Origin of the sequence: Mesorhizobium sp. B2-3-15, from assembly GCF_006442875.1 — a bacterium.
In the GTDB taxonomy this organism is placed as follows: Bacteria; Pseudomonadota; Alphaproteobacteria; order Rhizobiales; family Rhizobiaceae; genus Mesorhizobium; species Mesorhizobium australicum.
Genome location: NZ_VFVO01000010.1, coordinates 1 through 56576, shown reverse-complemented (window position 1 = coordinate 56576; position 56576 = coordinate 1). Strand labels below are relative to the sequence as shown.

Genomic DNA, 56576 nt, shown 5'->3' with positions numbered 1-56576 from the left:
TCATCCCGCTGATCGGCATCGGCCCGCTGGCCATCTTCCTGTGGATGCTGCGCTATGGCGCGCCGACACGGCCGGTGCTTGCCGGCGCGGTCGCGGGGCTGCTTGCCGGCGGGCTGGCGGCGACTTTCTATGCGGCGCACTGCTTCGACGATTCGCCGCTTTTCGTTGCCACCTGGTACACGATCGCCATCGCGGCTCTCGCTCTGCTTGGCGCGCTCGGCGGGCGGTTTTTCGTGCGCTGGTAGCAGGATACCCACGCCTACACCCCGTGAATACCGATCCTTAATCATGCCGGCAATTGTTTGCCGGTTTTCCATGTCGCCTATGCCCTGGGCGCAACCTTTCCTTAAAATCGATCCTTCAGGGTTTTAACGGGAAAAAGCGATTGCCCACGGGGGTGGCACGAATCGTGACATTGCGAGGTATCATCGGGCCGGGACGGCACAAGCATGCAGCTCTGGTGCTGCTTGTGGCCGGTCTGGCCGTAGTGGCCGCCTCGCTTGTGCTGTCAGGACTGGACCTTGGCGCGCAAGCCCTCAGACTTTGCCTCCAAATATCGGTCGCTGTGACGGTCTGCGCGCTTTTCGCGGCCTATCTGTTCATCGGTCGAATCTCGGAGGATCGACGGCAGATCACGGATAGCGAGCAGCGGTTCCGCCGGGCCATGGAGGACTCGGCGATCGGCATCGCTATCGTCGGTCTCGACGGGCGTATTCTCCAGACCAATCCGGCCTTTGCCGCCATGCTTGGCTACAGCCGCGACGAGATCGAGGCGCTGACCTTCTTCCAGCTCACGCATCCCGACGATGTGCAGATCGGCAGCGAAACGATGGCCGGCCTGAAGGCGGGCACCGTCGATGCCTTCCACTTCGAGAAGCGTTATCTCAAGAAGGACGGCACACCCGTCTGGGCTCATCTTGCCGGCTCGGTTATTCGCGACGAGAAAAGCGGCCGGCCGCTCTATCTCGTCTCGCAGATCGAGGACATCGACGCGCGCAAACAGGCCGAGGCGCGCATCACAGAGGCCGAAACGCGCTGGAACTTCGCGCTGGCCGGCGCCGGTCAAGGTGTCTGGGATTTCGACATGCGCAAGGGGGGCACCACCTATTCCTCCACCTGGGTCAAGATGCTGGGCTACGGGGATGGCGAGCTCGATGGCGACCCCGATCGCTGGCTGACGATGATCCATCCAGACGATCGCGCCACGGTCGCGGAGGCCGATCGCGCCCATCTCGCCGGCGAGACGGAATTTTTCGAAGCCGAGTTCCGCATGCGCCACAAGGACGGCCGCTGGATCTGGATCCTCGACCGCGGCAAGGCCATCGAGCGCGATGCGGACGGACACCTGGTCAGAGCGATCGGCAGCTTGATGGACATCACCCGGCGAAAGCAGGCCGAAGAACGGCTCATCGTCTCGGCGGCGATGCTGGCCGACGAGAAGGAGCGGCTGAGGGTGACGCTGCAATCGATCGGTGATGCCGTCATCTGCACCGATGCCGCGAACCGCGTCACTTTCATGAACCCGGTGGCCGAAAAGTTGACCGGCGTTTCCAGTGACGACGGGCTGGGCAAGACGCTGAGCCATGTCTACTGGGCAGTCGACGAGGAGACGGGCCACAGCATCGGGATGACGCGGCCGGTGACAGGCGAAGAGGCGCGCTCCGACCAGAACAGCCGCGCGGTCCTCATCCGCCGCGACGACACGCGCTGCAGCATCCGCCAGGTCGTGTCGCCGATCCTCAACGAACGCAACGAATTCTGCGGTCTGGTGATCGTCTTCCAGGACTTCACCGATGCGCGTGCCCTGCAGCGACAGCTTGCCCATGCCGCCGCGCACGACGCACTGACGGGCCTTGCCAACCGCTCGAGCTTCATCCGCGCCATGGAGGGGATGGTCGATCAGGCGCGCAAGGACGGCACGACGACAGGGGGCCGCCATCAGTTCATGTTCATCGACCTCGACCATTTCAAGCTGGTCAACGACACGGGAGGTCACGCTGCCGGAGACGCCCTGCTGAAGCGGGTCGCTGACGCCGTGCGCGGCGTGCTTGGTCCTGAAGACATCGTCGCGCGCCTGGGTGGCGACGAATTCGCCGTGATCCTGAAATCGGCTTCCACCACCGACGCGAGGATCGCGGCGCGTTCCATCATCGATGCGATAGCGGGCCTGAACTTCACCTGGGATGGCCGGCCGCACGGGATCGGCGCCAGCATCGGGTTGACCGCGATCTGCGCCAATTGCGGCGAAGTCGACGAGATCATCGCAAGGGCCGACGCCGCTTGCTATGCAGCCAAGGCCGCCGGCCGGGGATGCGTTTCGGTGGCGCCGGACGGCAAGGTCAGCGACGATGACAGGTCAGAACCGCCCAAGCCACTCGCCGCGGCCTCGTGAGCGGCAATCACGTCAGCGCGTCGGAACGGGATGCTCGCCGCGATAATCGTAGAAGCCGCGCCCGGTCTTGCGGCCGAGCCAGCCGGCCTCGACATATTTGACCAGCAGCGGGCAAGGCCGGTACTTCGAATCCGACAGGCCGTCATGCAGCACCTGCATGATCGACAGGCAGGTATCCAGGCCGATGAAATCGGCAAGCTGCAGCGGTCCCATCGGATGGTTGGCGCCGAGCCGCATGGCGGTGTCGATGGCATCGACCGAGCCGACGCCCTCATAGAGTGTGTAGATCGCTTCGTTGATCATCGGCAGAAGGATGCGGTTGACGATGAAGGCCGGGAAATCTTCCGAGACGGTGATCGTCTTGTCGAGCTGCTTCACATAGGTCTTGGCCGCCTCGAAGGTCTGGTCCTCGGTGGCGATGCCGCGCACCAGTTCGACCAGCTTCATCAGCGGTACCGGGTTCATGAAATGTATGCCGATGAACCGCTCCGGTCGGTCGGTCTGGGCAGCTAGCCGTGTGATCGAAATCGACGAGGTGTTGGTCGCCAGGATCGCTTCGGGATTGAGCTGCGGACAGAGCTGCGCATAGATCTTGCGCTTGACGGTTTCGTCCTCGGTCGCCGCTTCGATCACCAGATCGGCGCCGGCGAGATCGGCCATCGTCGGTGCCGACGCGATGCGTGCCATGGCCTGATTGCGCAGCTTCTCGTCGAGCTTGCCGGACCCCACCTGACGGGCCATGTTGCCGCTGATTGTGGCAATGCCCTTCTCGATGCGGTCGGGCGATATATCGTAGATCAGCACCTTATAGCCCGAAAGCGCGGAGACGTGGGCGATGCCGCCGCCCATCTGGCCCGCACCAATGATGCCGATCGTCTCGATCTTGCTCATTACCCGATCCCGTCCGGAGCGTTTTTCGCTGGATCGCGAACCGCCCCATCTCTTTGTTTTCCCGCAATTCCCGGCGCAAAAACCCCTGCGCACTGCTGCTGGAATTGCTTTCAGCCTTTGTGGCCTGCTTATTGTGCGGTGCAAACTAAAAGGGTGGGGCGACTTCGTCTACCCCACCCTTCGCAATTTAATACGGTTGCGCGGAAGCGTCAAAGCGCCTTCTGCAACTCCGGCAGGATGACGAAGAGGTCGCCGACGAGGCCGTAGTCGGCAACCTGGAAGATCGGCGCTTCCTCGTCCTTGTTGATGGCGACGATGACCTTGGAATCCTTCATGCCGGCAAGGTGCTGGATGGCGCCGGAGATGCCGACCGCGATGTAGAGATCGGGGGCGACGACCTTGCCGGTCTGGCCGACCTGCCAGTCGTTCGGCGCGTACCCGGCATCGACGGCGGCGCGGGAGGCGCCGACGGCAGCACCGAGCTTGTCGGCGACCGGCAGGATGACTTCCTGGAATTTCTCCGAGGAACCGAGCGCGCGGCCGCCCGAGATGATGATCTTGGCCGAGGTCAACTCCGGACGGTCGGTCTCCGACAGCTTGTTCTCGACGAAGGTGGACAGGCCGGGATTGGCTGCCGCATTGACCGTCTCGACCGAAGCCGAGCCACCGTCGGGCGCGGCCTGGAAGGAGGCGGTGCGCACGGTGATGACCTTCTTGGCGTCGCTCGACTGCACCGTCTGGATGGCGTTGCCGGCATAGATCGGCCGCTTGAAGGTATCGGGCGAGACCACTTCGATGATCTCGGAGACCTGCGCGACATCGAGCAGGGCCGCCACGCGCGGCGCGATGTTCTTGCCGGCCGACGTCGCCGGCGCGATGACCGTGTCGTAGGCGCCAGCCAGCGAGACGACCAGTGCCGCCGTCGGCTCGGCCAGGCGCTCGGCGAGTTCGTCGGCTTCGGCGAGCAGTACCTTGCTCACGCCCTTCAGTTTCGCTGCTGCGTCGGCGGCAGCCTTGGCGCCTTTGCCGGCCACCAGCACATGAACGTCCGAGCCGATCTGCAGGGCGGCCGAAAGCGCTTTGGCGGTCTGGTCGGAAAGGGTGGCGTTGTCGTGTTCAGCGATGAGGAGAATTGCCATGTTGTCTGTTCCTTCCGATCTCAGAGCACGCCGGCTTCGTTCTTGAGCTTGTCGACCAGTTCGGCGACGCTCTTGACCTTGACACCCGCCTTGCGGCCGCTCGGCTCCTCGGTCTTGATGACCTTGAGGCGTGGCTTGACGTCGGCGCCGTAATCGGCCGGGCTCTTCTCGTCGAGCGGCTTCTTCTTGGCCTTCATGATGTTGGGCAGCGAAGCATAGCGCGGCTGGTTGAGGCGAAGGTCGGCGGTGACGATCACCGGCATCTTCAGCTCCACCGTCTGCAGGCCGCCGTCGACTTCGCGCGTCACCTTGGCATGATCGCCCTCGATCACGACTTTGGAGGCGAAGGTGCCCTGCGCCCAGCCGAGCAGGGCCGCCAGCATCTGGCCGGTCTGGTTGGAATCGTCGTCGATCGCCTGCTTGCCGAGAATGACAAGGCCTGGCTGTTCCGCATCGACGACGCCCTTCAGCACCTTGGCGACGCCCAGCGGCTCGGTCTGTTCGTCGGTCTTGACCAGGATGGCGCGGTCGGCGCCCATGGCGAGTGCGGTGCGCAAGGTTTCCTGCGCCTGCTGCGGACCGATCGACACGACGATGATCTCTTCGGCCTTGCCGGCTTCCTTGATCCGGATCGCCTCTTCCACCGCGATCTCGTCGAACGGGTTCATCGCCATCTTGACGTTGGCCAGCTCCACCGCCGAACCATCAGCCTTCACGCGCACCTTGACGTTCGCGTCCACAACCCGCTTCACGGGCACAAGGATCTTCATTTGCCTGTCACCTCTTCACGCTAGTTGGGCGCGCTATAGCAGCCTGCGCCCCTTCTGAGTTGTCGAAAGCCGACATTCCTGACTGAATTCCGGCCAGACGGAATTCTGGCCGGATGGAAATTCTGGTCTTTGCCCGCCCTGGCTGCTCCTTAAACGCCTTGGGCCGCGGCGGAGACGTTTCCGTAATTGTGGCAACCCGTGCCGTCAATACGCTGAAAGCCGCTCAAATCGGTTCAGTTTGGGCCAGAAGGGTTTCCACGTCCCCAGCGCGTCGTGGTGGCGGCCGTTTGGGGCGCCGCTGGTTCGCCGACCACCGGCGGCTGTTCAGGAGTAGGTACCACGGCAACCTCGTCGGCGGGTGCGAACAGCGGCACGCCGCGGCTGCGCAGGACCAGCACCAGAACCGCGCCGGCAATGATGCCGCCGATGTGGCAGGCCCAGGATATCTGATCCTCGCCGCCGGCCGCGAACATGACGATCTGGAACAGCACCCACAGGATGAGCGGGATAAAGGCTGGAATGCGCAAAGGGATGCGGGCGAAGGCAAGCACCCACACCTTCACCCTGGGATAGAGGATCAGGTAGGCGACGACCACGCCGGCGATGGCACCCGACGCGCCGATCAACGGCGCCTGCGAATCCCAGGCGACCAGCCCCTGGAAGGCGGCTCCGGCGATGGCGCACAGCAGATAGAAGATCAGGTAGCGGATGTGGCCGAGCGCGTCCTCGACATTGTCGCCGAAAACCCAAAGGAACAGCATGTTGCCGCCGAGATGGAAAATATCGGCATGCAGGAAGGAATAGGTGAGATAGCTCAGGCTCTCGGGGATGATGACAAAGCGGGGGTCGAGTTCGGCCGTGTCGTGAACGACGGACGGGATGAAGCCGAGGCCAAGCACGGCGGCATTGGTGAAGTTCTCGCCGCCGAGCGCCGTGGCGCAATAGATCACGGCGTTGGCGACAATCAGACCGATGGTCACATATTGCAGCCTGATGTGGCGCAGCCTGTTGGTGTCGTAAAGCGGGATGAACATCGGTCGCCGGCCCCTCCCGCCTCTGGTCCGTTCAGCGGTTCTTGCCGGGAACCCATAGCACGTCGGCATTTCCGTTGTCATTGACCGCCCGGGCGGCGACAAACAGGAAATCCGAGACGCGGTTGATGTATTTCAGCCCGTCGCGGTTGACGTGTTCGGCCGGGTCCTGAGCCAGGGCGACCATCAGCCGCTCGGCGCGCCGTGCCACCGTGCGGGCGAGATGAAGCGCCGCCGCTGCCGGCGTGCCGCCGTTCAGCACGAAGGATTTCAGCGGCTGGAGCTTCTTGTTGAGGACGTCGATGTCGTGCTCGACACGGTCGGTCTGCGTGGCAACGATGCGCAACGGCTCGTAGCCAAGCGGCTTGCCGTCATCAGGCACGGCGAGATCGGCGCCGAGGTCGAAGAGATCGTTCTGGATGCGCGAGAGCATGGCGTCGATCGCCTGGTAGCTCTGTTCGGTATGCACGCGAGCCATGCCGATGCAGGCATTGGCTTCGTCGACCGTGCCGTAGGCGTCCACCCTGAGATCGGATTTCAGCCGCCGCTCACCAGTGCCAAGGCCCGTAGTGCCATCATCGCCGGTGCGGGTGTAGATCTTGTTGAGCTTGACCACATCGCCTCCCGAAAAGCCTCACTTGCGGGTGAAATACACGGCCAGCAGGATCAGCGCCAGCGCCACGGCCTGCAGCAGGACGCGGGCCTGCATCAGCTTGTTGGAGGTCACACCGGAGCCGCCGCGCATCATGTTGATGAGCCCCCTGATCAGCACGACCACCACGGCGGCCATGACCAGAATGGCAAGGATGTTGAAGGCAGTGGCCATTTTTGCGTTTCCAGTTCTTTGCTTGTTCAGGCGCGCTTGGCGAGCAGGCGGTGGAGCATCGAGGCCGGCAGGATGCGTTTAAGCATGGCGCCGATCCTGGCCGACATTGTTACCACATAGTGCGGGCGTGGGCGCCGCGACAGAAGTGCATGGCGAAGCACCTTGTGGACCACTTCAGGCCCGGGCTTCCGCGCCGATTGGCTGCCGCCGGCGCGCATGCGCTCCAGTTGCGCGGCATAGTCGGCGCGATGCGCGGAATTCTCATGGTCGATATTCCTGAGGAACCAGGGCAGGCCATTGCTGGCGATCTTCGATTTCACCGGCCCCGGCTCGATCAGCGAGACATGGATGCCGCTGCCGGCCAGTTCCTGGCGCTGGCACAGCATCAGGGCCTCCAAGGCATGCTTGGAGGCCGAATAGGCGCCGCGGAAGCGCACAGGCACGAGACCGAGGATCGACGAGCAATGGACGAGGCGGCCGTGGCCCTGGCGTCGCATCACCGGAACCAGGCGGCGGGTCAGGTCGTGCCAGCCGAAGAAATTGGCCTCGAACTGCTCCCTGAGCGCCGCAACGGGCAGATCCTCGACGGCGCCTGCCTGCGCGTAGGCGCCGTTGTTGAACAGCGCGTCGAGCCTGCCGCCGGTGCGGTCGAGCACCGCCGCCGCCAGAGCGGCTATGGAGTCCGGTTCGCTATAGTCGAGGTAAAAAGCCTCGACGCCGTCGACTTCGAGGGCGGCGATGTCCTCCGGCTTGCGCGCCGTCGCGAACACCCGCCAGCCCTCAGCCTTCAATGCACGGGTGCAATAGGCGCCTATGCCGGAAGATGCACCGGTGACGATGATGGTGCGCAAGTCTGCCGCTGGAGAATTCGGGGTTTGACGAAGGGTTGCCATTTGCCGCATTCATTTCCCATATTCGCGGCGTCGAGACAATCGAGGGGAGCGCGCGTCCTTGCTGCGGAACATTGTCGCCCTGCGCCGCGTGCTCTACGACGCGCTCGGCCACTTCAATACCGATGACGGCTGGGCGATGGCCAGCCATCTGGCGATCACTTCGCTGATGGCGCTGTTTCCATTCCTGATCTTCGCCACGACGCTGGGCAGCTTCCTTGGTGCCCAGGCCTTTGCCGACACAGCCGTGCACCTGGTCTTCGACACCTGGCCGGACCAGATCGCCAAGCCGATCGCACACGAGGTGCTGAACGTGCTGACCGTCAGGCGCAGTGATCTGTTGACTTATGGCGTGCTGCTTGCCGCCTACTTTGCCTCCAACGGCATCGAGGCGCTGCGCACCTCGCTGAACCGCGCCTATCGGGTCACGGAAACGCGCGGCATCATCTATCGCCGGGTGCAAAGCATCTTCTTCGTGCTGATCGCTACCGCCGGGTTCCTGGCGATAAGCGTGCTGCTGGTGTTCGCGCCCCTGCTGGCGCGGCTGGCGGAAGCCCATTTCGAATGGATCAAACCCTATACGGGCACGATCACGCTGTGGCGGTACGTCATCGCCTCAACCGTCATCATCGGCGGACTGTTTGCCGTCCATTACTGGCTGCCGGCCGGCAAGCGCCGTTTCGTCTCGCTGATACCCGGCATCATCTTCACACTGGCCGCATGGCTTATCGGCTCGACCATGTTCGCCACCTATCTCGACCATTTCTCGTCCTATGTGACGACCTATGCCGGTCTCGCCTCGATCATGATCGCGGTGGTCTTCCTCTACATCGTCTCGGCGATCTTCATCCTCGGCGGCGAGCTCAACGCCGCGATCAGCCGTTATCTAGAGGCGCGTGCCCGGGTCGGCTGAAGTTTGCCTGTTCGGGCGGTTGCCAGGCCCACGCCGAAAGTGGTGATGGCCATGCCGACGATCTGCAGCGCATTGAGCTGCTCGTTGAACAAGGCCCAGGCGATGACGGCCGTCACCGCCGGCACCAGGTAGAACAACGAGGCCACTTTCGACATCTCGCCGTCACGGATCATCACCATCAGGAGAAAGATGGCGCCGAGCGACAGCACCAGCAGCAGCCAGCCCATGGCGAAGACCAATTCGCCATTGATGACGACGGTTTGGGTTTCGAAGGCAAGCGAAGCCAGGATCATCAGCGAAGCGCCGCCGACATATTGCCACATGGTGGCCGCCACGAGGTCGCCTCCGGACGCAAAACGCTTTTGCCAGATCGTGCCGGCGCTCATGCCGAGCACCGAGACCAGCGAGGCGGCCAGTGTCGCCGCCGTCACGCCGCCACCGAGCGCCCCGAGTTTCGGCCACAGCACGATGACGATGCCGACCAGCCCGATAGCGAGGCCAAGCCAGTGGCGCGGCAGGATGGCCTCGCCCAGAAACTTGCCGGCAAGCACCGCGGTGATCAGCGGCTGCAGGCCGACGATCAGGGCCGAAAAACCGGCCGGCATGCCTCGATGGATGGCCCAGAAGACGGCGCCGAGATAGATGCCATGCATCAGCACGCCGGCGCCGGTGGCATGCAGAGCCTCCTCGCGGGTGGCTCGTTTCGAGCCCAGCACCAGCATCAGCACGGCCAGCAGGATGGCGGCGAGCACGAAACGCGCGGCGAGGAAGGTGAACGGCTCCGCCCATGGCATGGCGTAACGCGCGCCGATGAAGCCGGTCGCCCACAAGACAACGAAGGTGGCGGGGATGAACCGCTTGATGCTGGACATTTTCCGGGATCGCCGCGCTGGTGAGAATTGACCGTGAGGATGCTCTAGTCCTGTTCAACCCCGCGCGCAAAACGAAACGATTGATCCATGCGTCAAGGAGGTTGAACGGGTGGCGTGTCCGGAGAGCGTTTCTCCTGTCAGAGCCCAACCATCCTTCTGACTTCCTCCGGCGAGGCGCCTGCGTCGCGCAAGGCGGCAAGGCCCGTATCCCTGAAGCTCTTCGACAGTTTTCGCCCATCCGGCCCGAGGATCAGCCGATGATGGAAATAGGCGGGTGGCTGCAATCCCAGAATCTCCTGCAGCAGGCGTTGCACCCCGGTCGCGGAAAACAGGTCCTGTCCGCGCACGACATGGCTGACGCCTTGCAGGGCATCGTCGATGACTACGGCGAGGTGGTAGCTGGTCGGGATGTCGCGGCGCGCCACGATAACGTCGCCCCAATCCTGGGGACGCGCCTCGACGGAGCGCGTCGTGGACAGCGTCCCGTCGCTGAATTCGGCCCATGCCAGGTCCCTGCCGGCACGCGCCATGGCGGCGCCGACGTCCAGCCGCCAGGCGAAGGGCGCATTCTCGGCAATCCGCCGGTTGCGTTCCTTCATCGAAAGCGCCTTGTCGGCCGGGGGATAGAGCGGCACACCGTCGGGATCGCGCGGCCAGTCGCGCCCGCGCTTTTCGCCGTCGGCGATGAAGGCACGTATCTCGCCGCGGCTCATGAAGGCGGGATAGACGAGTTCCTCGCGGATCAGGCGCCCGAGCACCGTTCCATATTCTGCAAAATGCTCGGACTGGCGGCGCACGGGCTTTTCCCAGTCGAGGCCCAGCCATTTCAGATCGGCGATCATGCCCGCCTCGAACTCCGGCGTGCAGCGCGTGGTGTCGATATCCTCGATGCGCAGCAGCAGGCGGCCGCCACTGGTATTTGCGAGCTTCTGGTTGAGCAGCGCCGAATAGGCGTGGCCCAGATGCAGTTCGCCGTTGGGGCTGGGCGCGAAGCGGAATGTCAGGAGCGTCATGTCTCGAGCGGCAATCGGGTTGTGCTGTGGTTTTGGCGGTTGCTACCTTGCTGCACATCTTCGGACAAGGATACCATGCGGCGCATCGCGACACTGGACGACGTTGAGCGGGGGCTGGACGCGCTTTGCCTCATCGACCCGCGCCTGGGGAAAGTGCGCGGCATGGCCGGCGAGGTGCCGCTCAGGCTTTCGGAGCCGGGCTTCAGGAGCCTGGCCTCGATCATCGTCTCGCAGCAGGTGTCGCGGGCGAGCGCCGATGCGATCTTCGGCCGGCTGACGAAACTCGTCGATCCGCTGACGCCGCGGGCGATCCTTGCCGCCGGCGAGGACATGTTTCGCGAGGCCGGCCTGTCGCGGCCCAAGCAGCGCGGCCTGATCGCGGTCGCCCAGGCCGTGGCCGATGGGCTCGATCTGCATCACCTCTGTTCGCTCGATGCCATGGAGGCGATCGCCAGGATGACGGCGGTGCCCGGTATCGGTACGTGGACGGCGGAAGTGTATCTGTTGTTTGCGGCCGGGCATCCCGACATTTTCCCGGCGCGCGACGTCGCCCTGCAGAGCGCTGTCGGCCATGCGCTCGGCATCGACCCTCGTCCAGCGGAGAAAACACTGATCGCGCTGGCCGAATCATGGAGCCCGTGGCGAGGTGTCGCATCGCGGCTTTTCTGGTCCTATTATCGCGAAACCAGGGGCCGGGACGCCGCGCCGCCGGCCTGAATCCGCAAGAAAGCCTAAAAATCATGTGTTTTTGGCGCTTCGTGCCAGCGACAATCCGCTTCACATCCCTGTCATGTCAGGCTTACAGTATCCACGCCGAACGGTTCTAGAACTAGGAGGTCAACAAGGTGACGGTTGCCGTATCTCCGGATGGGCTTCCAGCGCTGGTGCTGAATGCGGATTACCGTCCGCTCAGCTATTACCCCTTGTCGCTCTGGTCCTGGCAGGACGCCATCAAGGCGGTGTTCCTCGACAGGGTGAACATCGTGGCCGAATACGAGCACGCCGTATCCTCGCCGACCTTCTCGATGAAGCTGCCGAGCGTGGTTAGCCTGAAGGCCTATGTGAAGCCGTCCAGGCATCCGGCCTTCACCCGTTTCAACGTCTTCCTGCGCGACCGTTTCCAGTGCCAGTATTGCGGTACCCCCGAGGACCTGACCTTCGACCATGTCATCCCGCGTCACCGTGGCGGCGCCACGACATGGGAGAATGTCGTGGCCGCCTGTTCGCCCTGCAATCTGAGGAAGGGCGGCATGATGCCGGCTCACGCCAAGATGTGGCCGCTGCAGAAGCCGTTTCAGCCGACGGTGCATGATCTGCACAATAACGGCCGCCTGTTCCCGCCCAACCATCTGCATGAAAGCTGGATGGATTATCTCTACTGGGATGTCGAACTGGAGCCTTGAGTTCGTTCGAAGAATTCGGGAGGTTGGCCGTCTGGAGCAAATTGTCTGCGCTTCCGGGGCTCACGAAGTTGATGGCCGCTCCGCTCCGGTTCTCGAAAATCACTTTATCCGACCCAGCCTGCCGAATTCTTTGAAGGATCTCAAGTCGGCGCGTTCGCTACATCAGTCGCGGGCCAGCGCGCCACGGAAGGCGACGGCGGCGAGGATCAGGCTGGCGATGGCGTTCCAACCGGCCAGCGACAGGCCGAGAATGCGCAAGGCGGCCTTGTCGCAGGAGGGCGGCACGAATTTGTCGAGCGCGTCGAGGACGCCCTTGCCACCGGTGTCGACCGGTCCGGCGCCCGCCGTGCAATCGGCAGGACCCTGCCACCAGGCCCATTCGACGCCGGAGTGATAGACGCCGAGATAGAGCCCGTACAGCATCAGGAGGCCGCCAATGGCCAACAGGCCGCGCGTCAGCCATGCGGGTGCGCGCAGCATCGACGCTATCGCCGCCAGCACCATCAACGGCACGCCGATGTAATACGGCGTGCGCTGTTCCAGGCAGAGGTGGCAGGGGATGTAGCCGCCAATGTGCTGGAAGCCGAGCGCCGAGCCAACGGTCGCGGCCATCGCGACGGCGAGAAACAGGGCCGCGCGTGTCCGCTGGTGGCCGGTATCGGCATTCATGGTCGCTGTCATGGCGTCTTTCGTCCGTTGTGTTCGCCGTCCGCAAAGTCTGCTCGCCGCGCTGCCAAAACCGTTGCGCGGTTTTAAGCATCAAACCTCAGAGGGCGTATTTGATCAGGATATAGAGCAAAATCAGGGCGACCGCGGCGGCGCCGACGATCAGGCCCAGGCGCTTTTCGATGAATTCGCGGATTGGCTCGCCATAGCGGCGCAAAAGCCACGCCAGCAGCAGGAAGCGGGCGCCGCGCGCGATGATGGCCGAGACGATGAAGACAACAAGGTTGATGTGGAGCGCGCCGGCCAGAATAGTGACCACCTTGATCGGCGGCAGGTGCGCAACGCCGGATGTGACGAGCAGCACCAGCATTAGCCCGGTGCCGGAAGACTGCCACTTCTCGAACGTGGCAAGGCCGCCGAAGTGCTCCAGGATCGGCCGTGCTATTGTGTCGTAGGCATAGTAGCCGATCAGCCAGCCGGCGATGCCGCCCAGCACGGACGCAACGGTGGCGGTCAGCGCGTAGCGATAGGCGCGTTCGGGGCGCGCCAGCGCCATGGGCAGGAACAGAACGTCTGCCGGTATGAAGAACACCGAGCTCTCGACGAAAGCGATGAAGGCCAGCCACCATTCGGCGGATTTGCGCGCCGCCAGCGACAGGGTCCAGTCATACAGTCCGCGAAGCATCGGCTCTCCTATGGAACGGCCCGTCTGTCTAGAAAGGTTTTTCGCGCTGCACAATGGCTGCGGTCTTACAAATTGGAAAGGTGCCGTCTGGTCGCGGCAGAGGCTGGTTTGGAAATTGGCCTGTTGACGAACAGGCCTCCGACCGTATAGTCCGCGCCCATCCAGGCCGCGCGGCCTGAGCCCCTATGGCGGAATTGGTAGACGCGCTCGACTCAAAATCGAGTTCCGCAAGGAGTGCTGGTTCGATCCCGGCTAGGGGCACCATCCTTCAAAATCAGAGCAAAGCTTAGCCATTTTGGGGGCAGTTATCGCGGGAGGCGCTCAGGCCATGCTTGCCGCCGCCACTTAGCCACGGAACGAGAAGGCGGCATAGAAGAAGCTCGACATCCGAGAATCCGGTCTCGCAAACCAGATCCTCTTCGGCGCCGGAAAGCAGCGGCAAACGGCCGGCCATTTCTGCCCAGGCCGCGGCCTTCCCCAATCGACGTCGGCGAAGGCGGACGAACGCGCCAACCAGCGCTTCGCCGTTCCGTTCGGCACGCTGTGGTGGGCGACAACAAGGCGCGCGCCGGTTTCAGCCGCTCGCTTCTGTCGAGAAAGTGCAGCGTAAGCAGACATGTCGCGCCTGCTGCACTTTTCATCAGACGTGTGTATAAGACACATATTACTGAGTGAGGGCGCAGGTCGTTCCTTGCAACGTGCGACACTTGCTGTTGGTTATGGTCTAATCCTTCATCGTATCGACGAGCATTCGCATCAAGCGGACTAGATCGTCGAAGTCCTTGCGGTCCCAGTCGGCGAATTTCGCAACGGCTATTTGCTCCCGCGCCGCATCCAGCGCGTCCGTCGCCGCTTTTCCCTGCGGTGTGACAACGGCCTCGCGAACTCTCTTGTCAGCAGCGCTCAAGCGCCGCGTGACCAGTCCCAGCTCCTCCAGTCGTGACACCTGTCGACTGACGGTCGTGTAATCGCGACCGACGCGGCCAGCCAGATCGACAACGCCGATCGGGCCAAGTCTCTCGACAAGAACGAGCAGCGGGAAGAGGGCACGCTCGAGCGTGAGGCCCGCCTTGGTGAGCAATTCCACATCCCGCTCGGGTCGGTTCATGATGGTGACGATGTCAATCAGCGAGCGATGCAGCTCGGGCAACAACACTTTAATATGTGCGTTATGCACTTTCTTTATTGACACCGGCTTGGCTCCCTTTAATATGTGCATTATGCACATTGGAGCCGAAAATGGAAGAGCGAGCTGAAATTGACGTCCTGATCTGCGGCGCGGGAGCAGCCGGGCTGACGCTTGCAATCGACTTGGCGAGGCGAGGCGTGTTGTTCCGCATCGTTGAGCAGATGGAACGTCCCTTCGCCGGCTCGCGCGGCAAGGGCTTGCAGCCACGCACGCAGGAGGTGTTCGAGGATCTGGGCATAATCGACCGCATCATGGCAGCCGGCGGTGTCTATCCGCCGATGAGGGAGTATCGCAACGACGGCGGCTATGACGAAAAGGCAGTTTTCGAGGCGCCCGAACCCTCGCCCGACGTCCCCTATTTCATCGCGCTCATGATCCCGCAGTTCCTTACAGAGGGCGTGATGCGCGAGCGCCTCGCGGAGCTGGGCCATCGTGTCGAGTTCGGCACCGCATTGATCGACTTCGAGCAGGACGATGATGGCGTCGGCGCCCGCCTCAAGTCGCCCGACGGCGAGGAGCGGGTCCATACGCGCTATCTGGTTGGTGCTGACGGTGGCCGCAGTTCGATCCGCAGTGCGCTCGGCATTGCCTTTCCCGGCAAGACGCTGGGTGTCCATGCAATCGTGGCGGATGCCCATCTGAGCGGACTCGACCGCGCTGCCTGGCACCAATTCAATGACGGCGACATGGAGCGGCTCGTCATGATCTGCCCGCTCGCGGGCACGGACCTGTTCCAGGTGCAGGCGCCGATCCCGCTGGACGGCGAGCCTGACCTTTCCGCGGATGGATTGACGCGGATGATCGCCGAGCGGACTGGCCGTAGCGACATCGATGTTCAGTCGGTGGCCTGGGCATCCGCCTACGCGATGAACGCGCGTCTGGCTGACCGCTACCGGGTCGGACGGGTTTTGCTAACCGGGGACGCCGCGCATATCCATCCGCCAACGGGCGGACAGGGCCTCAACACCAGCGTTCAGGACGCCTACAATCTCGGTTGGAAATTGGCCGCAGTCTTGGCTGGCGCCCCCGAAGCGCTGTTAGACACCTATGAGGAGGAGCGACGCGCCGTTGCGGCGGATGTCCTGGGGCTTTCGACCCAGTTGCTCGACCGTCAGCGCGAACAAGGCGGCATGCGGCGCGGCCGCGACACACATCAGCTCGACATCGGCTATCCCCACTCATCACTTTCTCACGACGGAGGTGGTCGGACGATTGGCCCGCGGGCCGGTGAGCGCATGCCGGACGCGACCCTAACTGGCGCCGCTGGACAGCCCCGCCGTCTGTTCGACGTGATGACCGGCACGCACTGGACCCTGCTTCTATCGAGCCCTGACTACTGGCCGATCGTGGCTGCGCGCGCGGGCCTGCGAGTGGTCACGGTGGGCGAAGGCGCGGAACTGCGCGACCCCTCCAATCAGCTCAGCTTGGCCGAGGGCGGCTGCCTGCTCATCCGGCCGGACGGCTATGTCGGCGCCACTTTCGATGCCGCGAGTTCCACCCTGGTCGGTGACTATCTGGCGAAGGTACTTCCTTCCGAGAACGCCTGCTCTCAGTCAAACGGGAGGGTCGACGTTGCACCAACATGACGGACTTGCGAGATCAGGACGGCCTGCGGAGGCCGTCCCCGGACACGACAGCCGCTGGAACGCATGTCGGCCGTTCGACTGTCCTAGGCCCGCCATGCCAGAAGACATTTCTGAATGGGATTGCAAGGCCGACCAGCAGCGCGGCCCACAGGGCAGTTGTCGCAATCTACGGTTTTGCATCACCCACGCCAGCGCAGGTCTAGCGCCGCCCGAGCAAACTCTTCATCCGGTTGCGCAGCAGGCGCGCCATGTTGCGGGTTTCGCGGTAGAGATGCAGCTGCGAGGCGGCCTGGCGGGCGAGGCGGTCGGCGTCCCTTGTCAACCCGATCACCAATGTGCCGACCGGCTTGCGCTCGCTCCACAGCCGGCTCATCACCGGGTGGTCGGGCACGGCGCAGGAATCGGTCATCATGATGTTGGGATCGTCGAGATGCTGCCTGGTGACCTCGATCATCAGCAGCGTGCCCGGCGAATAGGCGGCCAGCGTCTCGTCATAGGCCGTCTTCCAGGTGTAGGCGACGCCAGCCTCGACGAAGACGATCAGGCAAGCGATGGTGCGGCCGTCGAGCGTCAGCGAATGGATGCGGCACATGTCCTGTTCGGCGAGCCGGTGCACCGCCTCGCGGGCGAAGGCGGCGCGGAAGCGGTCGATCGCCATGGCGGTGCGCTCGCGGCCTTTCCAGCCGGACGCCTCCAGCGTCAGGAAGTGCTCGATGGCGTGGCGGATTTCCTCGGGGCCGCGTGCCACGACATGTTCGAGCTTGCCGAGATCGCCGAGGCGCCGCTTCAGGCGGCGGAATTCGCGATAGTGGTGCGCGCGCAGCGAAGCCTTGAGATAATCGTCGCCGTCGAGTTCGCTCTCCAGCACGGGGCGTGAAGTCTGGCCCGTGGTGACCAGCGCCAGGCCACGCGTCTCGGCCACGGTGGCGACCAGGCTCGACACCGGACCGTCGAGCCTGATGTCGGGCAGGACCAGAACTTTCGGCAGCTTGAGATGCGGGCGCGACAGCATCGAGAAGAAGTCCTCGACCACGCCGACCGGATCGTCGCGGTCGATCAGCGGCGTGCCGAGCGGGCCGAATGGGCTCGACCAGGTGCGCATGACCGGCACGCCGAGCGGCACCACCGGCCGTTCCACCGAGATCGGCACCAGCAGCCGCAGCCGGTTGCGGTATTCATCGCCGTCGCGGATCACGGCAAGGCGCACCTCGCGATCTTCCAGCCGGGGCATGGCCGGCGCCAGGAAACGCGGGTTGAAGAAGACGTTCGGCTCGATCGTGCGGGCGCAGAGATAGTCCAGTTCCTCGACCAGGTCGAAGCCGGCCGACGCCGGGTAGATGGCGAGTTTGCGCTCGGGCCGGTTGTTGGCGAGGATCTCGATATGAGCGGGATCGGCGTCGCGCGCCAGCCCGGCAAGGCCGGACACCATGGCGCCGGCGGGACCGCCGCTGGTTTCCTCAAGCAGAGGGATGGCGGCCATCAGGCGGCTCCTTTGGCTGGCACGAAGATCGCCATGACGATGCCGAGCTTGCGCCAGACCGTGAAAGACAGTGCGCCGGCCTCGAAGATCATGGCAAAGGCGGTGGCCATGGCTGCGCCCCACAGGCCGAAAAGCGGGATCAGCACCACATTGAGCCCGATGTTGAAGGCCAGTGTCATGGCATAGACGGCGGCGCAGACATTCTGATTGCCGCTCATGGTGAGCAGGCTTTCGCAGGGGCCAACGGCGGCGCGCGCCACGACGCCGAAGACGAGCAGGAACAGAAGCGGATAGCCCGATGTGAATTCGGGGCCGAACAGCACCAGCATCGGTTCGCCCAGCGCCAGCACCAGGAAAGCCATCAGCAGCGAGGGCCAGAAGGTCCACGATACCGTCTCGCGGGCGAAGGCGGCAAGCTTTTGCGGCTCGCCATGGGTGAACTGCGCGTAGCGCTGGGCAACGCCGGCCTTGACCGCGAAATAGACGAAATGCACCAGCGCCAGCGTCTTGACCGTGGCGAAATAGACGGCGACGTCATTGGGATCCATATAGGCGCCGACCATCAGCACATCGGCGTTGGTGAGCAGGAAGAAGAAGCTCTCGACCAGGAAGATCGGCAGCGAGACGACGAACCATTGCGCGAAATGCACTTTCATCGGGCCGGCCGGAATTTGCCTTTCCATGCGCTGGGTGACCCCGATGAGCTGGGTCAGCGTGGTGGCGTAGGTAGCGGCGATCGAGGCGAAGATCGCCGTCCGCGCGTCGGCGGCGTAGCCCGCCCAAAGCATCAGCGCCATGAACAGCAGGATCAGCACCGGCCGGATCAGGTAGGTCGGCGACAGCGCGAACAACGCCCATGAATTGGCGCGCGCCAGCCCTTGCAGCAAATCCGACAGCGCGATCATCGGCAGGCAGATGACCCCGAGGATGAACGGTATCACGTAGTAGTTTTCGATCCAGGGCGCGGCCAGCCAGACGCCGAGGGCGCCGAGCCCGGCGATGACCGTCGAGGCGATCAGCACGAACAGGCGGCTTGCAACGACGATGCCGCGCAATTCATCCATCAGGCCGCGCTCGCGGTATTCGGGGATGAAGCGGATGACCGATGTGTGGAAGCCGAGGCAGGCGAGGTTGCCGACGATGACCATCGTCACCCAGACCAGCACGAAGATGCCGTATTCGAAGGAACCCATCCAACGCGCCATCAGCACCTGGCTGATGAAGGCGATGACGGCACTGACGATGCGGATGGAGAAGGCGATGACCGACATGCGGCCGGCCTCGCCGCGTTCGTCGGCGGTGAACAGCACGGCGTCGAGGCGGCCAAGCAAAGGCTCCACGCGCAGCGCCAAACGCTGCGGCAAGAACCGCCCGGCAGTCGTGGCCGCGGAAAAGCGCACCCCGATTTCTCTCCGTTTTCCGCCTCTTTTCAGGCTTTGGTGTAGCGAAGACACCTTAAGAAAGCGTGGGTGGGGAGGGCGTGCGTAGTAGCCGAGGGTCGAGCGACGACGAACGGGTGAGGGTGCCGCAAAGGCGACACAGGCGCAGCGCCGTTTGTCAATCAGTCAGGTCTACCGGCGTCACGTCTCGCCGTGCCTTGCAACATGGTCGATCGCGCAACGGCTGATACCGATGTCCTTCAGCATGAAACCGGGCATGGCCTCCAAGCGACGCCGGCCATGCCGCAGGTGCCATCCGTATGCAAGCCAAGCGATAACGGCCATCAGGCGCGAAGGCCGGGTGCGCGGCCTCGCCAGGACGATGTCGATTTCGGGCATGATTTCTCCTCGCGATGCGCGCGAAAAGCCTGCCGGCACGGGCCGGCAGGCGGCGCCGTCAGTCGGCCTTTTTCATGGCGTCGCACGAGACGTTCGGGTTCATGTCGGCGAAGGCGCCGGTCGGGTTTTGCTTCCAGGCCCAGACATGAAGTTCGTAGAAAGGGCCGAGGCCATAGCGGTTGGGAGCGCTGTTGAAGTTGAACAACTGGCCTCCGAGCGAGGCCGGACCCTTCGCGGTGATGTATTCGACGGCCACCGGCTTCAGCGTGCCATCGGACATCGGCTCGTACATCACGGCCTCCGGCTTGGCGAGGTCGATCGCATCGTCCTTCAGATAGGCGCCATTGACGTAATGAATGCCCATGGCGCCGCCAGTGATGCCACTGGCGCAAGGAATCGGCGCATAGCCCTCGGCGGTGGCCGCCGCGACGTTCGCGAAGCGGCTGTTGGCCGCCCGCACCTCGTCGGCAAGCGGATTGCCCTTCCCCGCCGATGCGGCGGTGGAAGCGATCGACGTGAACAGCGCGGCAAGGCGCCAGAAATTGACGTTCATTTTGTTCTCCATTGATTGTTGATGATCCGCACGCGCCCAGGCCGGCCAGCAAGGCCAGGCCTGGCTGCAGACGCCTGCGGCATGGGATTGGCAGTACGGGACGGGTTCGATCCTCGTCCATCCCGTCTAACCGGACCGCGGTCTCATTGGTGCCACCACCAGTATTCCCAGTAGTCCCGCCGCATCTCGTGCTCCGGCAGACCGACGTCCCGTCTCAAATAATCGTCTTGCGGAGGCAGGCGCCCGCGCCGGCCTCGCAATGGCGATAGCAGCGCGGAGACAATCCGCGATGCGAGACCGCGCCGGGGGGGTGCAGGGTCGAACGCCATGCCGGCGGCCGTTTCGGGAGGGAACAACAGGGAAAACCGCCCACTATCATTGCCCAGGACAATTTCACGCTCATGGCTCCATCCTTGCTCCATTGGATCAGCGATAAAAGTAGGGGTCCAGGACCCTCACCTCCGTGATCTTGTCCACCGGCAGGGAATTCTTCTGCGCCGTGCTGCGGATGGCCTCCGGCGAGGGGGCGTCGTAGATGCAGAAACTCTTGCTCTTGTCGGGCGAGACGAAGGACTGCACCCAGGTGACCCCCTTCTCGGCATTGCGCATGATGATGCCGCCAAGCGCCGTTGCGCCGATGTCGTTCATCGGCAGGTTGAGTCCGTCGGGGAATGTCCGTTCGATCAGATAGCGAGGCATGGAATGGCTTCCTTTTACGATTGATTCACGCTCGAAATGAGCGCGGTCGGAGAAAAACCATGGCCTTCGAAAGCGCGCATCGGAGCCTTTCCCCATATTTCGCGGGACGATTCCCTATGTTTTCGACGTTCGATCTTGGAGCCACACTGCGGATACCGAAGCGTGGGTATCCTGGGGGATGGGGCAGACGACGATACTCATGGGCCAGTAACGATGCTTCTGGAGCGGCAGGCGCAACTTGATCAGTTGGAGGAACTGCTCGCGGCGGCGGCGCGCGGTCGCGGCCGCGTGGCGGCATTGCTGGGTGAGGCCGGCGCCGGCAAGACGGCACTCGTCGAGGCGTTCGTAAGCGGTGTTGGGCAGCACGTTTCCATATTCCGCAGCGCCTGCGAGGATCTGTCGATCCCCGATCCGCTGGGACCCCTCTACGATCTGGCCCGGGACGCGCAGTGGGCACTGCCCCGGGCGATCGATGACCGGCAAGGCCAGCGGCTGCCCCTGTTTTCAGACGCTCTCGAGGTTTTCGAGGCGAGGTCTCGGCCGGGCCTGCTGGTCATCGAGGATATGCACTGGGCCGACGACGCGACCCTGGACTTCGTCCGTTTCCTGGGCCGACGCATCGCCAACACGCATATGCTGGTGCTGTTCACGGCACGCACCGACCGCAGCGAAGGGCAGATGCGCGCGCGTCGGGTGCTCGGTGAAATTCCGGCCGCCAACGTCCAGCGTATCGAAGTGCCGCTGCTTAGCGAAGCGGCGGTGTTGTCGCTTGCCGAAGCCGCCAACCGCGACGGCAGCGCAATCTATCGCGCCACCGCGGGCAACGCCTTCTTCGTCACCGAGTTGCTGGCTGCCGAAAGCGAGATGATCCCGCCGGCCAGCGTCCGCGACGCTGTGCTGGCGCGTGCCGAGCGCCTGTCGCCGGGCGGGCGCTCGATGCTCGACGCGGTGTCGGTGTTTCCACGCCGCGCCGATGTCTGGGCGCTGCGCGGCCTCTGTGGTGTCGCCAGCGCGGGCCAACTGGCGGAATGTGTCTCGAATGGCCTGCTCGACGATCTCGGCGATGGCTATGCCTTCCGCCACGAGATCGCCCGTCGCGCCGTCGAGATGGCGCTGACCCCAAGCCATCGGCGCGAATTCAACCAGCGCGCGCTTTCCGCACTGCAGGAAAACGCCGAGGTGGCTACGGCAAGACTTGTCCACCATGCGGTGGAGGCCCAGAATTTGGAAGCGGTGCGCGAGCTTGCCCCGCTTGCGGCGCGCGAGGCTTCCCGCGTCGGCGCGCATCGCGATGCGGCCGGCTATTACGAGGTCGCCCTGCGGCACGCCGACGGCCTGCCCATGGGCGACCGGGCGAGGCTTTACGAAGGCTATGCCTTTGAATGCCATCTGATCGGCCGCATCGATATGGCCATCGAGGCGCAGGGCCAGGCGCGGCGGTTGCAGCAGGCGTTGGGCGACACGCTCAGGGAGGGCGACAGCCTCAGATGCCTGTCGCGCTTCGCCTATCTGGTGGGTGACCGAGAACAGGCGGACCTGTTCGGGGCACAGGCGGTGGAATTGCTGGAACAGGCGCCGGCCAGTCCGGAGCTTGCCATGGCCTATTCCAATCTCTCGCAGCTGGCGATGCTGGCCGAGAAGCTCGACGAGACGCTGCTGCTCGGCTGCAAGGCAGTCGGTTTGGCCGAACGGTTGAACAAGCCGGAGATAGTCTGTCATGCGCTCAACAATCTTGGCTCCGCCGAGCAGTGGCTTGACCTGGCCAAGGGCCGTCTGCACCTCGCCCGCAGCCTTGACATCGCGCTCGGGCAGAATTTCCAGGAGCACGCCGCACGCGGCTTCACCAATTGCGCCTGCGCCGAAATGAACCAGCTCGACCTTGTCCGGGCGCAATCCTTTCTCGACCGGGGCATCGCCTATTGCGTCGAGAATGACCTCGCGACCTGGCGCGACTATATGCGGGGCGTGCAGGCGCAATTGCTTTTGCGACGCGGCCTTTGGGACGATGCGGCCGCGATGGCTCACGACGTCATCGACGATAGTGCGACCACGGCCCTGGTGCGCTACCCATCCTTGGTCGCGCTGGCGAAATTGCGCATAAGACGAGGCGATCCGGCCGCGCCGTTGCTGGACGAAATGAAGCGGTTCCTAGACAAAGGAATGGAGCTGCAGCGGCTGGTCCCCTACACGGCGTCGATGGCCGAACTGGCATGGCTCGGGCAAGGCGACACCGAAGAGGCACTTCGCCTGATCGACCTGGCCGAAAGCCTGTCGCCGACGAGGGCAATGTTCGCCGAGTTGGCCGTCTGGCGGCTGCTCTTGTCACCTGAAAGCAGTCCTGGCGACACGACCGGCATGGCGGAGCCCTATCGCCTGCTGCTCACCGGCGACTGGCGTGGTGCCGCGATGCTGTGGGCCCGGCTGGGCGCTCCGTTCGAACGGGCGCTCGCCCTGTTGTACGGCGACGAGCCGGCGCTGCGCCTGGCCCTGGACATATTCGAGGGGCTCGGTGCCCGGCCGGTGGCCCAGCACGTCCGCGCCGTCATGCGGCAGAATGGCGTCCATAACATTGCCAGGGGACCGCGGCAGAGCACACGCGCCAATCATGCTGGCCTGACGCTCCGCCAAATGGAGGTTCTGCACCTGATCGAGCGCGGTTTCTCCAATAAGAGAATCGCCGAGCACCTAACCATCTCACCGAAGACCGTCGATCATCATGTCTCAGCGGTGCTGGGCAAGCTGGACGCCGTTTCGCGCGGCGAGGCAACCGCCGCGGCGCGCGATTCCGGGCTGATCTGACAATATGGGAGCCGCCCCCGGATCAGAAGTCCGGGGAACACCGATCCTGCAGGTCTTTACGCGAAAGTCCCGTGGCAGTGCTTGTATTTCTTGCCGGAGCCGCAGGGGCAGGCTTCGTTGCGGCCGACCTTGCCCCAGGTTGCGGGGTTGTTAGGGTCGCGGTCCTCGGGAGCGACGATGGCGGTGCTTTCCTGGCGTACCAGAAGGGCCGTTTCGCCGCCTTCGAAATCATTCTCGCCGGTGGTGCCGTCAATATGCGTGCCGAACATGTCGGGCGCTTCAGGCGGCGGCGCTTCGGCGGCCTGGCGGACCAGTTCGACGCGCATCAGCTGCGCGGTGACGGCCTGGCGCAGATTGCCGAGCATCGCCTGGAACAGCTCGAACGCCTCGCTCTTGTATTCCTGCAGCGGATCGCGCTGGGCGTAGCCGCGGAAGCCGACGACCGAACGCAGATGGTCGAGATTGACGATGTGCTCGCGCCACAGATGGTCGAGCGTCTGCAGCACCACGGAGCGCTCGACATAGTTCATCACCTCGGGACCGAAACGGTCGGCGCGTTCTTTTGCCGCGGCGTCGGCGGCTTGAGAGATGCGCTCGCGAATGTCGTCCTCGGCGATGCCTTCTTCCTTGACCCAGTCCTCGATCGGCAGGTCGAGATTGAGGAATTCGGCGACCTCGGCCTTCAGGCCGGCGACATCCCACTGTTCGGCATAGGCGTTTTCGGGAATGGCCTTGGCGACGATCTCGTCGATGACGCCCGCGCGCATCTCGCCGATGGTCTCCGAAAGGCCCTCGCCGTCCATCAGCTCGATGCGCTGCTCGAACACCACCTTGCGCTGGTCGTTGGAGACGTCGTCATATTTCAACAGGTTCTTGCGGATGTCGAAGTTGCGCGCCTCGACCTTCTTCTGCGCCTTTTCCAGCGCCTTGTTGATCCAGGGATGGATGATGGCCTCGTCTTCCTTGAGGCCGAGCTTCTGCAGCATGCCGTCCATGCGCTCGGAGCCGAAGATGCGCATCAGATCGTCCTGCAGCGACAGGAAGAATTTCGATCGGCCGGGGTCGCCCTGGCGGCCAGAGCGGCCTCTGAGCTGATTGTCGATGCGGCGCGATTCATGGCGCTCGGTGGCGAGCACGTAGAGGCCGCCGGCGGCCAGCGCCTTTTCCTTCAGGCGCTCGACGTCGGCATTGATTTCCTTTTCTCGCGCTTCGCGTTCGGGGCCTTCCGGCATGTCGCCCAGCTCCTCGGCAATGCGCATCTCGGCATTGCCGCCGAGCTTGATGTCGGTGCCGCGGCCGGCCATGTTGGTGGCTATGGTGATGGCGCCGGGCTTGCCCGCCTGGGCGACAATTGCCGCTTCCCGCTCGTGATGGCGGGCGTTGAGAACCTCGAAATCCGTGAAGCCTTCCTTGCGCAGGCGCTCGGCCAACTGCTCGGACTTTTCGATTGAGGTCGTGCCGACCAGTGTCGGCTGACCCTTGGCGCTGGCTTCGCGGATCTCCCTGACGATCGCCTTGTACTTCTCCTCGACCGTCCGGTAGACCTCGTCGTCCTCGTCCTTGCGGATGACCGGCAGGTTGGTCGGGATCTCGGTGACTTCGAGACCGTAGATGTTGCCGAATTCCTCGGCTTCGGTCAGCGCCGTGCCGGTCATGCCGGAAAGCTTCTTGTAGAGGCGGAAGTAGTTCTGGAAGGTGACGGAAGCAAGCGTCTGGTTCTCCGGCTGGATCGCCACGTGTTCCTTGGCTTCAAGCGCCTGGTGCAGGCCTTCCGAATAGCGGCGGCCGGGCATCATGCGGCCGGTGAACTCGTCGATGATGACGATCTCGCCGTTGCGCACGATGTAGTCCTTGTCGCGCTGGAACAGCCGGTGCGCCTTCAGCGCGTTGTTGACGTGGTGGACGATGGCGACGTTCTCGACGTCGTAGAGCGACTCGCCCTTGAGCAGGTCGGCATCGCGCAGCATGTTCTCCAGCTTCTCGGTGCCTTCCTCGGTGAAGATCGAGGTCTTCTGCTTCTCGTCGATCTCATAATCCTGCGGCTGCAGCTGGATGATGAAGGTGTCGATGGTGTTGTACATTTCCGAACGGTCCTCGAGCGGACCAGAAATGATCAGCGGCGTGCGCGCTTCGTCGACCAGAATGGAATCGACCTCGTCGACGATCGCGTAATTGTGACCGCGCTGCACCATCTGGGCGCGCTCGTACTTCATGTTGTCGCGCAGATAGTCGAAGCCGAGCTCATTGTTGGTGGCGTAGGTGACATCGGAGGCGTAGGCGACGCGACGCTCCTCGTCCGACAGGCCATGGACGATGACGCCGACCGAGAGGCCGAGGAATTTGTAGACGCGGCCCATCCATTCGGAGTCGCGGGTGGCGAGATAGTCGTTGACGGTAACGACATGGACGCCGTTGCCGGCAAGCGCGTTGAGATAGACCGGCAGCGTCGCGACCAGGGTCTTGCCCTCGCCGGTGCGCATCTCGGCGATGCCGCCATTGTGCAGCACCATGCCGCCGATCAGCTGGACGTCGAAGGGGCGCATGCCAAGCACACGGCGCGCGGCCTCGCGCGCGGTCGCGAAGGCCGGGATCAGCAGATCGTCGAGGCTGGCGCCGTTGGCGATATCCTGGCGAAATTTTTCCGTGCGGCCGGCAAGCTCGGCATCGGAGAGCGCCCGCATCTCGTTTTCCATGGCGTTGATCGCCTCGACACGGGGGCGGGTCGATTTGACCCGACGGTCGTTGGAGGAACCGAAAACCTTACGGGCGAGACCGCCGAGACTGACCATCCAATGGTCCTTTCGATAGAATTCTCAATCTTGAGACAGGCGCCGGGCGGCCCCATCACATCCACGTGAACGCACCGCCTGAATACGGGCAAACACAAAAAGCGCCCGGAAAACGGTTCTGGACGCCAAGTCGATGGACAGATAAGAGGGGGCTCAACTGATGTCAACGCCGCGCTGGCCCTGCCGGTCGCGCCAAATTCCGCCACAATCTGGCTGATCTGGAAGCCACCCTCCCTACAATCCCTGACCGGAGTCATCCTTATGTCCTTGTTGTTCAGCCGTGCGTCGCTTGCCAGTCTTGGCCTGGCCCTCGGCCTGTCGGCTCTTTGCCTGTCGCCTGTCACGGCGCAGGAGACCGCTCCCGCTCCCGCTCCGGCCGCCCCGGCCGCGGCGCCGGTCGACCCGAATACGGTGATCGCCACCGTCAACGGCCAGCCCTTGACCGAAGCCGATCTGGTGCTTGCCGAAGGCGAGCTGTCGCAGCAGTTCGCGCAGTTGCCGCCCGAGCAGCGCCGCGCCGCGGCACTTTCGGCGGCCATCGAAATCCGCGTCATGGCGGCCAAGGCCGTCACCGACGGTCTCGACAAGGATCCTGACTTCCAGCGCCGCATGGCTTTCCTGCAGCAGCGCGCGCTGCATGGCGAGATGGTCGAGAAGGGTGTGGTCGACAAGGTCACCGACGCCGAGGTTCGCGCCCGCTACGACCAGGAAATCGCCAACACGCCGCCGGTCAACGAGGTGCATGCCCGTCACATCCTCGTGAAGACGAAGGAAGAGGCCGAGGCGATCATCAAGCAGCTCGACGGCGGCGGCGATTTCCAGAAGCTCGCCAACGAGCACACCAGCGATCCCTCGGGCAAGTCCAATGGCGGCGATCTTGGCTGGTTCGGACCTGGCCAGATGGTGCCGGAGTTCGACAAGGCGGCCTTCGCGCTCGAGGTCGGCAAATACACCAAGGAGCCGGTGCAGACGCAGTTCGGCTGGCATGTCATCAAGCTCGAGGACAAGCGCGCCAAGCAGCCGCCGGCCTTCGACGACGTCAAGGACCAGGCCAAGCAGGCGGTCATCCGCGACAAGTATTTCGCGCTGGTCAAGTCGTTGCGCGGCGGCGCCAAGGTCGAGATCCCCGACGCCAATCTGAAGAAGGCCGTCGACACGCTGGAAAGCGCCAAGTAGGACGCAATCGCGAAGGCGCGGCGAGTGATTGCTCGCCGCGCCTATTTTTTTGCCATTTTTTAGCGCCTGGGCGTGACGATGCCTCGCGTGACATAGCCAACAGCGGTTCGTATCGTGGCTTCATCCACGTCGAGGCGGTTGGTCAAAAGATGCTTCCAGGCGAAGGACCCGATCAGATCGGCGACCACCTCTGAATCGATATCGTCGGCAATTTCACCCCTTGCCTTGGCGCGGTCCACGATCTGGCTGTTGTGAGTCCGGCGCCCCGTGGCATAGCCGGCGAGCGCCGCGCCGGCGGTCTCGTCTGATTGCGCCTCGGCAATCAGCGACCTGTACACGCTGCCCGAAGGCGTGTCGCGCCAATGCGCGAACAGGTTTTTCAGGAAGCCGACGAGGTCTTCTTCCAAGCTTCCGCTGTCTGGGATATCGACGCGTTTCTGGCGCTGATAGACTTCGAGCAGCAATGCCGCCTTGCTTGGCCACCAGCGATAGATGGTCGGCTTGCCGGCGCGCGCGCGGCGCGCCACGGCCTCGATCGAGAAGCCGGCATAGCCGCCTTCGACCAGCACTGCCTCGGCCGCCTCCAGAATGGCGTCCGCGCTGTCGGGATTGCGCCGCGCACCGATCGATCTGCGCGCCGTATCCGCCTCCTCGGCCATGCCTTTCGTCCTCGTTTCAATTCGCTGGCAATGATAAGTGATCCCGCCTGCCCAATGTGGAAGATCATAGCGCCACGGACCCCGGCGACGCCAACAGATTTGAAATGCAAGCTTGATCCTGAACGGGTTTGCCCTCCGCGGGAGCGACGAAAACGCGCTTGCACCGGCTCGCCGTATCGGGCAAACCGGCCTTCCCTTGCGATTTTCCCGCCCGAGGTCTGAATGTCCACGACGATTTCCCCGCTTGCGCCGAAGAAATACCCCAAAATGCCAGAAATCGAAGGGGTGCGCATCGCCACCGCCGAAGCAGGGATAAAGTACAAGGGCCGCACCGACCTGCTGGCCATGGTGTTCGATGCAGGCACCGCGGTCGCCGGCGTGTTCACCAGGTCGAAATGTCCCTCGGCGCCGGTTGATTTCTGCCGCCAGAACCTTGGCTCGGGCAAGGCGCGGGTGCTGGTCGTCAATTCCGGCAACGCCAACGCCTTCACCGGGCAGAAGGGCCGCGAATCCACCGCTCTGACGGGCGAAGCGGCGGCGAAGGCCGCGGGCTGCACGGCAGGCGAGGTTTTCCTGGCCTCGACCGGCGTCATTGGCGAACCGCTCGACACGGCCAAGTTCAGCCATCTGCTCGCCGGGCTGGTCAGCGACGGCAAGCCGGACCTGTGGACAGAGGCGGCAAAGGCCATCATGACCACGGATACGTATCCGAAAGTGGCGACGGCGACGGTCAAGCTCGGCGACGCCGATGTGACCATCAATGGCATTTCCAAGGGCGCCGGCATGATCGCGCCCGACATGGCGACGATGCTGTCCTTCATCGCCACCGACGCGCCGATCGCGGCTCCTGCCCTGCAGGACCTGTTGTCGCGCGGCACGGCCAAGACGTTCAATGCTGTCACCGTCGACAGCGATACCTCGACCAGCGACACGCTGCTGTTGTTTGCCACCGGCAAGGCGGCAAAGCGCGGCGCGCCCGAGATCACCGATCCCAGGGACGCCCGCCTTGGCCAGTTCCGCCGGGCGCTCGGCAAGGTGCTGAAGTCGCTGGCGTTGCAGGTGGTGCGCGACGGCGAGGGCGCCCGCAAGCAGGTCGAGGTCACCGTCACCGGGGCCAAGTCGGCCCGCTCGGCCAAACGCATCGCGCTGTCGATCGCCAATTCGCCGCTGGTCAAGACGGCGGTCGCCGGCGAGGACGCCAATTGGGGCCGCGTCGTCATGGCCGTCGGCAAGGCCGGCGAGCCCGCGGATCGCGACCGGCTGTCGATCTGGTTCGGCGACAACAGGCTGGCGCACGAGGGTGAGCGCGACCCCAACTATTCGGAAGAAAAGACCTCGGCCTATATGAAGCGCGACGACATCCGCATCCGCGCCGATATCGGCATCGGCCGCGGCAAGGCGACAGTGTGGACCTGCGATCTCACCAAGGAATATGTCGCCATCAATGGCGACTACCGGAGCTGATCGCCTTGGTTTCGCGTCATCCCGCAAGCATGCTCGCGACCGTGCGCCGCTATGAGGCGGCCGGCTTTCGCGCCTGGCCCGCGGCCGCCGTCCACTATGACGGCACCTGGGTGGTGCGCCTGACCGCCGGTCATCCGGCCAAGCGGCTGAACTCGGTCAATCCGCTCGATCCCGGCGACATCCAGCACATCGCCGACCGCATCGGCCGCGCGAGCCGCCGTTTCGACGCGTACGGCCGGCCGCTGACGTTCCGCATGTCGCCATTGTCGGGTCCCGATCTTGCCAGTCATCTCGACAAGGAGGGCTGGAGCCGGTTCGACGAATCGCTGGTCATGCGACTGCCGCTGGCCGATGCGCAGCTCGACGCCGCCATGGACCAGATCCCGCTCAAGGACATCAGCCGCTTTATCGGCGCACTGCTCAAGGTCAGCAGCTCGGACGTGTCGCTGCGGCCGGGCCTGTCGGAGATCATCGGCGCTATCCAGCCTGAAGCCGGGCTGTTCGCACTCGAGGATGGGACGGAGCCGCTGGCGACGCTGATCTGCGTGCATGACGGCGATCTCGCCGGCCTGTTCGAGGTCGCTACCGATAAGGCGGCGCGCAACAAGGGCCACGGCCGCAACCTGATCCTGTCGGCGCTGAAATGGGCGAGGCTGCGCGGCGCACGGGAAGCCTGGCTGCAGGTCGAGGCCGGCAACGCGCCGGCGCTGGCGCTTTACCGCGCGCTCGGCTTCGAGGAAGTCTATCGCTACCACTACCGCCGGCCCGCTGTTCATGGGTGAAATCGGGCATGAATGATGTGCAATCCAGCGGCAAGCGCCTGCTTCTGGTCGCCGCTTGCGCGCTGGTCGATGCCGATGGTCGGGTGCTGCTGGCGCAGCGGCCGCAAGGCAAGCAACTCGCAGGCCTGTGGGAGTTTCCCGGCGGCAAGGTCGAGGCCGGCGAGACGCCGGAACAATGCCTTGTCCGTGAACTGCAGGAGGAGATCGGTATCGAGACCGAGATCCCATGCCTGGCGCCGCTGACCTTCGCCAGCCATTCCTATGACGACTTCCACTTGCTGATGCCGCTTTTTGTCTGCCGCCGCTTCCGCGGCATCGCCCAGCCGAGGGAAGGGCAGGCGCTGAAATGGGTGCGGCCCAAACAGATGCGCGACTATCCGATGCCGCCGGCCGATGCGCCACTGATCCCCTTCCTGATCGATCTCCTTTGAGGATCTGGTTGGACCACCGTCCATATCAGCCAGCGTTAATGGAAGATTTATCTCATCATGAAAAATTGATGCATGGCCGTTTTTCGTGCGGCCGCCGCCATTTCGCTGGGGAGCGATAGAATGAGCCTGGACAGGGATTGGGATTCGATCCGGCCCGAGCGCGGCTTTCGTGTCGCTGATGCGGGCATGGGCGTCCTGCGCCTCACGCTGCTGTTCGGATCGGCCGCCGTGGCGCTGGCGTTGATCGCGACCCCTTTCCTCGACAACCAGGCGCGTTCGCAAACGGCCCGAGACGGTTTCCCCGGCCTGGACATGACGGCTACCGGTTCGATCAGGCATCGCAGCACCTATACGGTACGCCGCAGCGTGCTGCAGGCCGATCCGGGAGGCGTCTGCATTATCCGTTCCGATGGCAAAAGCAGTGGCGACTGCTGACCAGGCCAGGACATTTCCGACGGTCGGCGACTTCACCGCCTGTTAAGCCTTTGCCGTTAACCTTTCTTAACAGATCCGCGGTAAAAGTTTCGGCAACGGGGATCGAGGTCATGAAAACAGTGCTGCTGCGTTTTCTGGAGGACGAAAACGGCGCCACGGTCGTCGAATATGGTCTGATTATCGCCGTGCTGTCGCTGACGATCATCGGCGGTATCGGCCAGGTCTTCAACTCGCTGACCTGGCTGTTCAGCGACAACTCCAGCAGGCTTGCCAACGCCTTTGCGCAATAGCCTTGGCGCGTCCGCGCCTGCGACCAGGTCAATGTCCATCACGCCCCTCCAGTATAGCCTTCAGCGAAACCTTGGCTGAACCGGGTTTCAGCGGCTTTTGCTGCGATGCATCGGGCGCCCAGCCGGACATCCAGACCGTCGAGAAGCTTGCCCTGATACGACCGTCGGGGTCGGAAAAGCGTTCGGCGTAGATTTCCGCGGCGCGGGCAAACAGCTGGCGCGTGCCCGGCCGCCGGCTGCGATCGGCCAGCGCGCTGGTTTCGCCCATGGCACGCAGATCCGCCATCAGGGCAAACAGGTTGGCATAGCGCACCGTTACCGTCTCGACGTCAGCGACCGGCAGCGCGAAACCGGCGCGCTGCAGCAACGCACCGGCATCGCGTACGTCGGTGAAGGGGATGACGCGAGGGCTGACGCCGCCGTAGAGCTCTGTCTCGGCGGCAAGCAGGCTTTCGCGCAGTTCCGCAAGCGTGCCGGCGCCTGCGAAGGCGCCGAGGAAAAGTCCGTCCGGCCGCAGCGCGCGACGGATCTGGATCAACATGCCCGGGATGTCGTTCATCGCCTGCAGCGACAAAAGCGATACCACCAGATCAAGACTTTGCGGCTCGAACGGGACGGTCTCCGGCGGCGCAATCAGGCCGGCGGCACCGTTCAGGAAAGCCGCGGCCGTCTCGACACGGGCGAGATCCGCCACCTTGCCGCTCCGCGCAAGGACATCGGCCGCGGCCGATGTCTGGCAAAACAGCACCGCCGCCTTGGCGAACTTTCGCTCGACGGCGCCCAGCCGGTCGGCGAGATCCTCGGCGGCACGGCGCATGAGGAAGTCGGCGCCGTCAACCGGATGGATGAGCGCGCGCCGCTTGTGCGCCAGCCACAGAGAGGTGTCCATTATAGGCTGCAAGGGATTGATCCTTGTATGTCGGCGCCCTGATATGGTTGGTATGGTGGTGCCGAGCAACCAATCACGTGGCCGATCCGATGCCCAAGATCAAGTCCGTCGAGATCGGTAAGCTAGCCGGGTCTGCTGCCCGGTCGGCTCTGGGCTGGCCGGCGCGCATCCTGTTTCCGCCGGTCTGCGCCGGCTGCCGCCGGGAGGTCTCGCAGCCCGGTGTGTTGTGCGGCGACTGCTGGCCGAAGCTGCGGCTGCTGGAGCGGCCCTGGTGTCCGGTGATGGGCACGCCGTTCACCCATCACATGAGCGATGGTTTTCTGTCGGCGGAGGCTATCGCGGATCCGCCTCCCTTCGAACGGGCACGGGCCGCGGTCGTCTACTCCGGCGTTGCCCGCCAGATGGTGCAAGGGCTGAAATACCAGGACCGCACGGATCTCGCACCCTGGATGGCGCGCTGGATGGTCCGTGTGGGCGCCGAGCTCATCGCCGACGCGGATGTGGTGGTGCCGGTGCCGCTGCATTGGCGCCGTTTCTTCAGGCGGCGGTTCAACCAGTCGGCGGAACTGGCGCGCGCGGTTTGCGAGCTCAGCGGGCTGTCTTTCGCGCCCTCCGCCATGCGGCGCGTGAAACTCACCCGCCAGCAGGTCGGACTGGAGCGGCAGGAGCGCGAGGAAAATGTACGCGCCGCCTTTCGCGTGCCGGCAGAGGCCGAGATCGAGATTGCCGGCCGCAGGGTGCTTCTGATCGACGATGTCTACACCACCGGCGCCACCGTGCGTGCCGCCACCAAGGCGCTGAAAAGGGGAGGTGCGGCCGCCGTCGACGTGCTGACCTTTGCCCGCGTGTTGCCGGGGGGACTTCCGGGCGGACGAGTCCGTGACTATATAAGTCGGCAACGGAAGCGGAACTCGTCATGGTCGATGTCACGATCTATACGCGCATGATGTGCGGCTACTGCACGGCGGCCAAGCGGTTGCTGGAGCGCAAAGGCGTCGCCTATACCGAGCACGACGCTTCCTTCTCCCCGGAACTGCGCCAGGAGATGATGTCGCGAGCGCACGGGCGCACGACCTTTCCGCAGATTTTCATAGGTGACACACATGTCGGTGGCTGCGACGACCTCCATGATCTGGAGGCAGAAGGCCGACTGGACAAACTGCTCGCCAACGGCTCGTCGATTTGAGGGGTATGACAATGGGTGTTTTCAAGACGGCGGGTGTTTTCAAGGCGGCGGCAGTGCAGATGCGTTCAGGCGAGAGCCCCGAGCGCAATGCGGCCGATATGGAGCGGCTGGTGCGCGAGGCCGCGGGCCAGGGCGCGACCTATATCCAGACGCCGGAGATGACCGGTGCACTGATCCGCGACAAGGAAGCGCGTGCCGCCTCCTTCACCTCGCAGGACAAGGACATCGTTGTCGCAACCGCGCGGAAGCTCGCCAGTGAGCTCGGCATCTTCCTGCACGTCGGCTCGACCGCCATACTGCGCGCCGACGGCAAGCTCGCCAACCGCGCGCTCCTGTTCGGACCCGATGGCGCGACGCTCGCCACCTACGACAAGATCCACATGTTCGACGTCGACCTCGATAACGGCGAAAGCTGGCGCGAATCCGCCGCCTATGAGCCGGGGACCGAAGCCGTCGTTATTCCGATCAACGATGCGAAACTAGGCTTTGCCGTCTGCTACGACCTGCGTTTTCCGCAATTGTTCCGTGCCGAAGCGATGGCCGGCGCCGAGGTGCTGACCGTGCCCGCGGCCTTCACCCGCCAGACCGGCGAGGCGCATTGGCATGTGCTGCTCAGGGCACGCGCCATTGAGAACGGCGCCTATGTCGTCGCCGCCGCGCAAGGCGGCCTGCACGAGGACGGCCGCGAGACCTATGGGCATTCGCTGATCGTCGATCCGTGGGGCCGCATCATCGCCGAAGCCGCGCATGACGAGCCAGCGGTGATTGTCGCGGAGATCGACCCGGCGCAGTCGCTTGCCGCGCGCAAGAAGATCCCCAATCTCAGGAATGCGCGGGATTTCACCATCAAAGCCGGCGAGGCGCCGCGTCTCAGGGGCGCCGCATCTTGATCCGCTTTTCCCTGATCTGCGAAAACGAGCATGAGTTCGAGGGTTGGTTTCGCAGCAATGACGATTTCGACACGCAGAAGAAGCGCGGTTTTGTCGATTGCCCCAGCTGCGGCTCGCACAAGGTCGAGAAGGCGCTGATGGCTCCGGCCGTTTCCACGGCCCGCAGGCAGGAAACCATAGCGTTTGCCATGGGCGAGGCGCAGAAGCAGGCGCTGGCGCAGCTGAAGGCGATGGCCGAGAAGGTGCGCGAAAACGCCGACTATGTCGGCGACAAGTTCGCCGAGGAAGCGCGCAAGATCCATTTCGGCGAAACCGATGCGCGCGGCATCTATGGCGAGGCGACGCTGGAAGAGGCCAAGAGCCTGGCCGAGGACGGCGTCGAGTTCATGCCGATCCCGGTGTTTCCGGACGACCGGAACTGAGCGATCAGCTCACGCTGCCGATCAACTTTTCCAGCAGGTGCGAAAGCGTTTCCCGTTCGGTCTGTGTCAGGCCGGACAGGATCTGGTGCTCGTTCGCCACATGGGCCGCAACGGCCTCGTCGATCAAGGCGAGCCCCTTTTCGGTCAGCCGCACGACGATGCCGCGCCGATCGTTGGGGTGCGGTGCACGCAGGATCAATCCGGCCTTTTCCAACCGGTCGAGCCGGTTGGTCATGGCGCCGGAGGTCACCATGGTGGCCTCGTAGAGCGCTGTCGGGGTCAGCGCGTAAGGCGAGCCGGAGCGGCGCAGCGTCGCCAATACATCGAACTCTCCCGCCTGCAGTCCAAAACGGGCAAACAGCGGAGCGAGGCGATCACGTGCTATCAGCGAGGAGACCTCATTCAAGCGCCCGATCACGGCCATCGGCGACACATCCAGGTCCGGCCGTTCCCGCCGCCATTGCTCGATGGCTTTCCCAGCGCGGTCCATCTATCTCACCATAATGTATCTTGACGTTAAGAATCTTTCCATTATCTTATCTCAATAGTCAACGCCGGCCAAGAGGCTGTGCACCCATAGGGTTCCATCATGAAATATCTCTGGGATTCGGCGCTCGGCCTGCTGGTTGTCACCGGCGGCCTGCTGGGCCTGACGCTGCCCTTCGGCAAGCTCGCCACGGCGGCCGGCGTGCCAGCCATGGTCTGGGCCTTTGTCATCTCGCTCGGCGCTGGCGGCGTGCTTTTGTGCGTGCTCCTGGCGCATGGTCAGCGCATCCGGCTCACCCCGCACAAACTGCGCTATTTCTTCGTCACCGCGGCAGTGTCCTATGCCGTCCCCAATCTCCTGATGTTTTCGGCCATTCCGCATCTGGGCGCCGGCTACACCGGCATCATGTTCACGCTGTCGCCGGTGATCACATTGGTGTTTTCGATCCTGCTCGGCGTCCGGCGCCCCAACATGCTGAGCGTATCAGGCATCGCCGTCGGCTTCGTCGGCGCCGTCATGGTGGCGGTGACGCGCGGCGAGGCCGGCCAGCCGGCCGATCTGTTCTGGGTGATGATGGGACTGCTGATCCCGGTCAGCCTTGCCGCCGGCAACATCTACCGCACCATCGACTGGCCGGAAGGAACCGGTCCGATCGAACTCGCGGTCGGCAGCCATCTGGCGTCCGCGGCGATGCTGCTCGTCGGCATCCTGACCTTGCTCGGAGGCAAGGCCTTCGTCCAGCTTGGCGCCGTGCCGCTCATCGTCGTGGCGCAGATGGCCTCGGCATCGGCGATGTTTGCTTTCTTCTTCCGGCTGCAGGCGGTTGGCGGTCCGGTCTATCTCAGCCAGATCGGCTATGTCGCGGCAGCGGTCGGACTGTTTGCCGGCACGATCTTCCTTGGTGAACACTATCAACTGCTGACCTGGGTCGGCGCCGTCATCATCACCGCGGGCGTGTTCATCACCACCAAGGCGCAGAGCCAGAAAGCCTGACGGCTTCGAGGCGCACGTCGCACTGCCGTCAGCGTCACCGCCGGGCTCCGGCCTCGGCTGGCCGAGGATTGGCTGTCAGACCGATTCCTTTTCCGCCAGCACCATGTAGTTGACGTCCATGTCCTTCGACCGCGCCCAGCGGTCGGCAAGCGGATTGTAGGAGACGCCGGTGCGGTCGATGATGGTCAGGCCGGCGCCGCGCAGCGCCTTTTCCAGCTCTTCCGGGCGCACCAGCTTGCCGAATTGGTGGGTGCCGCGCGGCAGCCAGCGCAACACATATTCGGCGCCGATGATGGCGAGGCCGAGCGCCTTGAGCGTGCGGTTGATAGTGGCCACGAACATGATGCCGCCGGGTCTGACCATCTCGCCGCATTTGGCGACGAACAGGTCGATATCGGCGACATGTTCGACCACTTCCATGTTGAGGATGACATCGAATTTTTCACCGGCCTCGGCGAGATCTTCCGCCGTCGTGGCACGATAGTCGACGCTGACATTGCCCTCGGCGGCATGCAGTTTCGCCACTTCGATGTTTGTTTCGGACGCGTCCGCTCCGACCACCTCGGCACCGAGCCGGGCCATCGGCTCGCACAGAAGGCCACCGCCGCAGCCGATGTCGAGGATGCGCAGGCCCTCGAACGGCCGCGCCGCCCGTGGGTCGCGGCCGAAGCGCGCCGCGATCTGGTCGCGGATATAGGAAAGCCGGACCGGATTGAATTTGTGTAGCGGACGAAACTTGCCGTTCGGGTTCCACCATTCGGCGGCAAGGGCGGAAAAGCGTTCCACCTCTCCGGCATCGATCGTCGATCGTCGGGGCTCAGGCATCGGTTGGTCTCCTCGGACGCTACAGCGCCGCGCGTCCTTCGGACGCGCAAAGGACGCTGTAGCACTTTGATTCTGCGCATGATCCCTTTCCGAAATCGAAGTCGATTTCGGGGTCATGCGCTAGGAAGTCGGGCGTGAGGCATCGAATGTCAAGGCAACATTTTCCTCTGCTGACAAAGTTGCTGGGCGATCAAAGGCCCGGCTTATTTCGTGTCCAGAACATCACGCAGCTTGGCCGCCAACTGCTCGATGGTGAACGGCTTGGCCAGGAAGTGCACGTCATGATCGAGCATGCCGTTGTGGACCACGGCATTCCTGGTGAAGCCGGTGGTGAAGACCACTTTCAGCTCGGGCTGGCGCGCGAGCGCTTCCTCGGCGAGCTTGCGGCCGTTCATCACCGGCATGACGATGTCGGTGAAAAGCAGGGCGATGCCTGGTGTCGCGGCGAGCTTCTGAAGGGCCTCCGGTCCGCTTCCCGCATGGATGACGATGTAGCCGAGTTCGCGCATGACATCCGTCGTGGAGGCCCGCACGCGGGGGTCATCCTCGACGACGAGGATCGTCTCGGTGACCTTGGCGGCGCTCTTATCGCGCCCGACGGGCGCTGCCGGCTCCTCGGCTCCGAAAAACCGGGGCAGGTAGATCTTGATCGTCGTGCCTTCGCCGGGCTCGGAGTAGATCTTGACGTGGCCGCCCGATTGTTTGACGAAGCCGAACACCTGGCTCAGCCCAAGTCCCGTGCCCTTGTTGACCGGCTTGGTCGTGAAGAAGGGTTCGAAGGCCCTGGCGATGGTCTCGGGCGACATGCCCGCGCCGGTGTCGGTTACCGCGATCATCACATATTGGCCAGGCGTGACTTCGGCGTGCGTCGACGCATAGCCGTCGTCGAGGTGGCTGTTGACAGTCTCGATGGTCAGCTTGCCCTCATTGTCCATGGCGTCGCGGGAATTGACGGCCAGATTGAGGATCGCGTTCTCGATCTGGCTGGGATCGGCGTGGGTTTTCCACAGGCCGCCCGCTAATACTGTCTCGATGCGGATGCCTTCCCCCAAGGTCCGGCGCAGAAGATCGGACATGCCGGTCAACAGCCCGTTGATGTCGACAACCTGCGGCGCCAGAGGCTGCAGGCGGGAGAAGGCAAGCAGGCGGGATGTCAGGTTGGCGGCGCGGCTGGCCGCGTCGGTCGCGGCCTCGACGAGTTTTTCGATGTCATGCTCGCCCCGCTTCAGCTTGCGCTGGGCAAGGTTCATGGCGCTGAGGATCACCGCCAGCATGTTGTTGAAGTCGTGGGCGATGCCGCCTGTCAGCTGTCCGACAGCCTCCATCTTCTGCATCTGGCGTATCTGGGATTCGGCCTTTTCACGGGTCTGGATCTCGTTGCCGAGTTCGATGTTCTTGCGCATCAGCTCTTGCTGGGCGACGACCACCTCGTGGAAGCGGCGACGGGATTGACGTATGGTGTAGGCGGCAAGCAGGAAAATCGCCAGCAACGCCGCCAGCGAGCCGATCCGCAGCCAGGCCTCGACCCGGTCGGTACGCTCGTCGCGCGCGGCCACCGCGGCGGCGCCGATGCGTCGAATTGTGTCCATGCTGGCCCGCATCTCGTCCATGGCGGCCTTGCCCTGGCCACTGCGGACCAGTTGCAGGGCCTTCGCCGCATCGCCTCGCTCGTAAAGAGCTATGGTTTCGGCCAGGTCGGCCTGCTGTTGCGAAAGCGCGTCCTTGATGTGGCCGATCTGCTGGGCGATCTGGTCGTCGGGAGCGGTCGCGCTGTCGACCCGCGCCAATTGTCCCGGAATTGCCTCGACGGCCTTCCGGTAAGGCTCCAGATAGGATTTTTCACCGGTCAGCAGGTAGCCGCGCTGACCACTCTGGGCCTCCTGCGCCAATGAAAGCAGCCCGGAAAGCTGCTCCTGGTACTCGATTGTCTCACGTGCGGCGGCACGACTGTCCCTTTGGCTCTCGACGAGCACCGCACGGGTGCCGACGATCAGTGCCAGCACCGCAAAGCCCGCGACAAGCGGGAGCGATTGCAATCGCATGGCGCGCCGAAGCCGAGCAATCATCTGTTATGCCGAACCAAAAGCAATTTCCCGCGGGCAGCATTTGGTAAGCGGCGCCGGGCCGGAAGGCAATATGTCGTGCTGTTATGCAATCCGCCGTCAGCCTTGCGAAACCTTCCTCATTTGGCTATGGAGGCCGCGCATTCAGTGGCCGGCGGCAGCCGGGCGCTTTTCTTCCATTTTCGGCTGCGGGCCGGCTCCAGTCAAAGGCATTTCGCTTCCATGGCGCGTATCGTGATGAAATTCGGCGGGACCTCCGTCGCCGACATCGCTCGCATCCGCAACGTGGCACGTCACGTCAAACGCGAGGTCGACGCCGGTCACGAGGTGGCTGTGGTGGTTTCGGCGATGGCCGGCAAGACCAACGAGCTGGTCGGCTGGACCCGCGAGGCCTCACCGATGCACGATGCCCGCGAATATGACGCGGTCGTCGCTTCCGGCGAACAGGTCACGGCTGGCCTTCTCGCCATCACCTTGCAGAACATGGGCGTGCATGCGCGCTCCTGGCAGGGCTGGCAGATTCCGATCAAGACCGACAACGCGCATGGCGCGGCGCGCATCCTCGACATCGACGGCGCCTTCCTGGTCAAGCGCTTCGGCGAAGGCCAGGTGGCTGTCATCGCCGGTTTCCAGGGCATCGGGCCGGACAACCGCATCGCCACGCTCGGACGTGGCGGCTCCGATACCAGCGCCGTGGCGATCGCCGCCGCGGTCAAGGCCGACCGCTGCGACATCTACACCGACGTCGATGGGGTCTACACCACCGACCCGCGCATCGAGCCCAAAGCGCGGCGGCTGGCCAAGATATCGTTCGAGGAAATGCTTGAAATGGCCTCGCTCGGCGCCAAGGTTCTGCAGGTGCGTTCGGTCGAGCTTGCCATGGTGCACAGGGTGCGTACCTTCGTGCGGTCGTCCTTCGACGATCCCGATGCGCCCGGAATGGGGGATTTGCTCAATCCTCCGGGAACGCTCATTTGCGACGAGGAAGAGATCGTGGAACAGCAGGTCGTCACCGGAATTGCCTATGCCAAGGACGAGGCCCAGATTTCGCTGCGCCGCGTCGGCGACCGGCCGGGCGTCGCCGCCGGCATTTTCGGACCGCTGGCCGAGGCCAACATCAATGTCGACATGATCGTCCAGAACATTTCCGAGGACGGCAAGCTGACCGACATGACCTTCACCGTGCCGTCGGGCGATGTCGACAAGGCGCTGGCCGTGCTCGACCGGCTGAAAGCCGAGATCGGCTACGATGTCGTGCAGTCGGAAGCTGGCATGTCGAAGGTTTCGGTCATCGGCATCGGCATGCGGAGCCATGCCGGCGTCGCCGCCACCGCCTTCAAGGCGCTGGCCGACAAGGCGATCAACATCCGCGCCATCACCACCTCCGAGATCAAGATTTCGATACTGATCGACGGTCCCTATACGGAACTTGCGGTTCGCACTTTGCATTCCGTCTACGGTCTGGATAAGCAGTAGCAGGACTGAATCAGCTGTTGCGCACTTGCCGGGCGCGGCGGAAACTGCCCCGGCAAGAAGTCTATTGGAGAAGAAGCCGCGATGCGTGACACGGCCGTTGGCCCGCGCGTTTTGCTGAAACGGCTCCGCGAGCTCATGCAGGAGCCGCTGGAGCCGCAGGAGCGGCTCGACCGGATTGTGCGCGACATCGCCTCCAACATGGTCGCGGAAGTCTGCTCGCTCTACGTGCTGCGCGCCGATTCGGTGCTGGAGCTCTACGCCACCGAGGGTCTGAACCCGAACGCCGTCCACTTGGCGCAGCTGCGGCTAGGGCAAGGCCTGGTCGGCACCATTGCCGCGAGTGCCAGGCCGCTCAACCTGTCCAACGCGCAAGAACACCCGGCCTTCGCCTACCTGCCGGAGACCGGGGAGGAGATCTACAATTCCTTCCTCGGCGTGCCGGTGCTCAGGGCAGGGCGCACGCTGGGCGTCCTGGTCGTCCAGAACAAGACCATGCGCCACTACCGCGACGACGAGGTCGAGGCGCTGGAAACCACGGCCATGGTCATCGCAGAGATGATCGCCACCGGCGATCTGGCGCGGCTGACCCGGCCAGGCCTCGAACTCGACCTGCGCCGGCCTGTCAGCTTCACCGGCCTGTCCTTCAACGATGGCGTCGGGCTCGGTCACGTCGTGCTGCACGAGCCGCGTATCGTCGTCACCAATTTGTTCAACGAGGACAGCGAGGAGGAGGTCCGGCGGCTCGAAGCCTCGCTTGGTTCTCTGCGGCTTTCCATCGACGACATGCTGGAGCGCCGCGATGTCGCCTTCGAGGGCGAGCATCGCCAGGTGCTGGAAGCCTACCGCATGTTCGCCAACGACCGGGGCTGGGTACGGCGCCTGGAAGAGGCGATCCGTAACGGCCTGACGGCCGAGGCGGCGGTCGAAAAAGTTCAGAGCGACATGCGCGCCCGCATGCTGCACATGACCGATCCCTATCTGCGCGAGCGGATGAGCGATTTCGACGATCTCGCCAACCGGCTGTTGCGCCAGCTGATGGGACGTGGGCCCGAGGATGTCGCGGCCTCGCTGCCCAAGGACGCCATCATCGTCGCCCGCTCGATGGGCGCTGCCGAACTGCTCGACTATCCTCGCGACAAGCTGCGCGGGCTGGTGCTGGAGGATGGCGCGGCGACCAGCCATGTCGTCATCGTCGCGCGCGCCATGGGCATTCCCGTCGCCGGACAGATGAAGGGCGCCGTTTCCATGGCGGAAAACGGCGATGCCATCATCGTCGACGGCGAGGAAGGCGCGATCCATCTGCGGCCGCAATCCGATCTTGAAGCCGCCTATGCCGAGAAGGTGCGGTTCCGGGCGCGCCGGCAGGAGGTCTACCGCGAACTGCGCAAGAAGCCGTCGACGACCCGGGACGGGGTCCAGGTCGACCTGCTGATGAATGCCGGGCTTGCCGTCGACCTGCCGCAGTTGGCGGAGGCGGGCGCCGCCGGCATTGGCCTGTTCCGCACGGAACTGCAGTTCATGGTCGCGTCGACCTTTCCGCGCGCCGAAGCCCAGGAAAAACTCTACCGCGACGTGCTTGAGGCCGCGCGCGGCAAGCCGGTCACCTTCCGCACCATCGACATTGGTGGCGACAAGGTGCTGCCCTATTTCAAGGGCGCGGTCCAGGAAGAGAATCCGGCGCTCGGCTGGCGGGCGATCCGCCTGACGCTAGATCGGCCGGGCTTGCTGCGCACCCAGATCCGCGCCTTGCTCAAGGCCAGCGGCGGGCGCGAGCTCAAGCTGATGCTGCCGATGGTGACCGAGCTCGGCGAAATCGCCCAGGCGCGCGAAATCATCGACCGCGAGGTGCGGCATCTCTCACGCTTTGCCCATCATCTGCCGACCAGTCTCAAGCTGGGCGCCATGCTGGAAGTGCCGTCGCTTTTGTTCCAGCTCGACGAGCTGATGAAGGCGGTCGACTTCGTCTCGGTCGGATCGAACGACCTGTTCCAGTTCGTCATGGCGGTCGACCGCGGCAACACGCAACTGGCCAACCGCTTCGATACGTTGTCGGCGCCGTTCCTGCGCGTGCTCAAGCAGATCGCCGACGCCGGCGCCCGCAATCATACGCCCGTCACCCTGTGCGGTGAACTCGCCGGCAAGCCGATCTCGGCGATGGCGTTGATCGGCCTCGGTTTTCGCTCGATCTCGATGTCGCCGGCCTCGATCGGTCCGGTCAAGGCCATGCTGACGGAGCTGCCGCTGGAGGAGCTGAAGGCTTTCTTCGACGACAATCTGATGGCGCCGGCGCAAGGGCTGCCGATGCGGGCATTGCTGCAGGCCTTCGCCGACGACCGCTCGATCCCGTTGTAGCACCCTCATCATGGTCAATTTGCCCCGCGATCGTATGGATCAAGTCGTCAAGCGTTTCGAGATGCTCGAAGCGCAGATGTCGGCTGGACCGGCGCCGGATGCCTATGTGAGGATGGCATCGGAATATGCCGAGTTGCAGGAGATGGTGGCCAAGGTCAGGGAATTGCGCTCTGCCGAGCACGAGCAGGCCGACCTCGAAGCGATGCTCGCCGACAAGGGCACCGACGCCGAGATGCGGGCGCTTGCCGAGGCAGATCTGCCCGGCGTCGAGGAGCGCATCGAGACGCTGCAGAAAGACATCCAGATCCTGCTCCTGCCCAGGGATGCCGCCGACGACAAGAACGCCATTCTCGAAATCCGCGCCGGCACCGGCGGCGATGAGGCGGCACTCTTCGCCGGCGACCTGTTTCGCATGTATGAGCGCTATGCCGCCGAACGCGGCTGGCGGTTCGAAACGGTATCGGCCAGCGACGGCGATGCCGGGGGCTTCAAGGAAATCATCGCCACGATCTCCGGTAAAGGTGTGTTCGCCCATCTGAAATTCGAATCCGGGGTGCATCGCGTCCAGCGCGTGCCGGCCACCGAGGCCAGCGGGCGCATCCACACGTCAGCCGCCACAGTCGCCGTGCTGCCGGAAGCCGAAGAGGTCGACATCGACATCAGGGCCGAGGACATCCGCATCGACACGATGCGTGCCTCCGGGTCCGGCGGCCAGCACGTCAACACCACCGATTCCGCGGTCCGCATCACCCATTTGCCGACCGGCATCATGGTGGTGCAAGCGGAGAAGTCGCAGCACCAGAACCGGGCCAAGGCCATGCAGATCCTGCGCGCCCGGCTCTATGACATGGAGCGCAGCAAGGCGGATGAGGAGCGTTCCGAGTCGCGCAAGTCGCAGGTCGGTTCCGGCGACCGCTCCGAGCGCATCCGCACCTACAATTTTCCGCAGGGCCGGGTCACCGACCATCGCATCAACCTGACGCTCTACAAACTCGACCGGGTGATGATGGGTGAACTCGACGAAATCGTCGACGCACTGATCGCCGATCATCAGTCGAAGCTGCTGGCCGATATCGGCATCGATGGCTGACCATCCGCCCGCGGCACTGGGGCCGCTGCTGCGGGAAGCGCGGACCCGGCTTGCCGCAGCCGGCATCGATGATCCCGCGCTCGATGCGCGGCTGATCGTCGAGCACTATTCCGGCACGACGCGCAACCAGGCGATCGCCGACCCGGAGTGCAAGATCGACGGGAACGCCATCGCCGCGATCGACGGCGCCTTGAGACGGCGAGCCCGTGGCGAGCCGGTGCATCGCATCCTCGGCTATCGCGAGTTCTACGGTTTGCGCTTGTCGCTGTCGCCGGAGACGCTGGAGCCGCGACCGGACACCGAAACGCTGGTCGAGGCGGTGCTGCCCTTCGTCAAGGCAATAGCCACGCGGGAGGGCACATGCCGCATCCTCGATCTCGGCACCGGAACGGGCGCGATCGCCCTGGCGCTGCTGAGCGTCGTGCCGGCCGCGACCGCCACCGGTGTCGACATCTCCGCCGGCGCTCTGGCCACGGCGGCCCGCAATGCCGGGCAATTCGGCCTCGGCGGCCGGTTCACGGCGGTTCAGTCGGACTGGTTTAAAAAAGTTTCCGGCCGGTACCATGTAATTGCCGCAAACCCTCCCTATATACCAACACAAGAGATTGGAAATCTGCAGGACGAAGTCCGCGATTTCGACCCGCGCCTTGCCCTTGATGGCGGTGTGGATGGGCTGAACCCCTACAGGATCATCGCCGCCGATGCGGCAAGGTTTCTGGAAGCCGAAGGCAGGATTGCGGTCGAGATCGGCCACACGCAAAGCAACGAAGTCAACGATATATTTCGCGCGGCCGGTTACGCGGCTGGCGAGGTTTTTAGCGATCTCGGCGGAAACGACAGGGTTCTTGTTTTTCAACGAGCAACGTCTTGACGCAGTGCAAAAAAAGCGCTTGGCAATACCGGGGAATGCGGCTAGGGTCGCCTAACCGGATGAGACGAAGCAGGCAGTGCTCTTAGCGATTCGGTTTTTCCTTGGAAATAGCTGCCTTCTTGCGCAAACGACGCCCAAGCTTCGTGCGGGAATCGTCCGGCAAGTGATGTAACCGGAAACAGGATGACACGTGGCGCCAACGCAATCGATGCGGGCGAACGCCGGTGAAGAAACGAAACGGCTGGCTGCATGAGCGCCTCCGTTCGTGAAGAGTTTTTCAAAATTTCAAGATGAAGAGAGTCGAATGAGGCCACAACAGCAGAACAGGCGCATGCGCGGTCGCAACAACAATGGCGGCGGCGGTGGCAATAACAATAACAACAACAATAACAACAACCGCAAGGGGCCGAATCCGCTTACGCGCAATTACGAGAGCAACGGCCCGGACGTGAAAATCCGTGGATCGGCTCAGCAAATTGCCGAAAAATACGCCACGCTTGCCCGTGACTCGCACAGCTCCGGCGACCGGGTGATGGCGGAGAATTACCTCCAGCACGCTGAACACTACAATCGCATCATTGCCGCCGCGCAGGCGCAGATGCCGATCCAGAACGTCCAGCAGGCACGCGACGAGTTCGACGAGGACGGCGATGACGATCGCGATGAGTTCGACAATGCCGGCAGTGGGGCCGGCAATAGCAGCGGCAATGCCGGTTCCGATCCACAGCTTCCCGTAATCAACCATGGCGCAGGTCCGCAGCCGGTGATCGAGGGCATGCCTGCGGAGGTTGCGCTGAACCGGGAAAACGGTCGCGACAATCGCGACAATAGCGGGCGCGACAACAGCGGGCGCGACAATAACGGTCGCAACAATGGCGGCCGCGACAACGGTGGCGGGCGCCATCGCGATCGCCGCCCCAATGGCGGCTACGGCCAGCGCGACCACGCTTCACCCGAACAGGGCGGACAGCAACAGCGCAACGAGGCCCCGGGGCAGACGGAAGTCCAGGCAGAGGCCGCTCCGCCCCCCGAGACGGTCGCGGCGGCCGAGCCGGCTCCACGGTTCGAGAATTTTTCACCGGCAGGTCTGGCCGCCCAGGCCGAACTCAATGAGGCGGCCGCCGAAAGCGGTGCTGCCCGCCGTCCACGGCGTCCGCGCCGTCCGCGCACCAATGCCGATCAGGTCGAGAGCGGCAGCGAAAATGGGGACGCGGCCGAGACAGCGGCGGCTCCGGCCGACAGCGGCGGTGCCGAACCCGTGGTTTCCGACATCGACAACTGAGCGAACGGCATTCAAGGCCTTGAGCGGCGGAGAGAAATCTCCGCCGTTTTCGTTTGGGCTGACGTGGAATATTATGCACCTGCCATATTGCGACATCTTGAGGGGCAAGGGTCCATGCACCATATCTGGCCTGAACAGGATCCGGCTCGAATGGGCGGGTCCGTCACCGCAATCTGATCCGGTGCCGCAAAGCGGGCCGGTGATGGAAGGAGACAAATATGAACCTTGAGAAATACTCAGAGCGCGTGCGCGGCTTTATTCAGTCCGCGCAGACCATGGCGCTCTCGCGCAACCACCAGCAATTCACCCCCGAACACATTCTGAAAGTCCTCGTCGACGATGATGAAGGCTTGGCCGCGTCGTTGATCGAGCGCGCCGGCGGCAATGTCCGCGATGTCAAGCTCGGCGTCGAGACGGCGCTCGAGGCGATGCCCAAGGTGGAGGGCGGCAATGGCCAGCTCTATCTGGCACAGCCGCTGGCCAAAGTGTTCTCGACCGCCGAAGACCTGGCCAAGAAGGCCGGCGACAGCTTTGTCACCGTCGAGCGGCTGCTGCAGGCGCTTGCCATGGAGAAATCGGCCAAGACCGCCGAAATCCTGGCCAAGGCCGGTGTCACCGCGCAGGCGCTGAACCAGGTCATCAACGACGTCCGCAAGGGCCGCACCGCCGATTCGGCGAGTGCCGAACAGGGCTATGACGCGCTGAAGAAATACGCACGCGACCTCACCGCGGACGCACGCGCGGGCAAGCTCGACCCCGTGATTGGCCGCGACGACGAGATTCGACGCACCATCCAGGTGCTGTCGCGCCGCACCAAGAACAACCCGGTGCTGATCGGCGAGCCGGGCGTCGGCAAGACGGCGATCGCCGAAGGGCTGGCGCTGCGCATCGTCAATGGCGACGTGCCGGAATCGCTTAAGGACAAGCAGTTGATGGCGCTCGACATGGGCGCGCTGATTGCCGGTGCCAAATATCGCGGCGAATTCGAGGAGCGGCTGAAGGCTGTGCTTTCGGAAGTCACTTCGGCCAGTGGCAACATCATCCTGTTCATTGATGAGATGCACACGCTGGTCGGCGCCGGCAAGGCCGATGGCGCCATGGACGCGTCGAATCTCCTGAAGCCGGCGCTGGCGCGCGGCGAACTGCACTGCGTCGGCGCCACCACGCTGGATGAATACAGGAAGCATGTCGAGAAGGATCCCGCCCTTGCCCGCCGTTTCCAGCCCGTCTTCGTCGACGAGCCGACAGTGGAGGACACGGTCTCGATCCTGCGCGGCCTGAAGGAGAAATACGAGCAGCACCACAAGGTGCGTATCTCCGATTCGGCACTGGTGGCGGCGGCGACATTGTCCAACCGCTACATCGCCGACCGCTTCCTGCCGGACAAGGCGATCGACCTCGTCGACGAAGCCGCCTCGCGGCTCAGGATGCAGGTCGATTCCAAGCCCGAAGCGCTGGACGAGATCGACCGCCGCATCATGCAGCTCAAGATTGAACGCGAAGCGTTGAAGGTCGAGACGGACGATGCCTCGAAGGACCGGCTCGCCCGCCTGGAAAAGGAACTTGTCGGCCTGGAAGAGGAATCGACAGAGATCACCGCGAAGTGGCAGGCCGAGAAGCAGAAGCTCGGGCTAGCGGCCGACTTGAAGAAGGAGCTCGACGAAGCGCGCAACGACCTTGCCATTGCCCAGCGCAAGGGTGAGTTCCAGCGCGCCGGCGAGCTTGCCTATGGCAAGATCCCGGAATTGGAAAAGAAGCTGAAGGAGGCCGAAGCCCAGGACGGCAAGGCCGGCATGGTCGAGGAAGTGGTCACGCCCGACCACGTCGCCCATATCGTGTCGCGCTGGACCGGCATTCCGGTCGACAAGATGCTGCAGGGCGAGCGTGACAAGCTGCTGCGCATGGAAGACGAGATCGGCAAGCGTGTCGTCGGCCAGGGCGAAGCGGTGCAGGCCGTTTCCAAGGCTGTGCGGCGTGCCCGTGCGGGCCTTCAGGATCCGAACCGGCCGATCGGCTCGTTCATGTTCCTCGGGCCTACCGGCGTCGGCAAGACGGAACTGACCAAGGCTTTGGCCAATTTCCTGTTCGACGATGAGACGGCGCTGGCGCGCATCGACATGTCCGAATACATGGAGAAGCACTCCGTCGCCCGGCTGATCGGCGCGCCTCCCGGCTATGTCGGCTATGAGGAAGGCGGTGCGCTGACCGAAGCGGTGCGGCGCCGGCCCTATCAGGTCGTGCTGTTCGACGAGATCGAAAAGGCGCATCCGGATGTCTTCAACGTGCTGTTGCAGGTGCTCGATGACGGCCGGCTCACCGACGGGCAGGGCCGCACCGTCGACTTCCGCAACACACTGATCATCATGACGTCTAACCTGGGAGCCGAATATCTCGTCAATCTCGGCGAGGACCAGGATGTCGATGCCGTACGAGACGAAGTGATGGGCGTGGTCAGGGCATCGTTTCGGCCGGAGTTCCTCAATCGCGTCGACGAGGTGATCCTGTTCCACCGGCTGCGCCGCAAGGACATGGACCGTATCGTCGAGATCCAGCTCAAGCGGCTCGAGAGCCTGCTGACCGATCGCAAGATCACGCTGTCGCTGGATCCCGAGGCGATCGAGTGGCTGGCGGCCAAGGGTTACGACCCCGCTTATGGTGCCCGGCCGCTGAAGCGGGTGATGCAGAAGGAGCTGCAGGATCCATTGGCGGAAAAGATCCTGCTCGGCGAGATACTGGACGGCTCGACGGTCAAGGTCACGGCCGGTTCCGACCGGCTGAATTTCCGCTCCAAGCCGGCGATCGTCGCGGCCGAGGTCGCGGCCTGATTCAGACGCCGCGCGTCCACCGGACGCGCGGCGTTTTCATGCAATTGGCGGGGGATTGATGACGCTGGACGACTACAACGGCTTCTGCGCTTCGCTGCCTGCAACGAATCACGTGGTGCAATGGGGCGGCGCCCATGTCTGGAAGGTCGGGACCAAGGTGTTTGCGATTGGTGGCTGGGATCAGGGTCGGCAGCTCTTCGTCACCTTCAAATGCTCCGACATCGCCTATGACGTGCTCAAGGAGCAGCCCGGCCTGCGCCCCGCGCCCTATCTTGCCTCCCGCGGCATGAAGTGGATCCAGCGTCAGACAAGCCAGAGCATGGATGATGGTGCGCTGGAGGATTATCTGCGCGAGAGCCACCGCCTTGTTGCCCTTAAGCTGACGAAGCAGGCGCGCAAGGAATTGGGGCTTGGCGCAAGCTAGCCAATATTCCCCGAGGCGCCGGAAAACCGCCATCTTCATGCCCGGTTCATGTTGGAACCATATGGTGGATAACTGGTTTGCTGGCGAAGGGTTCGCCGAACTGAACAATGCCGGGCGGCGGCACATACGGACCGGAGAGTTTCGCACGATGCTGCGCACTATCTTCACCCTTTCGGCGCTTGCCGCGGGACTGGTGTTTTCCAATGCGTTCGCCGCGCCGACGCACGACGGTGCCGCCCAGCCTGTCCGCACGTCCGGGAGTGGCGGCATTCTGCTCGCCCAGGACGGCAATCTCGACATTTATTACGACGCCAGGGGCAATCGCGTCATCGTCGATTCGGATACCGGCAAGGTGATCGCCATCCAGCCGCCACAGACACGCCTCGACCGGCGGGCGCTGCGCCGCGAGAGCCGGATGCGTGAACTTGGCCGCGCACCCGCCGACGATGACCGTTACTATCTCGACGATCCCCAGGACATGGCCCGCTTCCGCCGCAGACAGCTGGAAGAGGAAGGCCGGGTCATTCCACCGCCCGCCGACGAATACGATCCTGACGGAAATGGTTCAGTCGATGCCTATCCGCCGGCACCGCGGGACGACGGCAGCTACGACAACAATTATCCCGACGCGCCGCAGCCGGGTACAATCAAGCGCCAACCGCTGAACGAGGCGTCGATAGACCCCGTCCGGCCGGCAGACCCGACGGACCAGGCAGCGCCCTCGGACCAGGCGGCATTGCCCCCAAAGGCCGGCGGCAAGACGTCGGTCGATCCGTCGCTTTCGCTGGGCGCACGCCAGGATGTCGCGGCGCTGCAGGTGCTGCTCGACCGGGGCGGGGCTTCGCCTGGCGTCATCGACGGGCGCTTCGGTTCGAATGTCGACAAGGCGCTGGCGGCCTACAATCAGATCAACGGCAGCAGCCTCAAATCGACCGATTCGGTCGGCATCCAGGCCGCATTGTCGCAGTCCGGTGGCGACGCGTTCGCCAACTACACCATCACCGCGGAGGATGCGGCCGGCCCCTACGTCGCGTCGATCCCGGAGGACTACAGCCAGAAGGCGCAACTCGACCGCATGGGCTTCACCTCCGTCACCGAGGCGCTGGCCGAGCGCTTCCACATGGACGAGAACTATCTCAAGGCGCTCAATCCGGACGCCAACTTCAATCGTCCGGGCACGATCATCAAGGTCGCGAATTTCGGCAAACTGGTTTCTACCCCGGTTGCCCGCATCGTCGCCGACAAGGGCAAGAAGGAAGTCTTTGCCTATGATGCGTCCGGCAAGCTGGTCGCGGCCTACCCCGCCACCATCGGCTCATCGGACACGCCATCCCCGACCGGCATCCATGCCGTGTCGCGTGTTGCGCTCGATCCGAACTACACCTACAACCCCAACATCAACTTCAAGCAGGGTGAGAACAACAAGATCCTGACCATTCCGCCTGGGCCGAATGGCCCGGTCGGATCGGTGTGGATCGCCCTGGACAAGCCGACTTACGGCATCCACGGCACGCCGGAGCCCTCGAAGATAGGCAAGACCGAGAGCCATGGCTGCGTGCGCCTGACCAATTGGGACGCGCGTGAACTGGCCAAGCTGGTCTCGCCGGGCGTGCCGGTGGAGTTCGTCGAGTAGGTATGTCGATATTCAAGCGATGCCGGCCTGACCTGAATCTCAACATAAATTTCAACCAATGATCCTGCGCACCCACTTCACATTCGGCGTTGCCGCGTAGATCAACTGCACCACCAGAATGAATCCGACGCTCGCCAACGGGGTGATCAGGCAAAGTGCGGCGCCGACGGCCCACAGGATCTGCGCCTTGACGATGCGCAAGTAGACCGTGCGTTTCGTTTCCGCGTCGACGTCCTCTGCGACAAGGCCGCTCTTCTCCGCATACCGCCAGCTGACGAACAGCGTGATGCCGAGCATCAAGAGGTTGAGCCAGTAAACCAGCACCGCGGTCCTGAATTCCAGAAAATCGGCCAGAAGGTCGGTCGAGAACGGCAAGAGCGCGATGAAGGCGAGAAAGCAGAGGTTCAGCGTGGCCAGCCGTCTGTCGGATTTGGCGATCAGACCATGCTGGGCCTGCTGGCCGAACCAGAAGATGGTCAGGGTCAGAAAGCTCAAGGCATAGGTGAGGAAGCGTGGCGCGAGTGCCGCGATGGCGGCGAGCAGATCATGTTCGGAGTGGATCACCTCATGCGCTGGCACCCTGATCTCGAGCACGATCAGGGTGAGCGCGATGGCGAACACGCCATCGGTGATACCGACAATACGGCCGCGCCCCTCAACCGATGCTTCGAGCGGACGCTTCATCGATTTCTCCTGCCCGCGGGTCCTGGAAACCTAAAGCGCGTCTCGTCGAAACGGATTCATGCGACGCGCTTTAAATCTTGCCTGATGCATGTCGTTGTCGCAAAAGCCGAGGTCACTTTTGCGCGACATGCATTAGCATGACTGCCGCGGTTTGCATCGGGGCAGATGCAATCCCTGGCAATATGGCTGGTTTCAAGGACAACAAGCCGCTGGCCGGTTGTTGCCGCCGCGCCGACGGTCTAATGAGGGTGGCATGCATGCGCCCAATCAAGCCGCCGCCGTTCCGCTGACCGCTCCGGTCGCGAACGGCACGTTCTGCCCGCAATCGCAGCGGCGTTATGTGTTGATCGCGGCGATCCTGGCCTCGGCGCTCGGCTTCATCGACGGATCGATCCTGGCGATAGCCATGCCGGCGATCCGCGTCGACCTCGGCGCCAGCCTTGCCGAGGCGCAGTGGATTTCCAATGCCTATGCGCTGACACTCTCAGCGCTGATCCTTGCCGGCGGTGCCGCAGGCGATCGGTTCGGGCTGCGCCATGCTTTCGTGGCCGGCATTGCGCTGTTCGTCGTGACCTCGCTTGCCTGCGCGCTGGCGCCGAACGCTGTCGTGCTGATCGCATTTCGCGCGCTCCAGGGCATCGGCGCCGCGATCATGGTGCCGGGCAGTCTCGCCATTATCGCCAAGGCTTATCCGAAGAAGGAACGCGGCAGGGCGATCGGCATCTGGGCGGCGGCCTCGGCGCTGACCACCGCTCTCGGCCCTGTGCTCGGCGGCCTGGTGCTCTCGGCTTTCGGCGGCGGCATCTGGCGGGCGATCTTTGCCGTCAATCTGCCGCTCGGCCTGATCTCGATCTATCTGCTGCTCGCCAAGATTCCGGCCGATGCGCCGACGGAGAAACGCAGCCTTGACCTTGCCGGCGGGGCGCTTGCGACGCTGGCCTTCGGCGCGCTCGCCTATGGGCTGACTTCAGTGAGCGCCAGCGGCGAGAGCCACATGGCCGGTCCAAGCATTGCCGCCGGCGCCGTGCTGCTTGTCGTCTTCATCCTGTTCGAGCGGCGGCAGCGCGAGCCGATGATAGATCTCAGCCTGTTTCGCATCGGTGCTTTCGCCGGCGCCAACGTCGCGACGTTCTTTCTCTATTTCGCACTGTCAGCCAATCTTTTTTATCTGCCGATGCTGCTGATCGCAGGCTGGGGACTGAGCACCGCCGAGGTCGGCTTCATCTTCCTGCCGCTGTCGGCGGCGATCGCGCTTCTGTCGGGACCCGTCGGCAAGCTGTCGGACCGGATCGGGCCCCGTTTTCCCATTGCCTGCGGCAGCCTGATCGTGGCGGTTGCCTTCGCCGGGCTGGCCTTGCTCGCCTATGCCGGCTTTCACCATTTCTGGACCGGCATCTTCCCCTTGATGGCGCTGATGGGGCTCGGCATGGCGTTGGTCGTATCGCCATTGTCCACCGCGATCATGACGGCGGTGGAAGACAAGGACACCGGCGCGGCTTCCGGCATCAACAACGCCGTCTCACGCATCGGCGGTTTGATCGCGGTGGCGGCGATGGGGTCGCTCGCTGCCTGGATCTACGCCAATGCCCTGGAGGTAAATGCCGCGCCCGGCGTGCCTGGCTTCGGCGAACCGCCACCAGCAGGACTTTCGCCGGCACTCGATGCGGCGAGGATCGCCGCCAGCGACGCAGCCTTTTCCGCCGTCTCCTTGGTGACGGCGCTGCTATGCCTGCTTTCCGCTGTCATTGCCTGGATGACGATTTCGGGCGAAGCGCTGCCGTGGTCGCGGCGCGCCGAACCTCGGCAGGGCGAAGGCTGAGTCTCAGCCTTCGATCTTGGCGCTGGCGACCTTCAGCGAATTGCCATCTTCCTGTTTCAGCAGATCGTCGATGCGCTCGCGCTCGCGCTTGAAGGCGACGAGATCGTCGCCTTTCAGCACCTTGCCGACCGGTAGACGGACGCGCATCGGATCGACTTTGGTGCCATTGACGATCAACTCGTAGTGCAGGTGCGGGCCTGTGGCGAGGCCGGTCTGGCCGAGATAGCCGATAGTCTGTCCCTGGCGCACATGCATGCCCGGCTCCATACCTTTGGCAAAGGCACTCTGGTGATTGTACGAGGTCTCGTAGCCATTGGCATGGCGAATGATGATCTGCTTGCCATAGCCGCCGGCCCAGCCGACCTTCTCGATGACGCCATTGCCGGCGGCGATGATCGGCGTGCCGATCGGGGCTGCCCAGTCGACGCCTGTGTGCATGCGGACATAGCCGAGGATCGGATGCTTGCGGGCGCCGAAGCCGGAGCGGAACTTTCCGGCGGGCAGCGGATTGCGCAGCAGGAACTGCTGGGCGCTCGAGCCGTCTTCGTCGAAATAGTCCGTGCTGCCATCCTGCATCTGGAAGCGGTAGAAATTGCGCGTCGTGCCGCCGAAGGTCGCCGAGACATAGAGAAGCTCGGAATTGTCCGAGGTCTGGTCGTCGCCATCAGGCTGCGAGAACAGCACTTCAAGGCGGTCGGAGGGATTGAGGCGGGACTGGAAATCGACATCGGATGCCAGGAGCTTGATCAGCCGCTGGGTCATCGCCTTGGACATGCCGTAGGAATAGGCGGCGCGGTAGATGCCGTCATAGACGTTGGGCAGATTGCCGCGCACCACTACCGGCGCCGACGAATCGTCGAATGCGGTCAGCAATTCGGGATTGGGCTCGGGCTCCTGGGCCGGCACGTACTGGCCGCGGTCGTCGAGCGCGATGGTGACGATATGCGTGGTCTTGTCATAGACGCTTGTGCGCACGACCTTGGCGGCATCGCCGTGGACCTCGAGGCCAACACGCAGCACGGTACCTGCCTTGAGCGCCGGCGCGTTGAGCAACTTGGCGATCGCTTCGGCCATGCCGGTGGCATCATCGCCCGTGTAGCCCGAATCGGCGAAAGCCTCCGTGAGGTCGGTGTCTTTGGTGAAGGGGATGATTTCCTCGGCGAAAGCCGGTGCCTGGTCGTCCGCGTTGGCGCGTGGCGATACGGAGACATTTTCCGGCACGATCTTCACATCGTAGGAGCCGGCCATGCTCTCGGCAAAGGCTTCGCCGAATCGCTGCGGATCGACATAATGAAGCGAAGCCACCTGCACGGCGCCGTCGCTTAGGTCGGTGCCGGCTTCGCGTACCACTCTTTCGACTTCGTCGGCCGACAGGTCGCTCTTCTCGTCGAAGGAAGCCGTCGCGATCGGGAAATCGACGGTCTTCAGGCTCATTTCGCTTTCGACCTTGGCGCCGTAGATCTGGCCGGAGGCGGCCGACGCCGTCGCAGGCTGTGCCGATGTATCGTCGCCGTCGTCGCCGAACACCTGCATCGGGTCGAAAGGCGGGTAGGCCCGGCTGGTGGTGTGGCCGGCTGCGAGTGCCATCTTGATCTGCACGAAAGGCATGGTGTGGATGACATCGCGGTCGCCGACCTTGGTGACCATCGACACTTCCATGCGGCGGCGATCCTTGGCCTTGGCGATCTGGCGCGGCGCCACCAGCCTGGTGGTCTTTGCCACCTCGCCGGAATCGCCGTTGCTGGCAAGGCCGATCAGTTCGGCGATCTCGGGTGGGGTCGCCAGTTGCTGGCGACCATCGAGAGCGGCGAACAGCGCGACGCCCATCAGCACGCTCGAGGTTACACCGGTGAGGAATGTTCCCGACAGCCAGCGCGCAGAAACCTCACGCCGATCGGGCGGGCCGCTGCGGCCGTCCGCAATAAGCGGCGGCTCATTGCCGAGTTCGGCTATGACATCTTCCGTATCTGGCATCCAGAAAGGCTGCTTCTTCCCCGGGCGGAACGGCTTGTCGCTTTTGTTGTGGCCATGACATTTGCCTGTCACGGCAGGTTAAGTCAACGAAGCCTCAGGCCCCGGTCGAATTCCCCTCGTGCACTTCATCTTATAGAGCACTTCTAAGAGCGGGCGGCGTGCCTTCATCCACAAGGCTCTCGCGCACGCCCTTACGGCGCTCTTGGAAGAGGGCATTGCACGGCTGTGCTCGCGCCCTCTTTTGCTGGCCCTGGTGTCGAACGGCAATGCGGCGGCAATAGGGCTCCTTCGTGGCCTCCTCCTCCTGTTGTCCCGTGTTCCCCTGGGGCAGCCGGCTATCGACAAAGCGCGCCCGAAATTTCTGTCGCAAAAAGTTCAAAAACATTTGGGAACGGTGTTGACAGTTTTGGTTGGTGGCGACTATATACGCCTCACGAACGAGGGCGGTGCGCCGCTGGCGACGAAGAAGTTTGCTTCTAGGTCTGCCCTCAGCGAAATTCAAGAGAGCCGCGTAAGCGACACTCGGACGGCCCCGGAGCCAAAAGCGAAGCGGGCCACGACACTGCGTATGCGGTGTCTGTTCTTTGACAATTGAATAATGAAGAAAGAGAAACGTGGGCGGCAGAGTCCTGCTGAACGCCTTATCCCGCCAGGGATAGGATGTTCGAACGAGACTTTGGCGGACACGTTTTGAGAGAATAAGTCTACCAAGACACGCGAGTGTCTAGGTGTGAATGTTCTCGTCAATTCGAAGCGTGACCAGATAAAGCCAATCAAAGTTTCAAAACTT

51 protein-coding genes, 1 tRNA gene and 1 pseudogene (1 of these 53 running past the window's edge) are annotated in these 56576 nt (G+C 63.8%); 28 read left to right on the top strand and 25 right to left on the bottom strand.

The genetic code is table 11. The annotated features are described in order from the left end of the window. Positions 1-245: the final stretch of an NrsF family protein gene (locus tag FJ954_RS20515; RefSeq protein ID WP_140662812.1), read on the top strand. It extends 394 nt beyond the left edge of the window; only the last 245 of its 639 coding nucleotides appear in the window; its start codon lies off the left edge, out of view; its stop codon occupies positions 243-245. 164 nt (positions 246-409) lie between these two features. After that, complete coding sequence (locus tag FJ954_RS20510; protein ID WP_181177881.1) at positions 410-2392, top strand: PAS domain S-box protein; 1983 nt, start codon at positions 410-412, stop codon at positions 2390-2392. A 12-nt stretch (positions 2393-2404) separates the two neighbouring features. Here the strand turns inward: FJ954_RS20510 and FJ954_RS20505 are convergent, their stop codons facing one another. The 7 genes from FJ954_RS20505 to FJ954_RS20475 form a co-directional block, all read right to left on the bottom strand. Beyond that, entirely contained in the window at positions 2405-3283 is an 879-nt protein-coding gene (locus tag FJ954_RS20505) for a 3-hydroxybutyryl-CoA dehydrogenase (RefSeq protein ID WP_015315562.1), read from the bottom strand. Between the two features lie 209 nt (positions 3284-3492). Continuing rightward, positions 3493-4422 (bottom strand): electron transfer flavoprotein subunit alpha/FixB family protein, encoded by a 930-nt coding sequence (locus FJ954_RS20500; protein ID WP_140662810.1) that lies wholly within the window; start codon positions 4420-4422, stop codon positions 3493-3495. A 20-nt stretch (positions 4423-4442) separates the two neighbouring features. Beyond that, the gene (locus FJ954_RS20495) at positions 4443-5192 is read right to left on the bottom strand and encodes an electron transfer flavoprotein subunit beta/FixA family protein (protein WP_140662808.1); all 750 of its coding nucleotides are present in this window, start codon (positions 5190-5192) and stop codon (positions 4443-4445) included. Positions 5193-5425: 233 nt separating this feature from the next. Further along, positions 5426-6226: a rhomboid family intramembrane serine protease gene (locus FJ954_RS20490; RefSeq protein ID WP_140662806.1), complete on the bottom strand. Its 801-nt coding sequence runs from the start codon at positions 6224-6226 to the stop codon at positions 5426-5428. Positions 6227-6257: 31 nt separating this feature from the next. Continuing rightward, positions 6258-6839 carry a cob(I)yrinic acid a,c-diamide adenosyltransferase gene (locus FJ954_RS20485; RefSeq protein WP_015315566.1) on the bottom strand — a complete coding sequence of 194 codons (582 nt, stop codon included), beginning with the start codon at positions 6837-6839 and terminating at the stop codon, positions 6258-6260. Between the two features lie 18 nt (positions 6840-6857). Beyond that, positions 6858-7049, bottom strand: a complete 192-nt coding sequence (locus tag FJ954_RS20480; protein WP_015315567.1) for a twin transmembrane helix small protein — start codon at positions 7047-7049, stop codon at positions 6858-6860. A gap of 26 nt (positions 7050-7075) precedes the next feature. After that, positions 7076-7942, bottom strand: a complete 867-nt coding sequence (locus tag FJ954_RS20475) for an SDR family oxidoreductase (protein ID WP_140662805.1) — start codon at positions 7940-7942, stop codon at positions 7076-7078. A gap of 58 nt (positions 7943-8000) precedes the next feature. Between FJ954_RS20475 and FJ954_RS20470 the strand changes: the two genes are divergently transcribed. Then, positions 8001-8852 carry a YihY/virulence factor BrkB family protein gene (locus FJ954_RS20470; RefSeq protein ID WP_015315569.1) on the top strand — a complete coding sequence of 284 codons (852 nt, stop codon included), beginning with the start codon at positions 8001-8003 and terminating at the stop codon, positions 8850-8852. Here FJ954_RS20470 and FJ954_RS20465 read toward each other — a convergent pair. Continuing rightward, entirely contained in the window at positions 8822-9724 is a 903-nt protein-coding gene (locus tag FJ954_RS20465; RefSeq protein WP_140662803.1) for an EamA family transporter, read from the bottom strand. The two genes, FJ954_RS20470 and FJ954_RS20465, sit on opposite strands and share 31 nt — an antisense overlap. A gap of 137 nt (positions 9725-9861) precedes the next feature. Further along, a complete protein-coding gene (gene gluQRS, locus FJ954_RS20460) occupies positions 9862-10737 on the bottom strand; it encodes a tRNA glutamyl-Q(34) synthetase GluQRS (protein ID WP_140662802.1) in 876 nt (291 codons plus the stop codon). Positions 10738-10812: 75 nt separating this feature from the next. Here gluQRS and FJ954_RS20455 point away from each other — a divergent pair, with 75 nt between their 5' ends. Together FJ954_RS20455 and FJ954_RS20450 are read left to right on the top strand one after the other, a co-directional pair. Further along, complete coding sequence (locus FJ954_RS20455) at positions 10813-11454, top strand: DNA-3-methyladenine glycosylase (RefSeq protein WP_140662800.1); 642 nt, start codon at positions 10813-10815, stop codon at positions 11452-11454. A gap of 128 nt (positions 11455-11582) precedes the next feature. Further along, positions 11583-12140, top strand: a complete 558-nt coding sequence (locus FJ954_RS20450) for an HNH endonuclease (protein WP_006328497.1) — start codon at positions 11583-11585, stop codon at positions 12138-12140. Between the two features lie 162 nt (positions 12141-12302). On the opposite strand, the gene FJ954_RS20445 is transcribed toward FJ954_RS20450, so the two are convergent. Together FJ954_RS20445 and FJ954_RS20440 are read right to left on the bottom strand one after the other, a co-directional pair. Then, positions 12303-12821, bottom strand: coding sequence for a disulfide bond formation protein B (locus tag FJ954_RS20445; RefSeq protein ID WP_140616849.1), 519 nt, complete (start codon positions 12819-12821; stop codon positions 12303-12305). Positions 12822-12906: 85 nt separating this feature from the next. After that, complete coding sequence (locus FJ954_RS20440; protein WP_015315574.1) at positions 12907-13491, bottom strand: YqaA family protein; 585 nt, start codon at positions 13489-13491, stop codon at positions 12907-12909. 179 nt (positions 13492-13670) lie between these two features. On the opposite strand from FJ954_RS20440, the gene FJ954_RS20435 reads away from it, so the two are divergent. Next, positions 13671-13755 (top strand) — tRNA-Leu (locus tag FJ954_RS20435). 460 nt (positions 13756-14215) lie between these two features. Here the strand turns inward: FJ954_RS20435 and FJ954_RS20430 are convergent. Then, positions 14216-14683 (bottom strand): MarR family transcriptional regulator, encoded by a 468-nt coding sequence (locus FJ954_RS20430; RefSeq protein ID WP_015315575.1) that lies wholly within the window; start codon positions 14681-14683, stop codon positions 14216-14218. 47 nt (positions 14684-14730) lie between these two features. Here FJ954_RS20430 and FJ954_RS20425 point away from each other — a divergent pair, with 47 nt between their 5' ends. Beyond that, the gene (locus FJ954_RS20425) at positions 14731-16266 is read left to right on the top strand and encodes an FAD-dependent oxidoreductase (RefSeq protein ID WP_140662798.1); all 1536 of its coding nucleotides are present in this window, start codon (positions 14731-14733) and stop codon (positions 16264-16266) included. A 199-nt stretch (positions 16267-16465) separates the two neighbouring features. Here FJ954_RS20425 and FJ954_RS20420 read toward each other — a convergent pair whose 3' ends face one another. The 5 genes from FJ954_RS20420 to FJ954_RS20395 all read right to left on the bottom strand — a co-directional run bounded on the left by FJ954_RS20420 (position 16466) and on the right by FJ954_RS20395 (position 20776). Beyond that, positions 16466-17746 carry a GNAT family N-acetyltransferase gene (locus FJ954_RS20420; RefSeq protein WP_140662796.1) on the bottom strand — a complete coding sequence of 427 codons (1281 nt, stop codon included), beginning with the start codon at positions 17744-17746 and terminating at the stop codon, positions 16466-16468. Next, positions 17746-19146 carry a lipopolysaccharide biosynthesis protein gene (locus tag FJ954_RS20415; protein ID WP_015315578.1) on the bottom strand — a complete coding sequence of 467 codons (1401 nt, stop codon included), beginning with the start codon at positions 19144-19146 and terminating at the stop codon, positions 17746-17748. The genes FJ954_RS20420 and FJ954_RS20415 overlap by 1 nt, the downstream gene beginning before the upstream one ends. A gap of 180 nt (positions 19147-19326) precedes the next feature. Next, on the bottom strand, positions 19327-19524 hold the full coding sequence (locus FJ954_RS20410) for a DUF1127 domain-containing protein (protein ID WP_140662794.1): 198 nt from the start codon (positions 19522-19524) through the stop codon (positions 19327-19329). 58 nt (positions 19525-19582) lie between these two features. Beyond that, positions 19583-20077 (bottom strand): hypothetical protein, encoded by a 495-nt coding sequence (locus tag FJ954_RS20405; protein WP_140662792.1) that lies wholly within the window; start codon positions 20075-20077, stop codon positions 19583-19585. 426 nt (positions 20078-20503) lie between these two features. Next, the gene (locus tag FJ954_RS20395) at positions 20504-20776 is read right to left on the bottom strand and encodes a DUF4242 domain-containing protein (RefSeq protein WP_023770749.1); all 273 of its coding nucleotides are present in this window, start codon (positions 20774-20776) and stop codon (positions 20504-20506) included. 213 nt (positions 20777-20989) lie between these two features. Between FJ954_RS20395 and FJ954_RS20390 the strand changes: the two genes are divergently transcribed. Beyond that, positions 20990-23575 (top strand): AAA family ATPase, encoded by a 2586-nt coding sequence (locus FJ954_RS20390; protein ID WP_140663016.1) that lies wholly within the window; start codon positions 20990-20992, stop codon positions 23573-23575. Between the two features lie 56 nt (positions 23576-23631). On the opposite strand, the gene secA is transcribed toward FJ954_RS20390, so the two are convergent. Continuing rightward, positions 23632-26364 carry a preprotein translocase subunit SecA gene (secA, locus tag FJ954_RS20385; RefSeq protein ID WP_015315583.1) on the bottom strand — a complete coding sequence of 911 codons (2733 nt, stop codon included), beginning with the start codon at positions 26362-26364 and terminating at the stop codon, positions 23632-23634. A gap of 261 nt (positions 26365-26625) precedes the next feature. On the opposite strand from secA, the gene FJ954_RS20380 reads away from it, so the two are divergent. Then, positions 26626-27540: a peptidylprolyl isomerase gene (locus FJ954_RS20380; protein ID WP_140662788.1), complete on the top strand. Its 915-nt coding sequence runs from the start codon at positions 26626-26628 to the stop codon at positions 27538-27540. Between the two features lie 59 nt (positions 27541-27599). Here the strand turns inward: FJ954_RS20380 and FJ954_RS20375 are convergent, their stop codons facing one another. Next, the gene (locus FJ954_RS20375) at positions 27600-28199 is read right to left on the bottom strand and encodes a TetR/AcrR family transcriptional regulator (protein WP_140662787.1); all 600 of its coding nucleotides are present in this window, start codon (positions 28197-28199) and stop codon (positions 27600-27602) included. Between the two features lie 222 nt (positions 28200-28421). Here FJ954_RS20375 and argJ point away from each other — a divergent pair, with 222 nt between their 5' ends. The 5 genes from argJ (at position 28422) to FJ954_RS20350 (ending at position 31601) form a co-directional block, all read left to right on the top strand. Further along, positions 28422-29663, top strand: coding sequence for a bifunctional glutamate N-acetyltransferase/amino-acid acetyltransferase ArgJ (gene argJ / locus FJ954_RS20370; protein WP_140662785.1), 1242 nt, complete (start codon positions 28422-28424; stop codon positions 29661-29663). Between the two features lie 29 nt (positions 29664-29692). After that, positions 29693-30445, top strand: coding sequence for a GNAT family N-acetyltransferase (locus tag FJ954_RS20365; protein ID WP_140663015.1), 753 nt, complete (start codon positions 29693-29695; stop codon positions 30443-30445). A gap of 8 nt (positions 30446-30453) precedes the next feature. After that, the gene (mutT, locus tag FJ954_RS20360) at positions 30454-30876 is read left to right on the top strand and encodes an 8-oxo-dGTP diphosphatase MutT (protein ID WP_140662784.1); all 423 of its coding nucleotides are present in this window, start codon (positions 30454-30456) and stop codon (positions 30874-30876) included. Between the two features lie 120 nt (positions 30877-30996). After that, positions 30997-31311 (top strand): hypothetical protein, encoded by a 315-nt coding sequence (locus FJ954_RS20355; RefSeq protein ID WP_140662782.1) that lies wholly within the window; start codon positions 30997-30999, stop codon positions 31309-31311. A 110-nt stretch (positions 31312-31421) separates the two neighbouring features. After that, positions 31422-31601, top strand: coding sequence for a Flp family type IVb pilin (locus tag FJ954_RS20350; protein ID WP_140616863.1), 180 nt, complete (start codon positions 31422-31424; stop codon positions 31599-31601). Positions 31602-31629: 28 nt separating this feature from the next. Here FJ954_RS20350 and FJ954_RS20345 read toward each other — a convergent pair whose 3' ends face one another. Further along, a complete protein-coding gene (locus FJ954_RS20345; RefSeq protein WP_140662780.1) occupies positions 31630-32502 on the bottom strand; it encodes a methyltransferase domain-containing protein in 873 nt (290 codons plus the stop codon). A 65-nt stretch (positions 32503-32567) separates the two neighbouring features. Here FJ954_RS20345 and FJ954_RS20340 point away from each other — a divergent pair. From FJ954_RS20340 to FJ954_RS20325, 4 genes and pseudogenes are all read left to right on the top strand, one after another. Then, positions 32568-33381: pseudogene (locus FJ954_RS20340) on the top strand (ComF family protein). A gap of 25 nt (positions 33382-33406) precedes the next feature. After that, complete coding sequence (grxC, locus tag FJ954_RS20335) at positions 33407-33676, top strand: glutaredoxin 3 (RefSeq protein ID WP_127280365.1); 270 nt, start codon at positions 33407-33409, stop codon at positions 33674-33676. Between the two features lie 11 nt (positions 33677-33687). Then, positions 33688-34566, top strand: a complete 879-nt coding sequence (locus tag FJ954_RS20330) for a carbon-nitrogen hydrolase family protein (protein ID WP_140662776.1) — start codon at positions 33688-33690, stop codon at positions 34564-34566. Beyond that, positions 34563-34988, top strand: coding sequence for a DUF1178 family protein (locus tag FJ954_RS20325; protein ID WP_140662774.1), 426 nt, complete (start codon positions 34563-34565; stop codon positions 34986-34988). The genes FJ954_RS20330 and FJ954_RS20325 overlap by 4 nt, the downstream gene beginning before the upstream one ends. 4 nt (positions 34989-34992) lie before the next feature. Here FJ954_RS20325 and FJ954_RS20320 read toward each other — a convergent pair whose 3' ends face one another. Further along, positions 34993-35478, bottom strand: a complete 486-nt coding sequence (locus FJ954_RS20320) for a MarR family transcriptional regulator (RefSeq protein ID WP_140616867.1) — start codon at positions 35476-35478, stop codon at positions 34993-34995. A 99-nt stretch (positions 35479-35577) separates the two neighbouring features. Here FJ954_RS20320 and FJ954_RS20315 point away from each other — a divergent pair, with 99 nt between their 5' ends. Further along, the gene (locus FJ954_RS20315; RefSeq protein ID WP_140662772.1) at positions 35578-36468 is read left to right on the top strand and encodes a DMT family transporter; all 891 of its coding nucleotides are present in this window, start codon (positions 35578-35580) and stop codon (positions 36466-36468) included. 75 nt (positions 36469-36543) lie between these two features. Here the strand turns inward: FJ954_RS20315 and ubiG are convergent, their stop codons facing one another. Together ubiG and FJ954_RS20305 are read right to left on the bottom strand one after the other, a co-directional pair. After that, complete coding sequence (gene ubiG, locus FJ954_RS20310) at positions 36544-37293, bottom strand: bifunctional 2-polyprenyl-6-hydroxyphenol methylase/3-demethylubiquinol 3-O-methyltransferase UbiG (protein ID WP_140662770.1); 750 nt, start codon at positions 37291-37293, stop codon at positions 36544-36546. A gap of 203 nt (positions 37294-37496) precedes the next feature. Then, positions 37497-39335 carry a CHASE3 domain-containing protein gene (locus FJ954_RS20305; RefSeq protein WP_140662769.1) on the bottom strand — a complete coding sequence of 613 codons (1839 nt, stop codon included), beginning with the start codon at positions 39333-39335 and terminating at the stop codon, positions 37497-37499. 243 nt (positions 39336-39578) lie between these two features. On the opposite strand from FJ954_RS20305, the gene FJ954_RS20300 reads away from it, so the two are divergent. The 8 genes from FJ954_RS20300 (at position 39579) to FJ954_RS20265 (ending at position 51309) form a co-directional block, all read left to right on the top strand. Next, positions 39579-40832 (top strand): aspartate kinase, encoded by a 1254-nt coding sequence (locus tag FJ954_RS20300; protein WP_015315600.1) that lies wholly within the window; start codon positions 39579-39581, stop codon positions 40830-40832. Positions 40833-40913: 81 nt separating this feature from the next. Beyond that, a complete protein-coding gene (ptsP, locus tag FJ954_RS20295) occupies positions 40914-43184 on the top strand; it encodes a phosphoenolpyruvate--protein phosphotransferase (protein WP_140662767.1) in 2271 nt (756 codons plus the stop codon). A 10-nt stretch (positions 43185-43194) separates the two neighbouring features. Continuing rightward, positions 43195-44274 (top strand): peptide chain release factor 1, encoded by a 1080-nt coding sequence (gene prfA, locus FJ954_RS20290; protein WP_015315602.1) that lies wholly within the window; start codon positions 43195-43197, stop codon positions 44272-44274. Beyond that, a complete protein-coding gene (prmC, locus tag FJ954_RS20285) occupies positions 44267-45145 on the top strand; it encodes a peptide chain release factor N(5)-glutamine methyltransferase (protein WP_140662766.1) in 879 nt (292 codons plus the stop codon). The genes prfA and prmC overlap by 8 nt, the downstream gene beginning before the upstream one ends. Positions 45146-45449: 304 nt before the next feature. Next, the gene (locus FJ954_RS20280; protein ID WP_140662764.1) at positions 45450-46427 is read left to right on the top strand and encodes a DUF4167 domain-containing protein; all 978 of its coding nucleotides are present in this window, start codon (positions 45450-45452) and stop codon (positions 46425-46427) included. Between the two features lie 218 nt (positions 46428-46645). Then, complete coding sequence (gene clpB / locus FJ954_RS20275; RefSeq protein ID WP_140662762.1) at positions 46646-49252, top strand: ATP-dependent chaperone ClpB; 2607 nt, start codon at positions 46646-46648, stop codon at positions 49250-49252. A gap of 58 nt (positions 49253-49310) precedes the next feature. After that, entirely contained in the window at positions 49311-49676 is a 366-nt protein-coding gene (locus tag FJ954_RS20270) for an MmcQ/YjbR family DNA-binding protein (protein WP_015315606.1), read from the top strand. 148 nt (positions 49677-49824) lie between these two features. Then, positions 49825-51309 carry a L,D-transpeptidase family protein gene (locus FJ954_RS20265; protein ID WP_140662760.1) on the top strand — a complete coding sequence of 495 codons (1485 nt, stop codon included), beginning with the start codon at positions 49825-49827 and terminating at the stop codon, positions 51307-51309. Positions 51310-51360: 51 nt separating this feature from the next. Here the strand turns inward: FJ954_RS20265 and FJ954_RS20260 are convergent, their stop codons facing one another. Further along, positions 51361-51993 (bottom strand): TMEM175 family protein, encoded by a 633-nt coding sequence (locus FJ954_RS20260; protein ID WP_015315608.1) that lies wholly within the window; start codon positions 51991-51993, stop codon positions 51361-51363. A gap of 253 nt (positions 51994-52246) precedes the next feature. Here FJ954_RS20260 and FJ954_RS20255 point away from each other — a divergent pair, with 253 nt between their 5' ends. After that, entirely contained in the window at positions 52247-53812 is a 1566-nt protein-coding gene (locus FJ954_RS20255) for an MFS transporter (protein WP_140662758.1), read from the top strand. Positions 53813-53815: 3 nt separating this feature from the next. On the opposite strand, the gene FJ954_RS20250 is transcribed toward FJ954_RS20255, so the two are convergent. Next, on the bottom strand, positions 53816-55786 hold the full coding sequence (locus FJ954_RS20250) for a M23 family metallopeptidase (RefSeq protein WP_181177880.1): 1971 nt from the start codon (positions 55784-55786) through the stop codon (positions 53816-53818). Positions 55787-56576: the final 790 nt, after the last annotated feature.

Coding starts and splice junctions, on each gene's coding strand:
- prmC (WP_140662766.1), top strand. CDS start 44,267: ATGGCTGACCATCCGCCCGCGGCACTGGGGCCGCTGCTGCGGGAAGCG.
- FJ954_RS20315 (WP_140662772.1), top strand. CDS start 35,578: ATGAAATATCTCTGGGATTCGGCGCTCGGCCTGCTGGTTGTCACCGGC.
- secA (WP_015315583.1), bottom strand. CDS start 26,364: ATGGTCAGTCTCGGCGGTCTCGCCCGTAAGGTTTTCGGTTCCTCCAAC.
- FJ954_RS20305 (WP_140662769.1), bottom strand. CDS start 39,335: ATGCGATTGCAATCGCTCCCGCTTGTCGCGGGCTTTGCGGTGCTGGCA.
- FJ954_RS20260 (WP_015315608.1), bottom strand. CDS start 51,993: ATGAAGCGTCCGCTCGAAGCATCGGTTGAGGGGCGCGGCCGTATTGTC.
- ptsP (WP_140662767.1), top strand. CDS start 40,914: ATGCGTGACACGGCCGTTGGCCCGCGCGTTTTGCTGAAACGGCTCCGC.
- FJ954_RS20365 (WP_140663015.1), top strand. CDS start 29,693: ATGCTCGCGACCGTGCGCCGCTATGAGGCGGCCGGCTTTCGCGCCTGG.
- FJ954_RS20495 (WP_140662808.1), bottom strand. CDS start 5,192: ATGAAGATCCTTGTGCCCGTGAAGCGGGTTGTGGACGCGAACGTCAAG.
- FJ954_RS20270 (WP_015315606.1), top strand. CDS start 49,311: ATGACGCTGGACGACTACAACGGCTTCTGCGCTTCGCTGCCTGCAACG.
- FJ954_RS20420 (WP_140662796.1), bottom strand. CDS start 17,746: ATGGCCGCCATCCCTCTGCTTGAGGAAACCAGCGGCGGTCCCGCCGGC.
- FJ954_RS20465 (WP_140662803.1), bottom strand. CDS start 9,724: ATGTCCAGCATCAAGCGGTTCATCCCCGCCACCTTCGTTGTCTTGTGG.
- FJ954_RS20355 (WP_140662782.1), top strand. CDS start 30,997: ATGAGCCTGGACAGGGATTGGGATTCGATCCGGCCCGAGCGCGGCTTT.
- FJ954_RS20320 (WP_140616867.1), bottom strand. CDS start 35,478: ATGGACCGCGCTGGGAAAGCCATCGAGCAATGGCGGCGGGAACGGCCG.
- FJ954_RS20425 (WP_140662798.1), top strand. CDS start 14,731: ATGGAAGAGCGAGCTGAAATTGACGTCCTGATCTGCGGCGCGGGAGCA.
- prfA (WP_015315602.1), top strand. CDS start 43,195: ATGGTCAATTTGCCCCGCGATCGTATGGATCAAGTCGTCAAGCGTTTC.
- FJ954_RS20395 (WP_023770749.1), bottom strand. CDS start 20,776: ATGCCTCGCTATCTGATCGAACGGACATTCCCCGACGGACTCAACCTG.
- grxC (WP_127280365.1), top strand. CDS start 33,407: ATGGTCGATGTCACGATCTATACGCGCATGATGTGCGGCTACTGCACG.
- FJ954_RS20265 (WP_140662760.1), top strand. CDS start 49,825: ATGCTGCGCACTATCTTCACCCTTTCGGCGCTTGCCGCGGGACTGGTG.
- FJ954_RS20505 (WP_015315562.1), bottom strand. CDS start 3,283: ATGAGCAAGATCGAGACGATCGGCATCATTGGTGCGGGCCAGATGGGC.
- FJ954_RS20445 (WP_140616849.1), bottom strand. CDS start 12,821: ATGACAGCGACCATGAATGCCGATACCGGCCACCAGCGGACACGCGCG.
- FJ954_RS20390 (WP_140663016.1), top strand. CDS start 20,990: ATGCTTCTGGAGCGGCAGGCGCAACTTGATCAGTTGGAGGAACTGCTC.
- FJ954_RS20300 (WP_015315600.1), top strand. CDS start 39,579: ATGGCGCGTATCGTGATGAAATTCGGCGGGACCTCCGTCGCCGACATC.
- FJ954_RS20440 (WP_015315574.1), bottom strand. CDS start 13,491: ATGCTTCGCGGACTGTATGACTGGACCCTGTCGCTGGCGGCGCGCAAA.
- FJ954_RS20330 (WP_140662776.1), top strand. CDS start 33,688: ATGGGTGTTTTCAAGACGGCGGGTGTTTTCAAGGCGGCGGCAGTGCAG.
- FJ954_RS20410 (WP_140662794.1), bottom strand. CDS start 19,524: ATGCCCGAAATCGACATCGTCCTGGCGAGGCCGCGCACCCGGCCTTCG.
- FJ954_RS20475 (WP_140662805.1), bottom strand. CDS start 7,942: ATGGCAACCCTTCGTCAAACCCCGAATTCTCCAGCGGCAGACTTGCGC.
- argJ (WP_140662785.1), top strand. CDS start 28,422: ATGTCCACGACGATTTCCCCGCTTGCGCCGAAGAAATACCCCAAAATG.
- FJ954_RS20380 (WP_140662788.1), top strand. CDS start 26,626: ATGTCCTTGTTGTTCAGCCGTGCGTCGCTTGCCAGTCTTGGCCTGGCC.
- FJ954_RS20490 (WP_140662806.1), bottom strand. CDS start 6,226: ATGTTCATCCCGCTTTACGACACCAACAGGCTGCGCCACATCAGGCTG.
- FJ954_RS20375 (WP_140662787.1), bottom strand. CDS start 28,199: ATGGCCGAGGAGGCGGATACGGCGCGCAGATCGATCGGTGCGCGGCGC.
- FJ954_RS20405 (WP_140662792.1), bottom strand. CDS start 20,077: ATGAACGTCAATTTCTGGCGCCTTGCCGCGCTGTTCACGTCGATCGCT.
- FJ954_RS20280 (WP_140662764.1), top strand. CDS start 45,450: ATGAGGCCACAACAGCAGAACAGGCGCATGCGCGGTCGCAACAACAAT.
- FJ954_RS20500 (WP_140662810.1), bottom strand. CDS start 4,422: ATGGCAATTCTCCTCATCGCTGAACACGACAACGCCACCCTTTCCGAC.
- mutT (WP_140662784.1), top strand. CDS start 30,454: ATGAATGATGTGCAATCCAGCGGCAAGCGCCTGCTTCTGGTCGCCGCT.
- FJ954_RS20455 (WP_140662800.1), top strand. CDS start 10,813: ATGCGGCGCATCGCGACACTGGACGACGTTGAGCGGGGGCTGGACGCG.
- FJ954_RS20350 (WP_140616863.1), top strand. CDS start 31,422: ATGAAAACAGTGCTGCTGCGTTTTCTGGAGGACGAAAACGGCGCCACG.
- FJ954_RS20255 (WP_140662758.1), top strand. CDS start 52,247: ATGCATGCGCCCAATCAAGCCGCCGCCGTTCCGCTGACCGCTCCGGTC.
- ubiG (WP_140662770.1), bottom strand. CDS start 37,293: ATGCCTGAGCCCCGACGATCGACGATCGATGCCGGAGAGGTGGAACGC.
- FJ954_RS20480 (WP_015315567.1), bottom strand. CDS start 7,049: ATGGCCACTGCCTTCAACATCCTTGCCATTCTGGTCATGGCCGCCGTG.
- clpB (WP_140662762.1), top strand. CDS start 46,646: ATGAACCTTGAGAAATACTCAGAGCGCGTGCGCGGCTTTATTCAGTCC.
- FJ954_RS20250 (WP_181177880.1), bottom strand. CDS start 55,786: ATGCCAGATACGGAAGATGTCATAGCCGAACTCGGCAATGAGCCGCCG.
- gluQRS (WP_140662802.1), bottom strand. CDS start 10,737: ATGACGCTCCTGACATTCCGCTTCGCGCCCAGCCCCAACGGCGAACTG.